This window comes from Bacillus sp. AFS017336, from assembly GCF_002555445.1.
GTDB lineage: Bacteria > Bacillota > Bacilli > Bacillales > Bacillaceae_G > Gottfriedia.
In genome coordinates, this window is the sequence record NZ_NUCO01000002.1 from 1 (window position 1) to 57,671 (window position 57,671).

The 57,671-nt window shown below is 32.0% G+C and carries 62 protein-coding genes, 4 pseudogenes and 1 other annotated feature; of the genes and pseudogenes, 34 read left to right on the forward strand and 32 right to left on the reverse strand.

The window, feature by feature from the left end; genetic code table 11:
* Positions 1–325, reverse strand: a 325-nt coding sequence (locus CN601_RS00215; protein WP_257131562.1) for a transposase, incomplete at its 3' end; no start/stop codon positions are given.
* A 375-nt stretch (positions 326–700) separates the two neighbouring features.
* Between CN601_RS00215 and nagZ the strand changes: the two genes are divergently transcribed.
* On the forward strand, positions 701–2,365 hold the full coding sequence (nagZ, locus tag CN601_RS00220) for a beta-N-acetylhexosaminidase (RefSeq protein ID WP_098169603.1): 1,665 nt from the start codon (positions 701–703) through the stop codon (positions 2,363–2,365).
* Between the two features lie 74 nt (positions 2,366–2,439).
* Here the strand turns inward: nagZ and CN601_RS00225 are convergent, their stop codons facing one another.
* Positions 2,440–2,640: a hypothetical protein gene (locus tag CN601_RS00225; RefSeq protein ID WP_098118334.1), complete on the reverse strand. Its 201-nt coding sequence runs from the start codon at positions 2,638–2,640 to the stop codon at positions 2,440–2,442.
* 259 nt (positions 2,641–2,899) lie between these two features.
* On the opposite strand from CN601_RS00225, the gene CN601_RS26700 reads away from it, so the two are divergent.
* Positions 2,900–3,067 (forward strand): hypothetical protein, encoded by a 168-nt coding sequence (locus CN601_RS26700; protein ID WP_179865370.1) that lies wholly within the window; start codon positions 2,900–2,902, stop codon positions 3,065–3,067.
* 124 nt (positions 3,068–3,191) lie between these two features.
* On the opposite strand, the gene CN601_RS00230 is transcribed toward CN601_RS26700, so the two are convergent.
* Complete coding sequence (locus CN601_RS00230) at positions 3,192–3,893, reverse strand: FHA domain-containing protein (protein ID WP_098118335.1); 702 nt, start codon at positions 3,891–3,893, stop codon at positions 3,192–3,194.
* Positions 3,894–4,234: 341 nt separating this feature from the next.
* Here CN601_RS00230 and CN601_RS00235 point away from each other — a divergent pair, with 341 nt between their 5' ends.
* The 16 genes and pseudogenes from CN601_RS00235 to CN601_RS27965 all read left to right on the forward strand — a co-directional run bounded on the left by CN601_RS00235 (position 4,235) and on the right by CN601_RS27965 (position 17,521).
* Positions 4,235–5,623, forward strand: coding sequence for an aminotransferase-like domain-containing protein (locus CN601_RS00235; protein WP_098169604.1), 1,389 nt, complete (start codon positions 4,235–4,237; stop codon positions 5,621–5,623).
* 220 nt (positions 5,624–5,843) lie between these two features.
* Positions 5,844–6,497, forward strand: a pseudogene (locus tag CN601_RS27310) (aminotransferase-like domain-containing protein); the annotation flags it as partial.
* A 104-nt stretch (positions 6,498–6,601) separates the two neighbouring features.
* Positions 6,602–7,045 carry an aminotransferase class I/II-fold pyridoxal phosphate-dependent enzyme gene (locus CN601_RS27315; protein WP_257131565.1) on the forward strand — a complete coding sequence of 148 codons (444 nt, stop codon included), beginning with the start codon at positions 6,602–6,604 and terminating at the stop codon, positions 7,043–7,045.
* Positions 7,046–7,282: 237 nt separating this feature from the next.
* On the forward strand, positions 7,283–8,095 hold the full coding sequence (locus tag CN601_RS00245) for a VOC family protein (RefSeq protein WP_098169605.1): 813 nt from the start codon (positions 7,283–7,285) through the stop codon (positions 8,093–8,095).
* 1,479 nt (positions 8,096–9,574) lie between these two features.
* Positions 9,575–9,835, forward strand: coding sequence for a metal-sensitive transcriptional regulator (locus CN601_RS00255; RefSeq protein WP_098169606.1), 261 nt, complete (start codon positions 9,575–9,577; stop codon positions 9,833–9,835).
* Between the two features lie 118 nt (positions 9,836–9,953).
* Positions 9,954–10,433 (forward strand): DsrE/DsrF/DrsH-like family protein, encoded by a 480-nt coding sequence (locus tag CN601_RS00260; RefSeq protein ID WP_098169607.1) that lies wholly within the window; start codon positions 9,954–9,956, stop codon positions 10,431–10,433.
* 16 nt (positions 10,434–10,449) lie between these two features.
* On the forward strand, positions 10,450–10,809 hold the full coding sequence (locus tag CN601_RS00265) for a rhodanese-like domain-containing protein (protein ID WP_098118342.1): 360 nt from the start codon (positions 10,450–10,452) through the stop codon (positions 10,807–10,809).
* A 26-nt stretch (positions 10,810–10,835) separates the two neighbouring features.
* Positions 10,836–11,132, forward strand: a complete 297-nt coding sequence (locus CN601_RS00270; RefSeq protein ID WP_098169669.1) for a rhodanese-like domain-containing protein — start codon at positions 10,836–10,838, stop codon at positions 11,130–11,132.
* 40 nt (positions 11,133–11,172) lie between these two features.
* Positions 11,173–11,748, forward strand: coding sequence for a sulfurtransferase TusA family protein (locus tag CN601_RS00275; protein ID WP_098169608.1), 576 nt, complete (start codon positions 11,173–11,175; stop codon positions 11,746–11,748).
* A gap of 47 nt (positions 11,749–11,795) precedes the next feature.
* Positions 11,796–12,945, forward strand: a pseudogene (locus tag CN601_RS00280) (MBL fold metallo-hydrolase).
* Positions 12,946–12,971: 26 nt separating this feature from the next.
* Positions 12,972–13,202: a sulfurtransferase TusA family protein gene (locus CN601_RS00285; protein WP_098169610.1), complete on the forward strand. Its 231-nt coding sequence runs from the start codon at positions 12,972–12,974 to the stop codon at positions 13,200–13,202.
* A gap of 61 nt (positions 13,203–13,263) precedes the next feature.
* Positions 13,264–14,052, forward strand: a complete 789-nt coding sequence (locus CN601_RS00290) for a sulfite exporter TauE/SafE family protein (protein WP_098169611.1) — start codon at positions 13,264–13,266, stop codon at positions 14,050–14,052.
* 515 nt (positions 14,053–14,567) lie between these two features.
* Entirely contained in the window at positions 14,568–15,647 is a 1,080-nt protein-coding gene (locus tag CN601_RS00295; protein ID WP_098118347.1) for a bifunctional glycosyltransferase family 2/GtrA family protein, read from the forward strand.
* A gap of 126 nt (positions 15,648–15,773) precedes the next feature.
* Positions 15,774–16,634 carry a PIG-L deacetylase family protein gene (locus CN601_RS00300; protein WP_098118348.1) on the forward strand — a complete coding sequence of 287 codons (861 nt, stop codon included), beginning with the start codon at positions 15,774–15,776 and terminating at the stop codon, positions 16,632–16,634.
* A gap of 363 nt (positions 16,635–16,997) precedes the next feature.
* A pseudogene (locus CN601_RS27960) lies at positions 16,998–17,240 on the forward strand (ATP-binding cassette domain-containing protein); the annotation flags it as partial.
* Entirely contained in the window at positions 17,213–17,521 is a 309-nt protein-coding gene (locus CN601_RS27965) for an ATP-binding cassette domain-containing protein (RefSeq protein WP_373604943.1), read from the forward strand. The pseudogene CN601_RS27960 and the gene CN601_RS27965, both read left to right, overlap by 28 nt.
* 171 nt (positions 17,522–17,692) lie before the next feature.
* Here CN601_RS27965 and CN601_RS00315 read toward each other — a convergent pair whose 3' ends face one another.
* A complete protein-coding gene (locus CN601_RS00315; protein ID WP_098169614.1) occupies positions 17,693–18,349 on the reverse strand; it encodes a phosphatase PAP2 family protein in 657 nt (218 codons plus the stop codon).
* A gap of 1,047 nt (positions 18,350–19,396) precedes the next feature.
* Positions 19,397–19,738, reverse strand: a complete 342-nt coding sequence (locus CN601_RS00320) for a DUF3889 domain-containing protein (RefSeq protein WP_098169615.1) — start codon at positions 19,736–19,738, stop codon at positions 19,397–19,399.
* Positions 19,739–19,899: 161 nt separating this feature from the next.
* Here CN601_RS00320 and sleB point away from each other — a divergent pair, with 161 nt between their 5' ends.
* The 3 genes from sleB (at position 19,900) to CN601_RS00335 (ending at position 22,809) form a co-directional block, all read left to right on the forward strand.
* A complete protein-coding gene (gene sleB, locus CN601_RS00325; protein ID WP_098118352.1) occupies positions 19,900–20,754 on the forward strand; it encodes a spore cortex-lytic enzyme in 855 nt (284 codons plus the stop codon).
* Positions 20,755–20,760: 6 nt separating this feature from the next.
* Complete coding sequence (gene ypeB / locus CN601_RS00330; RefSeq protein WP_098118353.1) at positions 20,761–22,080, forward strand: germination protein YpeB; 1,320 nt, start codon at positions 20,761–20,763, stop codon at positions 22,078–22,080.
* A gap of 198 nt (positions 22,081–22,278) precedes the next feature.
* Complete coding sequence (locus CN601_RS00335) at positions 22,279–22,809, forward strand: hypothetical protein (RefSeq protein ID WP_098169616.1); 531 nt, start codon at positions 22,279–22,281, stop codon at positions 22,807–22,809.
* Positions 22,810–22,865: 56 nt separating this feature from the next.
* On the opposite strand, the gene CN601_RS00340 is transcribed toward CN601_RS00335, so the two are convergent.
* The 3 genes from CN601_RS00340 to CN601_RS00350 form a co-directional block, all read right to left on the reverse strand.
* A complete protein-coding gene (locus CN601_RS00340; protein WP_098169617.1) occupies positions 22,866–23,645 on the reverse strand; it encodes an undecaprenyl-diphosphate phosphatase in 780 nt (259 codons plus the stop codon).
* Positions 23,646–23,733: 88 nt separating this feature from the next.
* Positions 23,734–24,600 (reverse strand): beta/alpha barrel domain-containing protein, encoded by an 867-nt coding sequence (locus tag CN601_RS00345; RefSeq protein ID WP_179865371.1) that lies wholly within the window; start codon positions 24,598–24,600, stop codon positions 23,734–23,736.
* A gap of 380 nt (positions 24,601–24,980) precedes the next feature.
* On the reverse strand, positions 24,981–25,388 hold the full coding sequence (locus CN601_RS00350) for a cytosolic protein (RefSeq protein ID WP_098169619.1): 408 nt from the start codon (positions 25,386–25,388) through the stop codon (positions 24,981–24,983).
* A gap of 130 nt (positions 25,389–25,518) precedes the next feature.
* On the opposite strand from CN601_RS00350, the gene CN601_RS00355 reads away from it, so the two are divergent.
* The gene (locus tag CN601_RS00355) at positions 25,519–25,770 is read left to right on the forward strand and encodes an alpha/beta-type small acid-soluble spore protein (protein ID WP_098118358.1); all 252 of its coding nucleotides are present in this window, start codon (positions 25,519–25,521) and stop codon (positions 25,768–25,770) included.
* Between the two features lie 259 nt (positions 25,771–26,029).
* Here CN601_RS00355 and CN601_RS00360 read toward each other — a convergent pair whose 3' ends face one another.
* Positions 26,030–26,881: an aldo/keto reductase gene (locus CN601_RS00360; RefSeq protein WP_098169620.1), complete on the reverse strand. Its 852-nt coding sequence runs from the start codon at positions 26,879–26,881 to the stop codon at positions 26,030–26,032.
* A 296-nt stretch (positions 26,882–27,177) separates the two neighbouring features.
* Between CN601_RS00360 and CN601_RS00365 the strand changes: the two genes are divergently transcribed.
* On the forward strand, positions 27,178–28,077 hold the full coding sequence (locus CN601_RS00365; protein WP_098169621.1) for an AraC family transcriptional regulator: 900 nt from the start codon (positions 27,178–27,180) through the stop codon (positions 28,075–28,077).
* A gap of 145 nt (positions 28,078–28,222) precedes the next feature.
* Here CN601_RS00365 and CN601_RS00370 read toward each other — a convergent pair.
* The 5 genes and pseudogenes from CN601_RS00370 to CN601_RS00390 all read right to left on the reverse strand — a co-directional run bounded on the left by CN601_RS00370 (position 28,223) and on the right by CN601_RS00390 (position 32,536).
* Positions 28,223–28,839 (reverse strand): annotated as a pseudogene (locus CN601_RS00370) (DUF2306 domain-containing protein).
* Between the two features lie 13 nt (positions 28,840–28,852).
* A complete protein-coding gene (locus tag CN601_RS00375) occupies positions 28,853–29,899 on the reverse strand; it encodes a sensor histidine kinase (protein WP_098169622.1) in 1,047 nt (348 codons plus the stop codon).
* Complete coding sequence (locus CN601_RS00380; RefSeq protein ID WP_098169623.1) at positions 29,896–30,567, reverse strand: response regulator transcription factor; 672 nt, start codon at positions 30,565–30,567, stop codon at positions 29,896–29,898. The genes CN601_RS00375 and CN601_RS00380 overlap by 4 nt, the downstream gene beginning before the upstream one ends.
* A gap of 33 nt (positions 30,568–30,600) precedes the next feature.
* Positions 30,601–31,989 (reverse strand): aminotransferase class V-fold PLP-dependent enzyme, encoded by a 1,389-nt coding sequence (locus CN601_RS00385; protein WP_179865372.1) that lies wholly within the window; start codon positions 31,987–31,989, stop codon positions 30,601–30,603.
* A gap of 46 nt (positions 31,990–32,035) precedes the next feature.
* Positions 32,036–32,536 (reverse strand): rhodanese-like domain-containing protein, encoded by a 501-nt coding sequence (locus CN601_RS00390; protein ID WP_098169625.1) that lies wholly within the window; start codon positions 32,534–32,536, stop codon positions 32,036–32,038.
* 365 nt (positions 32,537–32,901) lie between these two features.
* Here CN601_RS00390 and CN601_RS26705 point away from each other — a divergent pair, with 365 nt between their 5' ends.
* From CN601_RS26705 to CN601_RS26710, 3 genes are all read left to right on the forward strand, one after another.
* Positions 32,902–33,063 carry a hypothetical protein gene (locus tag CN601_RS26705; RefSeq protein WP_179865373.1) on the forward strand — a complete coding sequence of 54 codons (162 nt, stop codon included), beginning with the start codon at positions 32,902–32,904 and terminating at the stop codon, positions 33,061–33,063.
* A 78-nt stretch (positions 33,064–33,141) separates the two neighbouring features.
* On the forward strand, positions 33,142–33,558 hold the full coding sequence (locus CN601_RS00395; RefSeq protein WP_098169626.1) for a hypothetical protein: 417 nt from the start codon (positions 33,142–33,144) through the stop codon (positions 33,556–33,558).
* Entirely contained in the window at positions 33,530–33,685 is a 156-nt protein-coding gene (locus tag CN601_RS26710; protein WP_179865374.1) for a hypothetical protein, read from the forward strand. The genes CN601_RS00395 and CN601_RS26710 overlap by 29 nt, the downstream gene beginning before the upstream one ends.
* 114 nt (positions 33,686–33,799) lie before the next feature.
* On the opposite strand, the gene CN601_RS00400 is transcribed toward CN601_RS26710, so the two are convergent.
* The 4 genes from CN601_RS00400 to CN601_RS00415 form a co-directional block, all read right to left on the reverse strand.
* Positions 33,800–34,030, reverse strand: a complete 231-nt coding sequence (locus tag CN601_RS00400) for an excisionase family DNA-binding protein (protein ID WP_098118367.1) — start codon at positions 34,028–34,030, stop codon at positions 33,800–33,802.
* 191 nt (positions 34,031–34,221) lie between these two features.
* Positions 34,222–34,578, reverse strand: a complete 357-nt coding sequence (locus CN601_RS00405) for a nuclear transport factor 2 family protein (protein ID WP_098118368.1) — start codon at positions 34,576–34,578, stop codon at positions 34,222–34,224.
* A 37-nt stretch (positions 34,579–34,615) separates the two neighbouring features.
* A complete protein-coding gene (proS, locus tag CN601_RS00410; RefSeq protein ID WP_098169627.1) occupies positions 34,616–36,049 on the reverse strand; it encodes a proline--tRNA ligase in 1,434 nt (477 codons plus the stop codon).
* 143 nt (positions 36,050–36,192) lie between these two features.
* Positions 36,193–36,405: a binding site (T-box leader), on the reverse strand.
* Positions 36,406–36,488: 83 nt separating this feature from the next.
* The gene (locus CN601_RS00415) at positions 36,489–37,400 is read right to left on the reverse strand and encodes a DMT family transporter (protein ID WP_179865375.1); all 912 of its coding nucleotides are present in this window, start codon (positions 37,398–37,400) and stop codon (positions 36,489–36,491) included.
* 286 nt (positions 37,401–37,686) lie between these two features.
* Between CN601_RS00415 and CN601_RS00420 the strand changes: the two genes are divergently transcribed.
* Positions 37,687–38,763 carry a DUF3900 domain-containing protein gene (locus tag CN601_RS00420; protein WP_098169629.1) on the forward strand — a complete coding sequence of 359 codons (1,077 nt, stop codon included), beginning with the start codon at positions 37,687–37,689 and terminating at the stop codon, positions 38,761–38,763.
* Positions 38,764–38,889: 126 nt separating this feature from the next.
* On the opposite strand, the gene CN601_RS00425 is transcribed toward CN601_RS00420, so the two are convergent.
* From CN601_RS00425 to CN601_RS00455, 7 genes are all read right to left on the reverse strand, one after another.
* Positions 38,890–40,164, reverse strand: a complete 1,275-nt coding sequence (locus CN601_RS00425) for a S41 family peptidase (protein ID WP_098169630.1) — start codon at positions 40,162–40,164, stop codon at positions 38,890–38,892.
* Between the two features lie 144 nt (positions 40,165–40,308).
* A complete protein-coding gene (locus tag CN601_RS00430; RefSeq protein ID WP_098169631.1) occupies positions 40,309–40,809 on the reverse strand; it encodes a DinB family protein in 501 nt (166 codons plus the stop codon).
* Between the two features lie 117 nt (positions 40,810–40,926).
* Positions 40,927–41,451 carry a CbrC family protein gene (locus tag CN601_RS00435; RefSeq protein WP_098169632.1) on the reverse strand — a complete coding sequence of 175 codons (525 nt, stop codon included), beginning with the start codon at positions 41,449–41,451 and terminating at the stop codon, positions 40,927–40,929.
* Between the two features lie 127 nt (positions 41,452–41,578).
* Entirely contained in the window at positions 41,579–43,024 is a 1,446-nt protein-coding gene (locus tag CN601_RS00440) for a DEAD/DEAH box helicase (protein WP_098169633.1), read from the reverse strand.
* A gap of 315 nt (positions 43,025–43,339) precedes the next feature.
* A complete protein-coding gene (locus CN601_RS00445) occupies positions 43,340–43,912 on the reverse strand; it encodes a VanZ family protein (protein ID WP_257131567.1) in 573 nt (190 codons plus the stop codon).
* Positions 43,913–44,367: 455 nt separating this feature from the next.
* Complete coding sequence (locus CN601_RS00450) at positions 44,368–44,850, reverse strand: hypothetical protein (protein WP_098169635.1); 483 nt, start codon at positions 44,848–44,850, stop codon at positions 44,368–44,370.
* A 66-nt stretch (positions 44,851–44,916) separates the two neighbouring features.
* Positions 44,917–45,420: a DNA topology modulation protein gene (locus CN601_RS00455; protein ID WP_098169636.1), complete on the reverse strand. Its 504-nt coding sequence runs from the start codon at positions 45,418–45,420 to the stop codon at positions 44,917–44,919.
* A 220-nt stretch (positions 45,421–45,640) separates the two neighbouring features.
* Here CN601_RS00455 and CN601_RS00460 point away from each other — a divergent pair, with 220 nt between their 5' ends.
* Genes CN601_RS00460 through CN601_RS00475 form a run of 4 tightly spaced genes read left to right on the forward strand, consistent with a single transcriptional unit; the run spans position 45,641 to position 49,181 of the window.
* A complete protein-coding gene (locus CN601_RS00460) occupies positions 45,641–46,219 on the forward strand; it encodes a biotin transporter BioY (RefSeq protein WP_098118378.1) in 579 nt (192 codons plus the stop codon).
* Between the two features lie 50 nt (positions 46,220–46,269).
* Positions 46,270–47,733: an AMP-binding protein gene (locus CN601_RS00465; RefSeq protein WP_098169637.1), complete on the forward strand. Its 1,464-nt coding sequence runs from the start codon at positions 46,270–46,272 to the stop codon at positions 47,731–47,733.
* A complete protein-coding gene (locus CN601_RS00470) occupies positions 47,729–48,847 on the forward strand; it encodes an acetyl-CoA C-acyltransferase (RefSeq protein ID WP_098169638.1) in 1,119 nt (372 codons plus the stop codon). Before CN601_RS00465 ends, CN601_RS00470 begins: the two co-directional genes overlap by 5 nt.
* A 25-nt stretch (positions 48,848–48,872) precedes the next feature.
* Positions 48,873–49,181, forward strand: coding sequence for a CHY zinc finger protein (locus CN601_RS00475; protein ID WP_098118381.1), 309 nt, complete (start codon positions 48,873–48,875; stop codon positions 49,179–49,181).
* Positions 49,182–49,250: 69 nt separating this feature from the next.
* On the opposite strand, the gene CN601_RS00480 is transcribed toward CN601_RS00475, so the two are convergent.
* Positions 49,251–49,826, reverse strand: coding sequence for a GrpB family protein (locus tag CN601_RS00480; RefSeq protein ID WP_098169639.1), 576 nt, complete (start codon positions 49,824–49,826; stop codon positions 49,251–49,253).
* Between the two features lie 84 nt (positions 49,827–49,910).
* A complete protein-coding gene (locus CN601_RS00485) occupies positions 49,911–50,528 on the reverse strand; it encodes a LysE family translocator (RefSeq protein WP_098169640.1) in 618 nt (205 codons plus the stop codon).
* A gap of 311 nt (positions 50,529–50,839) precedes the next feature.
* On the opposite strand from CN601_RS00485, the gene CN601_RS00490 reads away from it, so the two are divergent.
* Positions 50,840–51,799: an AAA family ATPase gene (locus CN601_RS00490; protein ID WP_098169641.1), complete on the forward strand. Its 960-nt coding sequence runs from the start codon at positions 50,840–50,842 to the stop codon at positions 51,797–51,799.
* Between the two features lie 11 nt (positions 51,800–51,810).
* Positions 51,811–52,446 (forward strand): RNA ligase family protein, encoded by a 636-nt coding sequence (locus CN601_RS00495; RefSeq protein WP_373604944.1) that lies wholly within the window; start codon positions 51,811–51,813, stop codon positions 52,444–52,446.
* A gap of 321 nt (positions 52,447–52,767) precedes the next feature.
* On the opposite strand, the gene CN601_RS00500 is transcribed toward CN601_RS00495, so the two are convergent.
* The 5 genes from CN601_RS00500 to CN601_RS00520 all read right to left on the reverse strand — a co-directional run bounded on the left by CN601_RS00500 (position 52,768) and on the right by CN601_RS00520 (position 56,120).
* Positions 52,768–53,361, reverse strand: coding sequence for a hypothetical protein (locus CN601_RS00500; RefSeq protein WP_098169643.1), 594 nt, complete (start codon positions 53,359–53,361; stop codon positions 52,768–52,770).
* An 86-nt stretch (positions 53,362–53,447) separates the two neighbouring features.
* Complete coding sequence (locus tag CN601_RS00505) at positions 53,448–53,822, reverse strand: hypothetical protein (protein ID WP_098169644.1); 375 nt, start codon at positions 53,820–53,822, stop codon at positions 53,448–53,450.
* 273 nt (positions 53,823–54,095) lie between these two features.
* Positions 54,096–54,536, reverse strand: coding sequence for an NUDIX hydrolase (locus CN601_RS00510; protein ID WP_257131564.1), 441 nt, complete (start codon positions 54,534–54,536; stop codon positions 54,096–54,098).
* 230 nt (positions 54,537–54,766) lie between these two features.
* On the reverse strand, positions 54,767–55,390 hold the full coding sequence (locus tag CN601_RS00515) for a YrrS family protein (protein ID WP_179865376.1): 624 nt from the start codon (positions 55,388–55,390) through the stop codon (positions 54,767–54,769).
* 166 nt (positions 55,391–55,556) lie between these two features.
* On the reverse strand, positions 55,557–56,120 hold the full coding sequence (locus CN601_RS00520) for a cysteine hydrolase family protein (RefSeq protein WP_098169646.1): 564 nt from the start codon (positions 56,118–56,120) through the stop codon (positions 55,557–55,559).
* A gap of 453 nt (positions 56,121–56,573) precedes the next feature.
* On the opposite strand from CN601_RS00520, the gene CN601_RS00525 reads away from it, so the two are divergent.
* Positions 56,574–57,614, forward strand: a complete 1,041-nt coding sequence (locus tag CN601_RS00525) for a cellulase family glycosylhydrolase (RefSeq protein ID WP_098169647.1) — start codon at positions 56,574–56,576, stop codon at positions 57,612–57,614.
* Positions 57,615–57,671: the final 57 nt, after the last annotated feature.

Below are 57,671 nucleotides of genomic sequence, written 5' to 3' on the forward strand. Positions count from 1 at the left end.
TCAACTTGTTAAGAAAATCGTCACGTTGATTCATTACTCTTTCGTGTAATCTAGCAATTTTTCGTTTTTGTTTCTGATAGTTTTTTGCATAAAGAAGGTTAAACCCATTTTTTTTAGCTATTAACGCACGTCTTGAAAGTTTTCGCTGTTCGCGTTTTAGTTTCTTTCCCATTTTGGAAGTGAATTTATTGTTATCAATCTTGCGACCGTCAGAAAAAATTGCAAAATCAGTGATGCCTAAGTCTATACCAATAGATGATTCAGCTTTCTTCAGTGATTGTACTTCTACTTCTGCAAGAATGGATAGGCTAAAGCCAACCGACATTAATCTCCCACCTACTCACTGGGCTTTACCCTTTAGGTTCCTTGAGGAAGGTGTCTTCTGTCGGAAAAAGAAAAAATCCTTATAAAACTCAGTTCTATAAGGATTTTTTGTGTTCTGACACTTGGCTAAATGTTTCACATAAAATCATTAAAACGACAATCACACAATCAATTGAAAAATGATTTAACGAATATTCTCATATAAATCCAGTATTTGAAGGCGTACACATGATTAAACATAACTGGATTTAAAATTAGATTTGAATTAGATTATAGATTTCTTACAAATTATTTACAATTTTGAAACATTTATTTGCTATAATTTTTCCGAAGACAATATTGACATTTTTACTATATTGAATTTAGAGGTGAAATTATGAAAAATAAGATTAAAAGATTATCAGTGATTGCGATTAGTAGTTTCCTATTGTTATCTGGTTGTATGGTAGTTAATGCTCAAAAAAATGAAAGTACGGCTAATAATACTGGATCTACTTTAAAGAAAAATGTAACTGTTGCAAAAACTGACCCAGTCCTTGTTGAACTAAATAAATTAACGCTTAAAGAAAAAATTGGTCAAATGATTATTGCAGGTTTTGATGGTACAACATCGAGTAATGCAGATACACTTTTAAAAAATTATAAATTAGGCGGCGTAATACTTTTTGGAACAAATATAAAAAGTCCAAGTCAATTAGTAAAATTAACAAATGATATAAAAACATACAATAAAAATAACAAGGTTCCTTTATTTATATCCGTCGATCAAGAAGGCGGTAGGGTAAATCGGATGCCTTCCACGGTTATTAATACACCAGCTGCAAGAACAATTGGAAATAAAAATAATGTACAATACGCTTATAATATAGGGAATATGATTTCAAAAGAAATATCTTCATTTGGATTCAATACTGACTTTTCACCAGTATTAGATATTCAAAGTAATCCTAAAAATACAGTAATCGGAGATCGTTCTTATGGTACAAATTCAAGTACCGTTTCAAAAATTGGTGAGGGAATGATGGAAGGAATTCGAAAAGGAAACACAATTCCTGTTATTAAACATTTCCCTGGGCATGGGGATACTTCAGTAGATTCTCATTTAGAACTTCCAATTGTGAACAAAGACTTATCAAGTTTGAAGAAATTCGAGTTAGTTCCTTTCGATAATGCAATCAAAAATCATGCAGATATGCTAATGGTAGCACACATTTTAGTAAAAAAAGTAGATTCTAAATATCCAGCTTCTATGTCTAAAGCAGTGATAACGGATCTTTTACGAAAACAATATGGGTATAATGGAGTCGTAATAACTGATGATATGTCAATGGGAGCTATAGCTAAACACTATAACTTAAGTAATGCAGCAGTAACATCTATTAATGCCGGAAGTAATATTATTTTGATCGGACATGGCAATCAAAATGTTAAAACTATTTATAATAGCATCTATTCAGCTGTAATAAATCACAAAATATCAGAAGACACAATTAATAAAAGTGTATATAAAATTCTATCTTTAAAACAAAAATATAAACTAAACAATAATAAAGTTCAGCCTGTTAATGTGACAAATTTAAATAACGAAATTAAGAAAGCCAATTCTATACAGTACACAATATTAAAAAGTATTTCAACAAACGCTAAAGAAGGAAAAATAATCAATGCAGAATTTAATGTAATGAATACAACTATTGATTCAATAAAAAGTAAATGGGGTAAAGAAGACAGTAGCATATATGTGGCCGCTGCAAAAGGCACATATAACACATATACAAAAAGAAATGTTGTAGTTGGTTATCAAAAAGGCCATCCTATATTTGAATTACGCTCTTTTGATCCTCAGTTAAACTATTTATCTATTACGAATGTAAAAAGTTACTTTGGCTCACCAAGTTCAGAAGTTACTACCTCAAATAACGAAAAAATATTAACTTATTCAGTTGGAACATATAAACTTAAATTGGTTTTCCCTTTAAAGAATAAAAATCTAATTTTAGACCATTATTCAATTTATAATCCTAAAAATGTTAAAAACTAAATGTAAATTAAAAAGAGCTTATCGGCAAATATCCGATTAGCTCTTTTTTCTGTTGAGAAACAGTGTTGCATCAATTATTTCATCTTAGAATCATTGATTAGCTTCTCAATATTTTCATTTCTTTCTCCGCCATCAGAAAGATCTTCTGAAAATTCATGGTCTGCTTTCTTACCTATTTCATGATCTGCTTTCTTACCTAAAAAAAGCTCAGATGAACGAATTGTGCTAGATGGCAAATTATTATTTGCTGCTGCTTGTTCATTCCATTTAGTCATATTATCACCTCTGTAGATTAGTATTAGAATTTGTTCATGAATTTATTTAAACGAAAATTTTTCTTTTTTCAAAAACAACAAATTGAGTTCTTAAATAAAAAGGAAAATGTAAAAAGTTATTAATTTTAAAATGTTACTGTTTTGTTACCAATGTGATATTGAGTAACAAAGCCTGATGTAATACCTTTACATGAGTACATAAATTTTTTTATAGACGATTTGGTTTTAATTTAATTAATGTGAAAAAGGGTGAATTGTAATGTTTTATTTATTAATGGCTGCTGTAACTTTATTAGGGTACATTCTGTTAATTCTACCTGTATATGTATGCGCAATATTTCTTTTAGTTGGTTCATTGTGCTCTTTTATTGCAATTTATATTGAATTAACGATTTTAGAGAAAAAAGTAAAATCTGATTTATTATAAGCTATCTAATTAATAGGAAAATAAATAACTATTTTTAGTTAATAACTAAAATGTAAATATAATAATATGCTAAAAAGAGTGTAGATTTTTTAAAATTCTACACTCTTTTTCATTCGTTTAATCATTACAGTTCCTCTTGTTCAAACATATATCCATATCGAGGCACAGAAACTATCAATTGACCGTATTTACCTAATTTTTTACGTAATCTATATAAAAGGGTATTAATTTCTTCCCGTCCTACATCAGGCTGGTCAATATCATTAGACATTCGTTCTGGCCAAACATTTATTTTAATTTCACTATAGCTAACTGCGCTATTGGCTCTTTGATATAACAACAAAAATAATTCTGTATCTTTACTAGTTAGATGGATTCTCACGCCATCAATTAAAATTTCTCTCTTAACTATATTCACAGTTAAACCCTTGAAATCGTTTATGTGTTTATCTAAGATTAACGGCATTTCAAGTGTGTCTCCAAGGTTCTGCTCTGATAGATTATGAAAAATAAGTACAGCGGCACCACTTGCAAGACTGATACAATCGCCATCACGAAGGAAAAATGGTTTGTTTTTCTCTATTAAAATATGATTTACTTGTGTACCATGTTTACTCATGAGATCAACGATTGTGTAATTTTCTTCTTTATCAAAACTAATTAAAGCATGTTTTCTTGAAATATATTGACTTGTAAAAGGAATATCTGGGAATTCATTATCCCACGTACGCCCTAGCAATGTTTCATTATATGTAATAGGAAATCTATTCTGGTTTGTGGCTGTTTCTCCTTGTTTGATCGAAAGATACACGTTTTGAATACTCATGAAGTTACTCCTTTGAAAACTAATCTAGTTAAACCAAATAAAGAGTATATCATATGCCGCTAATTTGTAAAGATAATTCATTATTTATTGTGTCTTCTAAAAAGGATAAGAGTAGGAACTAGATTATTAGCTTTTAAGAAAATAAAGAGTACTTCAATTTCAAATGTTAAATTAATATGATAGAGGTTTGTTATCAATTTGTTATTAGTCACAAATAAAGAAATTATGCCATTGCTAGAGTGAATGTTAAGTAGATGATATAGAGTTAACATTAAAAGGATACTTATATTTGTACTATAAACCATACAATAATATAATTGTGTGAAAAAAGGATGGGTATGATGTCGATTAATTCTTTCGAAAACTATCCGATGAGCTGGAAGCCATCGATTGATAAAAATAAAAAGCCCATCTATCAGGCGATAGCATGGCAATTGGAAGAGGATATTTTAAATAGTGTTTTATTACCAGGAACAAAACTTCCCCCACAGCGTGAACTGGCCGATTATTTAGATTTAAATCTCAGTACCATTTCAAAAGCGTTTAAAGTGTGTGAGTTAAAGGGGTTGTTAAGTGCAACGGTTGGAAGTGGAACATTTGTATCCTATGATGCTTTATCGAATGCGTATTTACTTGAAGATACTAAACCGAAGCATTTAATCGAAATGGGCGCAACACTTCCATACAATGCTTCATACGAGCCATTAGTACTCAAACTGAAAAATATGCTGCAAGAGACAGATTATGAAAAATGGTTTGGGTACGGTAGAGCAGGAGAAAGCATTTGGCAAAAGGATGCAGCGATCAAGCTAATCCGAAGAGGTGGATATGAAACGACAGTTGATCATATTTTATTTGCAAATGGGGGGCAAAATGCGATTGCTGCAACACTAGCAAGTCTTTGTAAGCCTGGTGATCGCATAGGTGCTGATCATCATACTTATCCTGGATTAAAAACGATTGCAGCACTGCTTAGTGTGCAAATTGTGCCAATTAAGTCAGAGAATAATGAAATGAGTCCAAATGCCTTTGAATATGCGTGTAAACATGACAACATCAAAGGTATTTATTTGATCCCAGATTATCATAATCCAACAACTACTTGTATGTCTGTAGAGAATCGCAAAAAGATTGCATCAATTGCTAAAATATATAATCAGTTCATCATTGAAGATGCGGCATATAATCTCCTCAATGAAAAACCAATTCCAGCAGTAGCATCCTTTGCACCAGAACAAGTTATCTATATTTCGAGTTTATCGAAATCAATAGCACCTGGGTTACGGTTAGCCTATGTAGCGGTACCGAGTCGATTAAAAGAGTCAATTTCAAAGGCACTTTATAATTTAAATATATCAGTTTCTCCGTTATTTTCAGAATTAGCGGCACGTACGATAGTTTCCAATGAATTTGAAAACATCATTAAGGTTCACCAAGATGAAGCGATACTTAGAAACAAAATCGTAAATAAACATTTGTCAGAATATACTTGTTTAGGTTCTGAAACAGGTATGTTTCGTTGGTTGCTATTACCGGGAAACATAACTGGTGCTGAATTTGAAAAATTAGCTGCACAACAAGGTGTACAAGTGTATGCGGCAGAACGTTTTGTCGTTGGAAATAGTTGTCCAGAGCGGGCTGTTAGGGTTTCAATCAGTGCAGCAGAAACCCATGAAGAGCTTGAGCGAGGATTGATTATTCTTAAAGGTTTACTAAAAAATCTTAATTAAAATTACTTAGGTAACGCTTATCATAAAATTGTGTGCCATACAATTATAATGTTGTATGGCTTTTTCGTGCATGTTAAGATGTTTGAAAATATGGTGAATTATATGAATAGAAATAGTTTTATAGAATGATTGGTTTAATGATTATAGGTTAGCGAATAATAATTTTAGAATATGCTTAAATGTAATCACTCACAAATTATAAAAAAAGGAATGGTTTTAAGTGGAAAATAAATTTTCTAATCGAACTGAATTAGTAAACTCATCTGAGACTCGTGAAATATTGAAAGTTACAGAAAGACCCGAAGTTATTTCTTTTGCTGGTGGTCTGCCTGCACCAGAGCTATTTCCTGTTGAAGCCCTAAAGGATGCATGCAATGCAGTATTGAATGAACAAGGTGCAGCTTCACTACAATATAGCACGACTGAAGGATACATACCTTTAAGACAAGCAATTTGTCAAAGGATGGGTACACTTGGAATTCATCCTAAAATTGAAAACATTCTTATAACATCAGGATCCCAGCAAGCAATCGACCTTACTGGAAGACTATTTATCAATGAGGGAGATACGATTATTTGTGAAAGCCCAACCTATCTTGCTGCAATCAATGCATTTAAGTTATACAATCCTAAATTTGTTGAAGTAGCGATGGATGATGATGGAATGATTATGGAGGAGCTAGAGAAAAAATTACAAGAGAACTCTAATACAAAATTTATTTATACGATTCCAGATTTCCAAAATCCTACTGGCCGTACATTAAAACTAGAAAGACGCAAAAGAATGATTGAACTTGCTAATCAATATGATGTGCTGATTATAGAGGATAATCCTTATGGAGCTATAAGGTTTGCTGGAGAGGAGCTTCCTCCTGTGAAATTTTTTGACACAGAGAATAGAGTTATTTATTTAAGTACTTTCTCAAAGATTTTACACCAGGTCTTCGACTTGGGTGGATTTGTGCTGATGAATCTTTCATTGAAAAATACGTTGCTTTTAAGCAAACTGCCGACTTACATACTGATAGCTTTGCTCAAAGAATTACAGCTAAGTATTTGGAGCTATACAATATCGAAGAACACATCAATAAAATTAAAGTTGTTTATAAAGAAAGATGCACAACTATGTTATCTTGTATCAAAGAATATTTCCCAAAAAGTATAAACTATAGCACGCCAGAAGGTGGATTATTTATTTGGGTTGAACTTCCAGAACATCTTGATTCTGGGGAATTATTCACTAAATGTTTGGAAAATAATGTTGCGTTTGTTCCTGGAGCTCCATTTTTTCCAAATGGAACAAAGAAAAATACATTACGATTAAATTACTCGAATATGCCTAAAGAAAAAATTTCAGAAGGTATAAAGCTATTAGGACAAGTATTGCATCGTGAATTAGAAAAAGAAACTACGCTTATATAATTCAGGTAAGACAGACGAAGAAACAAAGTCATTTTTTTCAATTTTAAAAAATGAAATTTGAAAATTTTCCTCAACCATAAAAAGATATATTTTCATATAGGGAAGCTCAAGCAAAATGGAGAAATATTAATAGGAATGACCTTTTCATAGTTTCGTTTATACAACATAGACACTGTCAGAAGGAGAAGTACACATAGTGAGAGCGGGTTTAAATGACCTGCTGAAAGGAGTACTAAAATGAATTTGTCCTTTGATCACCTTGTTTGGTTCTTTAAGAAACCTGAAGAAGCAATTTTACCTTTAAAACAAAAAGGAATTCATGTTGCGAACGGAGGCCGACATAAATCTTGGGGAACATATAATACTCTAAGTTATTTTGGCTTAAATTATATTGAATTTTTAGGAATTGAAAATTTATCAATCGCGGAAAAACATGATGAAAATCGATTGATTACCCAAATCGTTGAACAGCTTGCAAAAGAAAATCGAGAAGGTCCTGCGACCATAGCGATCCGAACAAATCAAATTGAAGAATTAGCAATAAAGCTTAAATCAGAAGGACTTAAAGTATACGGACCTCTTACTGGAGAGAGAATTCGTGCTGATGGTCAATTAATCAAGTGGTCATTGTTATTCCCTGAATCCAAGGAACAAAAGGTTCTTTTACCATTTTTTATTGAATGGGAAAAAACAGATGAAGAAAGGTATTCAGAACTAGAACACCAAGGCCTAATAGGATCACACGAATTAGGCGAAGCCAAATTAGAAAGTGTTGGTTTTGTTGTAAATAATTTGGAAAAGACTTTAGAAGTTTGGAAGCATTTGTTTGACCTTAAACAAGGTGAAGAGTATATAGATACGGAAATCAATGCACGTTGCAGAATATTAAAATTGAGCGGTACTAATTTATTATTTTGTACACCTTTTGGAGAAGGTCCTGCAGCTAAGATTTTAAAAGAAAAAGGGGAAACTCCTTTCTTAGTGAATATTATGAACACGAATCAAAGTCGTTTTTTTGAAATGTTGGATGGGTATTGGAAATTTCAATAATTGATTGAACGATGTTGAATAAAATAAACATTTCACATAAGTTTGAGAGGGGCAACAGAGCGACTCTCATATGCATTTGTAAAAGCGTCAAATTCCTGCTAGAATCCCGGTTTGACGCTTTTTTCTTCTATTAATGAACATGGACAGTATGGAAAAGGATTTTTAGAGAATAAGTAATACCTCCCTTCTAAGTAACTGAAAAATTCACGGGAAGATTTTTCAGAAAATTCTTTCTTTTTTCATTTCATTTTTATAATATTTGTTTACACTTAACAAGAAAGATAGCTTCCAATCAGATCGTGGCATATGGCTCCGGATTTTTGCAGCAATTAGTGCTTGGCTTTCAGTGTCCACTGGGCCAGAGAGGGTGTTGATAATCGAATTGGTGTAATTGCTACACCATTTAAGGCAGGATTAAATGATTGCTCATGCACCAGATTATTCTTCAGGAAAAGATTCCGTAAACCTAGTAGGGTATGTTGCATGTAATGTCATATAAGGACAGTAGAAACTGTCCAAAAGAATTAATTTTGAAAATGTGAAGACCCTGAGAATAATCTAAGGGCTCTTTACATTTTTTTATTGAATTTATTATACCCCAATAGGTATAAACGGTTTATAAAAATAAGCGGAATTATCATGAGGACTACTAATAAAATTAATTATTGTCATTGTTGGAGTTGCTAGAGGGAATAAATCTGAAACAAGATTTAAAAGACTAAATGAAGACGCAGAAATCATATTAATTGAACGTGGTTAAAATTTTTATTTGCAAACTGCTACAAATGAATTAAGAAGTAGACTACGTGAAAATCAAAAATTAAAACTACTTGTAACGGATAAAGAATCACTAAATGAGCTTCCTGATTGGTGAAAAAAAGCAGTGCATATCATTTTAAAACCTGAAAAAAATTAGAATATCATCAAGTTCTATGTAAGAAAGAATTGATAAGGAACCTCATGAATAAAAGGCAGCTCATCATTTTTTGTGCGCTGCTTACATTTAAAAAGAGCTTTTTAGATTTAAAAGTAATTTATTGACGACATACCCCATAGGGTATATAATCACTTTTGTAACATACTATTTTTTGTAAGTGAGGTATCAAGTTGTTTCTTATTTTCACATTAATTATGGGTTTAATCTTAAGAAAATTTTATATTAGATATTTTCCAATTTGGCATATAAAATGTACAAATTCATCATCCATCATAAGTAAAAAATCAACTCAAATTATAGATGTAAGAGATTATAATGAGTCTAATAAAATGCCTATTAAAAATGCTTTGAATATTCCTATCGGCTATTTAAAAAGATCATATGAAGATATTTCAAATATTGAAATTCATATTGTCGCTTCAAATAAACTTGAAAAAAATTTAAGTATTCGATTTCTTAGTAAACAAGGTTTTAAAATTATAGGTTATTCATTGACTTCATGTGATTGTAAGTAATTCAAAATGTAGGAAAGGAGGAATTATATGAGATATGACGATAAGATGAAAAATAGAATTAAACGAATTGAAGGTCAAATACGAGGAATATTGAAGATGATGGAAGAAAATAAAGACTGTAAAGAAGTCGTAACTCAATTATCAGCTATTCGCTCAGCAGTCGATCGTACGGTTGGAGTAGTAGTAAGTTCTAACTTAGTTGAATGTGTTCAAGAAGCAGAAAATAATGCTAATAAGTCAAAAGAAGCTATTACAGAAGCAGTCAACATGCTAGTGAAAAGTAGATAACAAATAAATATATTGATTTTAATTTTTTTTACAATATTATATACCTATAGGGGTATGGGTATATTTTTTTAGTGGATATAATACCCCGTAGGGTATAAAAAGATATGGAGGTAATCAAATGGCAACAAAGAAAAAAACAACGATTGTATTATTTAGTGGAGATTATGATAAGGCTATGGCAGCTTTTATTATTGCAAATGGTGCAGTTGCATATGATCACGAGGTAACAATTTTCCATACTTTTTGGGGATTAAATGCTTTACGTAACGATGAGAATATTGCTGTAGAAAAAGGCTTCTTGGAAAAGATGTTCAGTAAAATGATGCCAAGAGGTGCAGATAAAATGGGTCTTTCTAAAATGAATTTTTCTGGATTTGGACCAAAGCTAATTAAAAATGCAATGAAAAAGCATAATGCGCTATCTCTTCCTCAATTAATTGAAATGGCGCAGGAACAAGAAGTTAAGTTAGTGGCATGTACGATGACGATGGATTTGTTAGGGCTACAACAAAAAGAACTGTTAGATAATATCGAGTATGCTGGTGTTGCAGCTTATTTGGCTGATGCAGAAGAAGGAAATGTGAATTTATTTATTTAAAAAAGGTGGTAATTAGATGGAATATTTGAAATATATCATCCCAAGTCTTTTATTCATATTTTTCGTAAGAAGTGTTCTTCCCGTAAAAGGGATTAGACAAATTTCTACTACTGAGTTAAGAAAAGAATTAAATGATAAAAATAAACAATTTATCGATGTACGAACAACAGCTGAGTATCGTGCAAAAAGTATTCGCGGATTTAAGAACATACCCCTACATGAATTAGATGAAAAACTAACTGGACTTTCAAAGGAAAAAGAAGTTGTATTGATCTGTCAAAGTGGTATGAGAAGTAGTAAAGCAAGCAAAAAACTTAAAAAACAAGGGTTTAAACAAGTTACGAATGTAAAAGGTGGCATGAGTCTTTGGAAATAAAACATTACATTATGGAGGGAATAACAATGAAAGAAATGACTGCAAAAGAGCTTGAACTATTATTAAATGAGAAAAGTGATTTAAACATAATCGATGTTCGAGAAGTAGATGAAGTAAAAACAGGGAAAATTCCTGGAGCGGTTAACATGCCTTTAGGTTTAATTGAGTTTCGTATGAATGAAATAGATAAATCAAAAGAATATATCATGGTTTGTCGTTCTGGTGGACGAAGTGGTCGCGCTACTGAATTTCTTGAAAGTCATGGTATTAAAGTAATTAATATGTCTGGTGGAATGCTTTCTTGGGAAGGAAAAGTGGAATAGGCATTTATACAATTTAGTTTTATCAAATCCAGGAGGTTAAATGATGAATATTAAAGTGAATATGTTTATAGATGCAAAGGGCTTAGCATGTCCAATGCCGATCGTTAAGACAAAAAAAGCGATGAATCAGCTTGAGGAGGGTTTAATATTAGAAATTCAAGCAACAGATAAAGGGTCAAAGGCCGATTTAAAAGCATGGGCTGAAAGTACAGGACATCAATATCTAGGTACAATTGAAGAAGGGGAAATTCTAAAGCATTATTTAAGAAAGTCATCAAGTTCTGAAACAAATGAAAAGCAGCATCCAATTGTTGTAACAAATGAAGAATTAGATAAGAAATTAAAAAACAATGAAAACATGATTATTTTAGATGTAAGAGAAGTAGCGGAATATGCTTTTAATCATATTCATAATGCTATTTCAATTCCGTTAGGTGAATTAGATGAAAGATTAGATGAATTAAAGAAAGAAACTGAAATTTATGTTATTTGTCGAACTGGAAGCCGTAGTGATCTTGCAGCACAAAAGTTAGCAGAAAAAGGTTTTTCAGATGTTTCGAATGTGGTACCAGGTATGAGTCAGTGGACTGGTGAGACAAATTCAATTTCAAATTAATTAATCGTTGTAAAAATTAGATGCATTTAAATTTTTTTTAATTAAAAATATACCATAGGGGGTATTGGAATGACTGTAAATACAATGACTGCAAAAGAAGTTACAAAAAAAATATTTAATAAGGAAGAACTATTTATTTTAGATGTGCGAAACGAAACAGATTTTCAAGACTGGAAAGTTGAAGGAGAGAATTTTGACTATTTAAACGTACCATACTTTGATTTACTAGATGGTGTTGATGAAATTTTGGGTAAAATTCCTTCTAATAAAGATGTTTTAGTTGTATGTGCAAAAGAAGGCTCATCAATTATGGTTGCAGAGATGCTATCAGACGCAGGTTTAACTGTTTCATATTTAAAGGGTGGTATGAAGGAGTGGAGTGAGTATTTAGAGCCTGTAAAAATTGGGGACTTAAATGATGGTGGTGAAATTTATCAGTTTGTTCGAATCGGTAAAGGATGTCTTTCATATATGGTTATCTCAAATGGAGAGGCAGCTATTATTGACTCAACAAGAATGGCTGATGTATATCTAAATTTTGCTAAAAACAAAGGTGTAAAAATTACACACGTATTTGATACTCATCTACATGCGGATCACATCTCAGGTGGACGTGTTATTGCAGAAAATTCAAATGCAACATATTGGCTACCGCCAAAAGATGCAACAGAAGTAACATTCGAATACTCACCATTAGAAGGTGGTAACAATGTGATGATTGGTAATACATCAATCAACATCCATGCAATCTACTCACCAGGTCATACAATAGGTTCTACTTCATTTGTAGTAGATGAAAAGTTCTTATTATCAGGAGATATTTTATTCATTGATTCAATTGGGCGTCCTGATTTAGCTGGAATGGCTGAAGATTGGGTTGGTGATTTAAGAGAAAGTTTATATAAACGATATAGAGAATTATCAGAGGAATTAATTGTACTTCCTGCTCACTTTATGATTATTGATGAGCTAAATGATGATGGAAGTGTATCAGAAAAATTAGGTACATTGTTTGCAAATAATCACGGTTTAAATATTGCTGATGAAAATGAATTTAGAAAAATTGTGACGGAAAACTTACCACCACAACCAAACGCATATCAAGAAATTCGTGAAACGAATATGGGGAAAATTACTCCGAATGTTGAGAAACAACGTGAAATGGAAATTGGACCAAATCGTTGTGCAGTTCGATAATAATAACTTTTAGGAGGATATAGAAAATGAAAATTACAAAAGTATTAGATGCAAAAGGTTTAGCTTGTCCCATGCCAATCGTAAAAACAAAAAAGGCGATGAATGAAATTGAATTTGGTGAAGTATTAGAAATTCATACTACTGATAAAGGAGCGAAAAATGATCTTTCAGCATGGGCAACATCTGGAGGCCATGAGTTATTAAAATATGAAGAGGATAATGATATTTTTAAATTTTGGATTAAAAAGAGTAATTAAAATAAATACCATGGCGCATAGATAAATGCGCCTTTCTTTCTCTATTTAGGAGGTTATAAAAATGGAGTGGACTTTTATTCTTTTATTACTACTAATTGGGTTTATCGGATCCTTCATTTCAGGTATGGTTGGAATTGGTGGAGCCATCATTAACTTTCCTATGCTACTATATGTTCCGTCCTTATTAGGTTTTTCACCTTTTACAGCGCATCAAGTATCAGGAATAGTTGCTATTCAAGTTTTTTTTGCTACGATTGGTGGCGTTTTAAGTTATCGTAAAAGTGGATATCTAAATAAAACAATAATTTTATATATGGGAACTAGCGTATTAGCAGGGAGTTTTATAGGAGGATTTGGTTCAAACCTACTTTCTGAAGAAGGCATTAATTTAGTTTATGGTTTCCTAGCATTAATTGCTGTTGTGTTAATGTTTGTACCAAAAAAGGAAATTGATATAAATATTGAAAAAAACTTTACTTTTAATAAATGGATTGCCGCTACATTAGCATTCATTGTTGGAGTAAGTGCTGGTGTAGTTGGTGCTGGAGGAGCATTCTTATTAGTTCCAATTATGTTGACAGTATTAAAAATTCCAACACGTGTAACAATCGCATCATCACTTGCGATTACGTTAATTTCATCTATAGGAGTAACGATTGGGAAGGTTACAACTGGTCAGGTAGATATAATACCAACGATTATAGTTGTGCTTGCAAGTGTAGTCGCTTCACCTTTAGGAGCAAAAATAGGGAAAAAAATGAATGTAAAAATGTTACAAAAAATTCTTGCTGTATTAATTGGGATAACAGCTATAAAAATTTGGATTACTATTTTAGAAACATGGATTTAAGTGGAAATTCAAAAAAAGATCTTCTAAGAAATTTTAGAAGATCTTTTTTTCTTTTCTTCCATTTATACATTAGAAATTGGTAATTGAAGTATGTTTATTGCATAGGTAATCCTATTTTTATGTGCTTTTTGTATGAAAGATTATCTACAAAGAACAAATAATACGTCAGTTAAAGTGGCATCTGCGGTATTAGGGCCAATAATGATATTAGTAAATACTCTACAATTCATTTTAATATAATGAATGAAATGAGCATTGTTACTACTTGATTCGATCGAAATAAATCACATTGAGGAGCAAGCAAAATTGCTTTTAATAAAGAGATACAAAATCAAGACTCCCAAACTTTCATGTGCCACAAATATTTAATCGATTTATTTATACCCATTAAATTTTTAATTATATACTTTGCGATTGGATAAACTTATTTAAAATATAAAATTAATGTTCAATTCAGTAAAAATGTGTGAGATACTAGAATTGTTATTGGAAATGATTGAGAGGACGCGAATCACATGCAGTATCAATTTCCCGTTATTTTAATACCAGCTCTTAGTCCAGATGATCGATTGATCAATTTGATTAAAGAATTGAAACTTAAATTTAACCCACATATTATAGTCGTTAACGATGGTAGTGATGCCAAGTACAATGGGATTTTTCAGAATTTACGACAAGTAGATCGTTGTACCGTCCTTGAGCACCCGCAAAACCTAGGAAAAGGGATGGCTCTTAAGACAGGGATTTCATATTTTTTAAAAAATTTCTCGAATTCGGCTGGTCTTGTGACAGCAGACTGTGACGGACAGCATACACCGAAGGATATTAATCAAGTGGCAAAAGCTTTAATGGCATCGCCAGATAATTTAATCTTAGGAGTGCGAAATTTTTCAGAAGAAAACATACCGTTCCGTAGTCGATTTGGAAACACACTAACTCGCTCAATTTTTAAATATCTAACAGGTTTGTCTATTACAGATACACAAACGGGCTTACGTGGAATTCCCGTTTCATATATGAAATTTTTACTTAATTTGTCTGGTGCGAGATTTGAATATGAGTTGAATATGCTCCTGGGCTGTAAACAGCAGGGGATTGACATCAAGGAGACAACGATTGATACAATTTATTTAGATAAAAACAGCAGTTCACATTTTAATCCTCTTGTGGATTCAATCAAAATTTATTTTGTGTTCTTTAAGTTTTTATCATCGTCTCTAATTTCTTTTGTCGTTGACTATGGGTTATTTGTGCTATTTATTTTTTTATTAGAACATAGGATTGGCACAAGCGCGGCTGTGTTATGGGCTGGCATTATCTCACGCGTCATTTCATCAGTCGTTAATTACATATTAAATGCAAAAACTGTTTTTAAACATTCTTCTGCAAGGTCTGTCATACGCTACTATATTTTATCAGGGATTCAAATGATCATTTCAGCGTATGGTGTTACATTCCTACAAGATGCCTTCCACGGCGGAGCGAGTATATTAAAAATTGTTGTGGACTTATTGCTTTCTTTCAGTAGTTTCAAAATTCAAAACGAGTGGGTATTTGAAAAATCAAAGAAAAGTCAAAAAGTTAGCAAAGCGTAAAATTAGTCAGAATACTATGATTAGAACTTTTATGAATTAGGCGAATCAAGCTAGACCGATTCGCTTATTTCTTTGGAAAAATGCGCTGAATTAGTTTTTCAAAATCGAAAGAAAGGTAACTGTTATATGCTAAACAATTTCTTTAGACGAATCTTTATTGTGTTGTTCACTATTTTAATAATACTGACTATCGGACTCGGATTCGTACATAACCTAATTTTAGATAAAAAAGCAGTTGTTACAAATTCTCTGCTTCCGAAAGATTCACCAAAACGAATGATGCTAATTTTTCCGCATCCAGATGACGAGATTACCGTTTCTGGAGAAGTTTTTCGGGAGATTCACGAAGAAAACGCTAAGGTAACGTTGGTTGTTTTGACGGAAGGAGAAGCAGGAAAAACAGGTGGTGTAGTCTCGAAAGATGAGCTCGGAAAAGCACGCGAGAAAGAAGGAGAGCTTGCAGCAAAAACGTTAGGCGTAACACTTGTTCAAGCAAAATTCCCAGATTCCAAGCTTTCTGAAGTCAATCCAATCGAGTTGAAAAATTATATTTATCAACAAATAAAAAAATATAAACCTACGACGATTCTCACTTACGATGATGTTGTGGGATATTATGGGCACCCAGATCATATTTTTGCGGCAAAAATGGTTCGAGAAGTGTTTCGTGAATATAAGGACGATTCTTCTTTTTCTGCTAAAAGATTATACATGGTGACATTGCCCTCGAAAGTCTGGGATAGTCTTTCGAAGTTTGGAAAGAAACTTCGAGAAAAATATCCGCTTAGTGAGAATCAAAGGCCACCGACACCAACTAATGCTGTGATTGTTAAAGCCTATGGTAAGCAGATAGATGAGTTAGCAAAGGGCTACAAAACGCAGCAGCAGGCTGTAGATGCATTGCTTCCAGGGCATCGGCAGATTCCTTATTGGATTTATTTTAAGGTGCTAGATCGAGAGTATTTTTATTTGGCTGAAAAGAATTAATGCATTAGGTTTTGTTGTTTGTAAAATTGACATGAAAAATTGTAGTTTAGTAAAGCTCCCAAAGTTGATTTCGGGAGCTTTTTTCATGGTTAGACTTATTTGATATGAGGCAATTTGAAAAGACAATATTGGAAAGTAGAAAAAACAAATGGGAATTGACCTGTTGATGACAATTCTAGAGTTAAAGAACGTCAATCAAGAGTTACGTATCAATGAAGCATTGGTGGTGAGATAATGACTTTATTGAATTTGGTAGGTGGAGTAAACTACTATCAGCAAGGTACTGAGACAGTCCGTGCCTTTGATGAAGTGAGTCTCAAAGTGAAACGCGGAGAAATTATCGTGATTTAGGGTGCTTCGGGAAGTGGTAAAACGACTCTACTAAATGAATTAGCAGGTCTGGATTCCCTGGATCATGGTGAATATAATTTCGATGCCACTTCCGTAAACGGTATGGATACAAATCAACTAGCTGAACTACGTAAAGCACATTTTGGATTTATTTTTCAATTATATAATTTATTGGAAAATTTGAATGTCACACAAAATGTGAAAGTGGGAGCGATGTTAAAAATTCCATACAAGAGACACATTTCCTTGAAATGATTCGTCTTGTTGGGTTAGAAGATAATCGTGATAGTTCCGTTTTGGAGCTATCACGTGGTCAGCAGCAGCATGTAGCTATTGCCCGTGCCCTAGCAAAGAAGCCAGACGTCCTGTTTTGTGACGAGCCGACGAGTACACTCGATGAGCATACAAGTAAGGAGATCTTAAAATTGATGATCGACCTGAATGAAAAGTTAGACAACAACGGTAATTGTGACACACATTCCAATCATCGCAAATATCGCAGACCATATGATTATCATGCGAGACGGAAAAATTGAATCCAAGCGTGAGAATAAATGACAAGAAAATTTAGATTGGACTTTATAAAGATCTTTTGTTGAACAATAAAAAGAGGATGATCATTAAATGATTATCCTCTTTTTCATTTGGAGTATGAAAGGATTCCATCATCAAGCCGAACACCTTTTTTACAATAAGTAATAAAACCATCAAGCGCATTGTTTTTGTTCAAATTGCTTTTCTTTATAACGCTGATAAAACCAGATTGCAGTACAAATCCAAAATCCCCCAGTAAAGTAACCAGCAATTACATCGCTTGGAAAATGAACGCCTAAATAAATTCTGCTTATGCCAATTAAAAGAATCATTATTAAACTTATTATTATCAATAGAGAACGCCCAAATTTTGTACGAATATTTCTCCACAATATAAATGCTAAGATTCCATAAACTGTCATAGCGTTAGTTGCATGCCCACTTGGAAAACTATATCCACTTATTTCAATTAAACGGTGTAAATCAGGTCTTGCCCTATGAAAGAAGAGTTTTAATAAAGTACAAAGAATATTTGAGCCAATAAGAGCAGCAATAAATAATATTAGTTCAGAACGTTGATCTAAGACTTTATAAAAAAAATATAGGATACCAATAGAAAGTACAATAATAAATACACTTGAACCTAAAAAAGTGAATACTTTCATAAAAGATGTCATTACAGGTGATTCAAGTCCTTGTATAAAGTTAATAACTGTACTATCAAAATGATATATACTATGATTGCTCACTAGTAATGCCATGAATCCGAAACCTAAAAGTGATAAAAGACTAATTAAAAAAGCAATCGACAAAAAATACTTTAAATTCATTTAAAAATACCTCAAATTATCAAAGTTGAAATTAATGAAATCTATAAAGAGCAAAAAGCCATTTATAAAAGTATTGCTCGTAAGTTACGTAAAACTCAATTGAAACGGCATAGACATTGTATTCGCAATCTTACATTGAAGGGAAGTTTTAGTGATATTAATGCTAAAAACAATGAAATTACATACTTTAACAATATACCATTTAATCCGTTAAAGCTACTTCAGAACGTATATGTAGATCTTAACAAACTTCAAAACAAACAAATTTCATATATCAACTGCATAGGTAAATTTAATAAATCGAAATTGTCGTGTGATATAGTTGGTCATTATTTAAAGCAAGTAAACTACTTGCTTTTTTTATATAAAATGTCAAACAAGCGAGTTAACGGATTTGTGTCGCAAAAAAGCCGTAAGTAAATGGATCTGTGTAAAAACTGATCATTAAGTAAACAGAGTTATGTCGCAAAGTCTCATCTAGTAAACAGATTTGTGTTGGCACATTTATTGGTTCAACAGCGATAGAGGAGTAGCAACGGTAAAATGTAGTTCTTAATTTCAAATTTAATTCTAGTTTACATAATATATATTATAGGAAGTTGAAGTAAAAACACTAAACTTCATCTCAATTCAAAAGTATTCTTATTGTTTTGAGATGAAATGAAAAAATTGATATAAAATAACTCATTAATTTAAATTAATGATTCCAACTAATAATCACTAAAATTTCAAATTTTTTTTTGTTAAATCATAATAAGAAATTCCATTTTCAAATTATAAAATTTCATATGAAAATTTGCAGTAATTGAGTTTATAAAAATCTTTAACAAACCAAATTAATTCAGTTCTAATTTCATACATTCATTAGTTTTTTTCTACATACAAATTCATTTCATTAATTATTCATAATTCAAATTAATTTTTCTATTTCTTATACTAATTTGATCTTCCTCTCAAATATTTATTTTTTTATTTGTGAATTTAATCACATGTATCTCTACACATTAAAAAAACATCACTTATTGTTTAGTGATGTTTTTTCATTGTTTATCGATCTGTTTCAGTATAGCTGATGCCAATAAATTTCTCAGTCCTCGTTTCGAATTCAACATTAACAAAAACGCCAAATTCTCTGCTTCCATTTTTTAATCGTAACCAAAGTTTGAACTTTTCGATTGAGTTGGTTGGTGATTTTTGTTCTCTACCTATGTGCAAATAGTCTATTACATCCGCTTGTGGGTATTTTTGTATTGTTTTTTCTACTGCGATTTTCCCCCATTTTGCATATGGAGGTTCATATACATGTTGTTGTGCAGTAGCGATGTCTAGATTGCTAAAAATACAAAGTAAGAATGAGAAAATGAAAATGACTTTATAAATTTTTTTCATATGCCCTCCTTTTTGCTTCTAACCTTACTATTTGACCACTCCACTCTATCTATCCGTGTATTGTTTGTGCAATTTATATCAGTTTTTACGCTTTTTGTTAATAAAAAGAAATTTTTTACAAATAGTAAACCTAATGGTAAATGAATTAAGGAGGATTTATTTTGCAAAGAAAATTTTACTTTAAAACTGCACTAATTATTTTTTGTGTAATATGCCTTTCACTGCTTATGGTAAATTCGTATTTGCCAAAAAAGCAAGTTGATGCATTTAGTAGTCAAGTTCTAAGTCGTGGATCGACAGGTCAGGACGTTAAGGAACTTCAAGAACGGCTTATCTTTATTGGATTTCTAGACGATAAAGCTGATGGAGTTTTTGGTTGGAACACATATTGGGCTTTACGTAATTTTCAAAAGGAATTTGGTATGAAGGTTGATGGGATCGCGGGTACAAAATTAAAAGAAATGCTAACAAAAGCAACAAAAAATTATAAAGGTACTACTTCAAATAACACAGCAAATAATAATAACTCAAATAACAACAATTCAAACAACAATAATTCAAATAATAATAACTCAAATAATAATAAACCTAATACAAATAAACCAAATAATTCGAATTCAAAACCAAATGATAAACCGATTGCAAATGCTCCAAATGGGTATACAGATAACGATATAAAATTAATTGCAAATGCTGTGTATGGTGAATCTCGTGGTGAGCCATATATTGGTCAAGTTGCTGTGGCAGCAGTTATTTTAAACCGTTTAACGAACGCTTCTTTTCCTAACTCAATATCTGGTGTTATTTATCAACCAGGTGCGTTTACTGCAGTAGCAGACGGTCAAATCAATTTAACGCCAAACGCTCAAGCTAAAAAAGCAGTAATTGATGCGATAAACGGATGGGATCCGACAACTGGATGTATTTACTATTACAATCCTAAAACAGCAACAAATCAATGGATTCGTGGTCGCCCTATTATCATTACAATTGGCCAACATATATTCTGTAAATGAGGTGTAATTATGAAAGGTAGTTGGATTGTTGCTGGTGTGTTAGGAGCCGCTCTAATCGGTTCTGGGTATTATGGATATACGCAACATCAGCAATTGAATGAAATGAATTTAAAAGCAGAAAATAATTACCAAAGAGCTTTCAACGAATTAACATTTGATATGGATTTATTACATGATAAAATCGGTACGACATTAGCAATGAATTCTAGGTCTTCCCTCTCCCCTGCATTAGCAGATGTGTGGAGAATATCGATTCAATCAAAGTCAGATATTGCACAGCTTCCTTTAAAATTTGTGCCTTTTGACAAAACGCAAGCCTTTTTAACTGGGGTTGGAAATTTTAGCTATAAAACAGCGGTTCGCGACTTAAATAAAGAACCTTTGACGGATAAAGAATTTACTTCACTAAAAAATATGTATTCAACTGCAGAAAAAGTTCAAGATGGATTACGTAATGTACAAACAAATATCATGAATAAAAATTTAAGTTGGATCGATGTTGGTCAAATGTCTGAAGAAAGAAAAGGACCTCGCGATAATAGTATCGTGGATGGATTTAAACATATTGAACAAGTAAAAGCAACAACTGATCAAGATTTTGGTCCTACTTTTACGAATGGTCAAGAAGCATCTAAAGGCTTAAGGAAACTTACAGGGAAAAAAATTGATAAAAATGAAGCAGAAAAAATCGCACAAGATTTTGTTCCGCTTAAAAATGTTAGTAAAATTCAAGTCACTAGAAGTAATGGTAATAAATTTGAACCTTTTTATGCGGTAACGATGAATCATTCTAACCCAACCGCTGATACTTATATGCAAATAACTCAAACTGCTGGTTTACCGATCTTTTTCATGACAAATCGACCAATTAGTAAACAGCAAATCAGTTTGGATGATGCAGTGAAAAAAGGCTTAACATATTTGAATTCCAAAAACTATAAAAACATGGAATTATACGATAGTACCCAATATGATGCAGTTGGAGTACTTCAATACGTAAAATCTGTAGATAATGTGCGTATTTATCCAGAAGCATTACAATTAAAAGTTGCATTAGATAACGGGCAAATTATCGGATTTAATGCAAAAAACTATATAACATCTAACCATGTACGTAAGATTCCAACGCCAAAGCTCACTTTAGAGCAAGCAAGAGCAAAGCTTAATAAAAATGTAAAAGTTGAAGAAGAACGTTTAGCAATCATACTAAGTGATTTTAATAAAGAAATTCTTACTTATGAATTTTTAGGTACGTATAATCACGATACGTATGATATTTATATTAATGCAATGAATGGTAATGAAGAAAAAGTTAAAAAACTATAAGAACAGTCAAAAAAAGCACAGGATTCCCCTTCTGTGCTTTTTTCTATTTCTAAATTTATGTAGTAATAGAGTAGCAAATATTTTTTGGATATTACACGCTTCTACAAAAAACACTCTCGACGAGAATTAGCTTGAGGACTTACTATTAAGGAGAGTCATTTGTTACTAACAATTAATTAAAGGAGAAGTGGTGTAATAATGTCAATTAAAGTACGTTTTGCAACACCGAAAGATTTTGATCGATTATTAGAAATAGATTCAATATATCCTGAAGAATGGCAAGTAACGAAACCATTCGTAGAAAAAGCTTGGAGCAAGAACTCGCAAATCTATAGAGTATTGGAACACAATCAAGAAATCCAAGGGTTTTTAGCTTTTTTTCCTATACATAAAAATGAATTTGAACAGCTTCTTGACAGTAAATTGGATGAATTAAATTTATGTCACTTTATTCTTCCATATGAAAAAAATAAATCTGTCTATCTGTATTTAGCAAATATCATCGTTAATACGGATCATGAATTAAGGAAGGAATTTGCTAAGGTCATGATTAATGAAATTGGCGAAGAAATACAGCGTATACGTAACAGCGGTTGTTTAGTAAATGAAGTTGGTGCGATTGCTATTACAAAAGAAGGCCATCGAGTTTTAAACAAATCAAATCTTGAGTACATTGGTCACTATTTAGATGACGATAAAAAGCACATATATAGAGGTACGCACTTTTAACGGTTAATACATAAAGGAGCAGAATTATCTGCTCTTTTATGTATCGATTTATCAAATTAAAATATCTTTAAATATTGAAGTACGACGATACTAACCCCTAAAAAAACTACATAATAACCAAATATATTAAGCGATTGCTTTTTTAATAAGTTAATCATCCAACTAATAGCTAAATAACCGAATAATGCTGAAGCTAATGTTCCGAGGAATAAAGGAAAAAACGCGATTTGTTCGGCATTTCCACCTAATAAATCTTTCCCCTGAAAGACAATTCCACCTAAAATTGCAGGAGTTGATAGTAAGAAGGAAAAATAAGCAGCACTCTTCCGTTCCATCCCTTTAAATAATGCGGCAGCAATCGTTAAACCTGAACGAGAAACCGCTGGGAAAATAGCAAGTGCTTGAAATGAGCCAATAAATAGCGCATCAACCCAAGTTAGCTCCTCCATCGTCTTCTTCCCTTTTTGTCTTTTATCTGCAATAAATAAAACTATTCCTGTAAAGATAAACTCCCAGCCAATTGTTTTCCCTGAAACGGAAATTTTATCGAAAAAATCTTTAAATAATAATCCTACAAAAACAGCGGGTAAAGTTCCTACAAATAATAATAAAGTTAATTTTGAAAATGGTTTTTTTAATAAACTTTTCCATTCTTTACTGTAAAATACAAACACAGCTAATAAAGTCCCAATATGCATTAAAGTATCTAATAATAGACCTGCTTCATCTAATCCAAATAAATGTCTACCAAGATATAAGTGGCCTGTACTACTAATCGGTAGAAATTCAGTTAGCCCTTGAATGATGCCTAAAATAATTGCTTCAAAACCAGTCATAATCAATACTCCTTTCATTCAAATTAGTAAATTATATGCAAAAATAATTCAATTCTTGTCCAAATTATAAAAATAAAAAAGCATCTCATTATAGATGCTTTTTAGTTTGTAATAAATTACTTGATACTTCTTCTATTTGCTGAGCAGAAATATAATTTGTAGCGGCAAGTAGTTTTAATTCATTTACACCAGTCCCAATCTCAAGCTTATGTAAAAATGAAATTAAGTCTTCAGATGGAATACATCCACCGAACCCACCATTTGCTGTCACAAACCGCTGAACACCATAAGAGAGAGTCGTGAAAATATTCGAAATGGCACATCCAGTAGTATTATAAAATTGCATTGAACAACGCTCTTTAGGTATTTTCACTAGTAAATCTTCTAAAAACAACTTAACTTTATACGGTGTTGCCATGCCACCTGAATCAACAAATGCTACTTCATCCACTCCATCATCTACTAATTGTGATGCTAATTCTATTGCTTTTTGATGACTAACACTTTCATATGGAGAACTAAATGTCGTCGATAGATAAACACGAGTCTTTTTTTCATAATCTTTCGTTACTGATGTCATCTTTTTTATATCATTTAGTGATTGTTTAATAGAACATTTATTTACGTTTAAATTAACGGTTTCATTTGAAGCTATAAAAAAATTGATTTCATCTGCATCTACTACAAATGCTCTTGTTAGACTTCGCTTATTTGGAATTAAGACGCCGTATTTTAAGTTATTTTCTCTTTTTAACTTCAAAGCTAACTCAGTAGCTTCATTAAATTGTTGTTTATTTGCAGAATGCATTAACGTAGTTACTTCAATGTGATTTAATCCACTATCAATTAGACGGCTAATCCATTGCAATTTTTGCTCAATCGATAATCGTGATCCATATTGAAAATTAATACGAGGTCCAATTTCATGAATAAATACAGACTGAGGTATGTTCAATATGTTCGACTCCTATTCTACTTTAGATTTTTACAAATCTAGCTCTCATAATTGCCCTTGTAACATTTTATTGAATCGAAATCTATTTATGATAGATAACATAGAATCTATAAATAAAAAAACTCGCCGATTGGCGAGCTTTAGGAGAAGTCAGAAGGATAGTTGCACTTATTCTTAATTCCTAAAAATGGAAACTACATTGATGGTTTCTTCTCCGCTCTTTCTTAATGTATAAAAAAACTCTTGATAAAAATATCAAGAGTTTTTCATTAGTAAATGGATTTTTTTAAAAAAGTAAAATTACCAGTTTTTGCATAAAAATGCAATTTTGATTTTATAAACCCGGGTATTTTTGGAAGAATATACATGAAAATGGAAGTTTATACCTCTAAGTCTTCCCCTTCTTCAATTACATGGAATAATAGATGTACTAAATGATGAATTGAACTTGATGCATCTAGTTCAACTTCATCTTCTTCAGCTGTTTCATCAATAAATTCTAAATCATTTAAGTATAAAGCCATAAACTCATAGTAATCCTTCATTGCAAATGAATAGCAAGCAACTGGATCTTCATCTTCCTCATTATATTGCAGAACTAAATGCGATACATTCCCATCATTATCTTCGGAATCTAAAAATACAAAAAATCCGATATTTGTATCAATTTCAAATAAATGTCTAGTTCCGCCTTCTGAGGATTTATGATATTCTTCATCATTCAGCTTTTGAATTAACATATTATCGACATTATCTTCTTTGTGAAACGTAACATTAAATGATTTCATTTTAAAACTCCTTTTATATGTATTAATAAACGCATGACTTCATTATGTAACATTCCCTATTTTATAGCAATTATTTCCATAATTAAAAAAATGAATAAAAGGAAAAACTACAATAAAAGGAGTGAGTTTGATGAGTAGAAAAAATAAAATCTTAGTTCCTGAATCTAGAAAAGCAATGGACGCACTAAAAGCAAAAGTAATGAATACTTCTAACCCTGAAGATGCAAAATTCGAAGCAGCTGAGGAAGTTGGTGTTCCGTTAACAAAAGGATACAATGGAAATTTGACTTCCCATCAAAATGGTAAAGTTGGCGGACGTATTGGTGGGAATATGGTGAAAGAATTAGTAAGGATGGCTCAGGAGAATTTGAATAAAAGTTGATGTAACGGGGGTTATTACTAGTATTTATATTTTGTACTTCCCCCATAGAATATTGTTTAACTTTCCCAAATTCAACCATTAGTTGCACCATTAGACTTTTCCAATTGGTAAACGTGCATCAAATTATTTAGAACATTAATTAGTCTTAAAGATACTAATCAAAATAAAAAAGGATACCAAAGTAAAAATGGTATCCTATTACGCTGTTTTTGAAAGCAAAATATTAAAGTCCAGAAAAAAATTCATATTTTATAGAGCTTTAAATACTTAGTTTACGTGTGCCGATCCATTTTACCATTTCAGGATCTCTGTGAGAAAAGAATAAACTTTCATTTGTATCTAGTTCAGAAATTTTCTCCATTTCATTTTGACTTAACTCGAAGTCGAAGATATTAAAGTTTTCAATGATTCTGTCCTTACGTACTGACTTAGGTATTGCAACAACTCCTCTTTGTGTTAACCATCGCAAGATAACCTGTGCTACTGATTTATTGTGCATTTTAGCAATTGATGCTAATACTTCATTTTGAAACATATTATTTTTCCCTTCAGCAAATGGTCCCCATGATTCTATCTGAACATTGTTTTCTTTCATAAGGTTATGACTATCAATTTGCTGACAGAAAGGATGCGTTTCAACTTGGTTTACAGCAGGAACAACTTCATTATGAATAATAAAATCAGTCAGACGGTCTGGATAAAAGTTACTAACTCCAATCGCCCTAATTTTACCTTCACGGTACAGTTCTTCCATGGCGCGCCAAGAACCATATACATCACCAAATGGTTGATGGATTAAATATAAATCTAAATAATCAAGTTGCAATCTTTCCAGTGATTTTTCAAATGCTTGCTTTGTTCGTTCATACCCTGTATCTTGGACCCAAAGTTTTGTAGTAATAAATAATTCTTCTCTTGATACACCACTACGCTTTATTGCTCTTCCTACTGCTTCTTCATTTAAATAGGAGGCAGCGGTATCAATCAGTCGGTAACCTGCCATAATTGCATCATAAACGGCTTGTTCACACTCGTTTTCATCTTGAATTTGAAAAACACCAAAACCTAAAATAGGCATTTCAACACCATTGTTTAATTTTACTTTTTGCATATAAATTCCTCCTGATTTTTAATAAATTGGAACATACTACTTACTTTTTAAATTATTGCGATTATATATAAATTAAAGTTTATTACTTCCAGATAATTTGGGAGCTAAAAAACAAATAACCGCTTAAGAATTTATTGTTATGCATTTTGTTTTTGTACTCTTATTATGCAATAAATGAATACGATACCGTTATCCAATTCATATCAAATGATTGCATATTCCTCTCAAGTCACTTATATTTCAGAGCAATTTATATTAAAATGGAACTAAAAATGATAGGAATCTAGGAGGTTTTTATGTCTGATCAAATCTATAAACATCAAGCTGAACTTATTCAACTTATAGAGAGTCAATTAGAACAGGATGGGGCTCATCCGACTTCTATTCCTACTTTAGTTTTCTCTAGATATTCTAATGTTACTGGACCGAATTATGGGATCTACAAACCATCCTTATGTATTATCGTTCAAGGTAAAAAAGAAGTTGTATTGGCACAAGAGCATTATGTATACAGTCCTGCAGATTACCTAATTGCCTCTGTTAACTTGCCAATTACTGGGATAGTCACAGAAGCTTCTTTAGAAAATCCATATTTGGCAATTAAACTCGAGTTTACCCCGAATCAAATCTTGGAGGTATTAAAGGATACGGAACTTACTTTTCATAAAGATAATACTAAAAGAGGCATGTATGTTAGCCGAATAGAGTTATCTTTATTGGACGCTGTAACTAGATTAACGCGCTTGCTTAATACTCCAAAAGATATACCTGTACTCGCGCCTCTTATTACGAAGGAAATCATTTATAGACTTTTACAGGGTCAGCATGGATTAACTCTCGGACAAATAGCTATAGAAGGTAGTTCAACAAATCAAATCAGTGACGTTGTTGACCATATCATGAATTATTATAACCAGTCTTTTCGTATTGAAGACCTTGCAGAAATTGCAAATATGAGCGTTTCTTCGCTCCATAGACACTTTAAGGAAGTAACAGCAATGAGCCCAATTCAATTCCAAAAACAACTAAGATTACAGGAAGCTCGTCGCATATTATTATCTGAGTCAACAGATGCCATTGATGCAGCCATCCGTGTAGGCTACGAGAGTCCTTCTCAATTTAGTCGTGAGTATTCTAGGTTGTTTGGATTACCACCAAAAGAAGATATTAACCGCTTAAAAGCCACATATTTGTAAAAAAGTGCATTACTCCTATAAGGAATAATGCACTTCGTTTTTAATCAAAAAAAAAATAGACAGTAGTAAAAATTAAGTTTGTGAAAAATCGCACTTAAACTAAACTGCCATTATGTTGAAATAGTAATTAATGAACTTAGTTGACTTAAACGTTCGATTTCCTAATAATGAGTTCAGCCATTAGTAAATTAAAAATAAAAGACATCCAAACCGCAATTGTATATGATAAAGCGTATTGAAGACCGACTACGTAGTAAAAAGTCGCTAATACTAAATGAATTGTTAAATTCGCAAATGTTAAAAAAAAGCTTCTTAATATCCACTTTCGATGTTGTGAAATCGACCTTTTCGAATAAAACGGTAACTAGTGATTGTCGTCAATATCCAAAGTGTATTTAAGAGTATGAATCCAGTAATACTCCATACGCCGCCATTAGCATAAAACGATACGTAATAGCCTGGGATGATATTGAATAGAATCACTCCTACGTATATTCGGCCATTCCACCGATGTATTACTGGCAGCTTTTTTCTAATCCTTTTTGAAAGCCCTATTGGGCCGGTAATTAAAGCAATAATAGATAAGATAATATGCAATCGAATTATAATGATCCATAAGTTTAAATTCGAAAGCTGTACTTCCTTTAACTTAAGGACTGATGTGAAAGTTGGGTCTATTATAAAATTTTTAGTTGCTGTATGCATCATCCACATCACAGCAAGAACCGATAAACTAATGACGATCCATCTTCTATTTTTCATTTGTTACTTCTCCTCAAATTGAAAGAGTGACCGTATAAGTCGTTCCTTCACTAGCTATACTTGAGACAACTATTTTTCCATTATGTAATTCGACGATTTTTTGGACAATTGATAATCCTAGTCCGCTCCCTTTTTTCTGGCGATTTCGTGAGCGGTCGCTTTTATAAAATCGTTCAAAAATGCGTAGTTGTTCTTCTTCAGCCATACCGATTCCGTTGTCTGTTATTTTCACAACGATTTCTCTTTGTGTTTTTGTTAATTCAAGATGGATTTGTCCATTTTTTTGTGTAAATTTAATTGCATTGTCGAGTAAATTCATCCAAACTTGACTTAACAATTCTTCGTTCCTGATGTATTGAACTTCTTCGAGTTGAACTGATAATTCAATGTCTTTTTGACTCCATTGGTATTCCATCGTTAGTACAACTTCTCTAATTTGCTGATCTAAGCGGAAATTCTGCTTCTTTATACCTGTATTCATTTCTTCTAACCATGACAGCTTTTGCATATTTTTGCTTAAATTAGAAAGGCGATTGCTTTCTTTTTCGATAATATCGATATAATGATTCCGCTCTGTTGTTGTTAGTTGAGGATTTCTTAGCATATGTGTAAATCCTTTTATGGCAGTGAGTGGAGACTGGATTTCATGCGAAACATTCGATATGAACTCTTGATTCAATCTTTCTCTTAATGTAAGCTCCTCTGCCATTTGATTAACATTTCTTGATAAAAATTGCATGGAATATCCTTTAATGGTCTTCTCATTTAGATGTGCTTGATCAAATTCACCATTGCCAATTAGTTTCATACTTTCAACAATTGGCTTTAGATATCGATCTCGCTTTGGTCGCAGAAAAATAAATAGTAAACTCATTACGATACTAGCAATTAAAAAACCAAGAATTCCGTTTATTGTTGATACAACCCAATCTGATAACTTAAAACCCCATAATTCGAATAAATAAGACGTCAATGTATAAGGTACATAGCCAACTAAAATACCGACTAATAGAAATGAAATCAACTCTAAAATTATATGCTTCCATAATTTTTTTCTCATTTTAATACCTCTAATCGATACCCAAGGCCGCGAATTGTTTTAATTTGAAAGTAAGTTTGTTCTTTAAACCGTTCTCGAAGTCGATTAATATGAACATCTAATGTGCGATCATTACCAGAAAAGTGAATACCCCAAATAGAATCAATTAATTGTTCTCTCGTAAACGTTCGACTTGGTGCTTCTGCTAATTTATAAAGTAAATTAAATTCTTTTAGCGGCAAATCATAAGAATTCTTTTCTAACGCCACTTTAAAGGTGTTTTTATCCATCCAAAACTCACCTATTTGTACAGTTTGAGATTGGTTAATTTGATATCTTCTTAGTAATGCTTTTAACCGGACTAATAGTTCAAGAGGTTCAAATGGCTTAACCATATAGTCATCTGCACCAAGATTAAATCCTTTTATCTTTTGAACTGTTTCTCCTTTTGCTGTTAGCATTAAAATGGGGAAATCATATAACTTTCGGAACTCCTTACAAAGCTCCCAGCCGTCAACTTTCGGGAGCATAATATCAATAATTGCCAGATCAATCTCATGTTCTTCAGCAATTTCCAATGCTTCTTGTCCATCGGAGGCTTCTTTTACTAAAAAGAATTCTTGCTGTAAAAAGAGGGAAACAAATTCTCGAATTGAAGCATCATCATCTACTACTAATATTGTCGCCATTACGAATTCACCTCACTTTATAAATGTTTTAGTTCATAGTTTATATGACTGTATTCCACAAATACCTTTTGGTTCATTCTCATATTTCTTCGTATAGTACTCCTTATTACATGTGATCAGTTGTATGGCTTCTACTAATTGATTAACCTCAGCAAATGTATTGTAAAAACTCAAACTAATTCGAACTAAACCAGGGGAAGGAATACTAGTATCTTTTCTTACTTCATCAATCATTTCATCACTAATTTGTAAGAGTTTTTGTACATAGGAATAGGCACAGAAAAAACCACTTCTGACTGAAATACCAAACTCTCTAGCTAAGATGTGTGCAATATCTTGGTGATGTAACCCATCAATTGTAAACGAAAATACACTCACTTGTGGAAGATTATTGTTTAAAGCACAGAATAATTTTAAACCGTCAATTGTTCGAAGTTGAACGATGGCATAATTGATTAATTGCTTCTCATATTCAATTATCATTTCCATATTATTTTGTTGCAATGTTCGAATAGCTGCATTTAAAGCGACAATTCCCATTACATTAGGTGTACCACCTTCAAATCTTTCAGGTGCCTTATTCCATTGAACAAATGATTTTATAGCAACTTGAGTTGTGCCTCCTCCTTTTTGTAGGGGCTTTGCATCCTTAAATTCTTCAATTGCACCAATTAATACAGCAGTTCCAAACGGAGCATATAGTTTATGTCCTGTAAATGAAAGAAAGTCAATATTCTCCATTTCGTTCAGTCGCACCATTTGAATCGATTCATGTGGAATGAATTGAGCAGCATCGATATGTATTTTCGCACCGAATCGATGCGTTAGTTCAGCCGCTTCGTAAATCGGATTAATACAACCAGTGACATTTGATGCCCCTGTGATTGAGACTAGTGCGACTTGACCTTTTAATGCCTTAAGTTTAACTTTTAAATCTTCTAAACTGATTTGACCATCATGATTAACAGTAATGTATTCAACCTCAAAGTATTCACGCCAAGGTAAGTCATTCGAAATATGTTCCATCTCTGATAGTAAAATATAACGTTTAATAGTTGATTGATGCAATATATGAGAAAGTAGATTCATTGACTCTGTGCTATTTTTCGTGAAGATAACTGTATGTTGATCTGCTTTTCCACCGACAAAATTTAATACATTTAGACGCGTGCGTTCGATTATTTCCGTTGAACGTACTGATTTATAGCCTTTTCCACGTCCAACAGATGAATACCATGGTGCAAATTCTTGAATTGCTTTTAAAACGCTTTTAAATGGTGGTGTAGTAGCGGCGTTATCAAAATAAATTCCCTTAATAGATCGACCATTTTCTAAAGGAATCTTTTCATCAAGTCCGATAATTAAGTTCCTCAGTTTTTTTTGCTGTTTTAATAAGGTTGGATTTTCTCCTAAATTTCTCATTACGCTCCTCTTTTCATCACATTTCTTAGTTAGATTAATGTGTGTATTACTTAAAACCATAGGAGCGGATCAATCTTTTAATCAGATTAACATTCGTGATTCCAAAAATAATTACTACTAATGCAATAAACAATGAGTAACCTATACCAACCCAAGTATTTAGCAATGAAAATGGTAATGACAACAACAGTAAACAGCCTAAAATTAAATGATATATTCTCTCAGAATCCCACTTGGTACCAAACTGCTCAGATTCAATTTCACCTTTCCACTGCGCCATTCCACCTTTAAAGTTATATACTTTTTCATGTGATAGTGATAAACGCTCTGCAGATTTTCCCCCAGCGATGCCAACATAACAAATAATCACTACTTCTTCTTCCGGTGAGACTTTTGGTAATGTCGACCACATTGGATAAGGGATATTAATTGCACCTTTTATGTGACCACGCTCAAAACTTTTAGGTGATCGAATATCGATGATCTTTAAGCTTTCATTTTTATTTAGCTTTGTTTGTAACTCTTCAAATGTTAAATTTGTATACATTATTTAGCCCCTTTATAATCACTAAAGTAGATGAAACAGTGCTATTTTAAATAAACACTGTTCTTCGTATAGAAATTATAATAGTAGACTTTTTTAAACTCAGTTTAAACAAAATTAAGATTTTTTAGGATTTGAGGCATAGAAAACATATTGATAATTCTTACCCTCTCATTTAAATCCATAGACCTTGTAAAACAAGAAGTGGATGATTAGAATCGTCAATTGTTTATAATCACTATTTCGTAAGCATAATAGTAAATAGAGAAATTTTTAGTCTATTCAATTTGTACATACATATATCTTTTGTAAAGATAATTATCATGTTCAACTTAATTTATAGTAGTTAAGTAAAGTTGGAGGTCTATATGAGCGCAAAAAAAATCACTGATTTAATGTCTTTAGAAGAAGCGAGAGAATATACAAAACATAGAAATAAAATAAATTCTGCTAGGAACAAAAAAGAAGCCGAAGTTCACTTTTTAAAAGCAAAATCGTTACTAGAAAAAATAAATGAAAAAAAACAGTAATTTAAATATTTACTGTTTTTTTTATTCCTAATTTTTCTAATTGCATGTTAAAATAAAAAAAATGAAAGGTAACAGTTTATGGAAGAATTGGGAAAATACACTATTTGGACCGTCATTTCTATCATAATTGGAATGATGGGTGGATTTATCAACTCTCTTATGGGAGATGAAGGATTTTTACGACCTTATACATTTAAAGATAAGGACGATAGAAGTAGGTATTCATTTGGTTCGTGGCGAGAAATTATTTTAGGTGGAGCTGCTGGGATGATATCAGGACTCATTGCTAGTACAACAAACGTACCTTCAATTTGGACAACGATCTTGTATTCGTTTTTAGCTGGTATCAGCGGTAGTACTTACCTAGAAAAGATGGTAGAACGAAATTTGAATGCAGTAAAGCAAGACTACAATAAACAGTTAGATATAATAGAACAAACTAAATTATCATTTGGAGGAGAAAACGATGCCGACGCCAACAATCAACAAAAATAAAGTACAGTTAGGCAGAAATGATGCTTTAACTTATCATAAGTTACGACGAGATTTAGATAACGCTAGAACTCGTAGAGAAGCAGACGCTGTTTTCCAAAAGATTATGAAATTGATAAATAAAAACTAAAGTTTCGGTTTATACCGAAACTTTTTCATTTTTATATTTAAATTAGTGATTAACTAACGGAGCTTTTTTTCAGTAACTTGCAACTTTTTTTTCAATTTACAATCCGTTTTTGTATTAATCTTCATCCTTTACATCTGGATCCTCGGGAATCGGTTCGTTATAATAATCTGCAATCATTTTCTTCGCTTTTTCCATTTGTTCTAAGTGGTTGTTAAATTGCTCTTTATAAACTAAATATTGTTCACCATCGTGGACTACTCTAATTTTTTGTTCTTGAATTAATTGCTTAATATACGATTCATCAAGATTTAAGTATTCCGCTGTTTCTTTAATTGTTAAATACATTTTGTTCTCCTTAACTAATCATAGTGAATTTATCATACCATAAATTTTGATGTAGATAAGAACTTAATGGAATTTGCTAAAGCCTCTATAATTCTACAACTATCTGTCTGTTTAAATACAAAAATCATTATTATAAAAAGGATAGATGAAAGGTGGTATATTCCCTGTTCATCTATCCTTTTCATGTAATCTTAAAAATCTGTTGGTGTACCTTGATGGAAATACATTTTCCAACTACCATCTTTAAATTTCCAAATGGAACTACGTAAGGAATACTGTTTTTTTAGTTCATTAAATATTCGGTAAGTAACTAATGTAATTTCGTCTGATAATGGATGAATTTCAAAATCGCTCATCTTCATTTTAACGATTCCAATGCCATTCTCTAATTGATCATCTTTATATAAAACTTTTCCCGAACTTCCGAATTCGAAAAACTCATCGGCTAGTAGTTTTTTAAGTTCAATGTGAGATGTACGAATTTCAGGTTTAAGTAAATTTTCTTCCAAAATGCGTAGATGATCTTTTAAAGAATTTAAACTTTCCATCGTTCATTCATCTCCTTGTTTTATATAGTAATTTAAATTAGTATGCTTTACCCCAATAAACCATTACATCCGTTTTCTTTCCACAGCAGACACATGTATCAGCAATTTGTTCTTGTTCAAATGGAATACATCTTGATGTTAATCCAACTTCTTCTTTAATTTGTTCTTCACAAGCTAAATCCTGACACCACATTGCTTTATAAAAACCTTGTTTTTCTTCACTGATTTGTTTTAGCTCTTCCATTGAAGTAGCTTCATATGTTTTTTCTGTACGATTGTTTAATGCTTTTTCATATAGAGATGATTGGATTTCTTCAAGTAATTTTGTAATGTTTTCTTCTAATTCTTCTAAAGAAACAATCGTTTTTTCTCTTGTGTCACGTCTAACTAAAACGGCTTGATTCTTTTCGATATCCTTTGGACCGATTTCTACACGAACTGGAATACCTTTCATTTCATATTCGTTAAACTTCCAACCTGGCATTTTATCAGAAGTATCGATTTTCACGCGAGCAACTTTTGAAATACGATTTTTTAGTTCAGTAGCCTTTTCGATTACACCTTCTTTATGCTGAGCAATTGGAATAACCATTACTTGAGTTGGTGCTACTTTTGGAGGTAAAACTAATCCGCTGTTATCACCATGTACCATAATTAATGCTCCGATTACTCTTGTTGTCATTCCCCAAGAAGTTTGGTGTACATATTGTCTTTTTGAGTTTTTATCAGTGTATTGAATATCAAATGCTTTTGCAAAGCCATCTCCAAAGTTATGTGAAGTACCACTTTGTAATGCTTTACCGTCATGCATTAAACTTTCGATTGTGTAAGTAGCTTTTGCACCTGCAAATTTTTCTTTTTCTGTTTTTTGACCTTTAATAACAGGGATTGCTAAGAAGTTTTCTAAGAAATTAGCGTAAACATTTAGCATTTGAATTGTTTCTGCTTGTGCTTCTTCAGCAGTTGCGTGTGCTGTGTGACCTTCTTGCCATAAGAATTCAGTTGTTCTTAAAAATGGTCTAGTTGTTTTTTCCCAACGTACTACTGAACACCATTGGTTATATAGTTTTGGTAAGTCATTGTAGCTTTCAACTATTTTTGAAAAATGCTCACAAAATAGTGTTTCTGAAGTTGGACGAACTGCTAAAGGTTCAGCTAATTCATCATGGCCACCATGTGTTACCCAAGCGACTTCTGGAGCAAATCCTTCTACGTGGTCAGCTTCTTTTTGTAATAATGACTTAGGGATAAACATTGGCATATATACATTTTCATGATCTGTTTGTTTAAATTGATAATCTAATTCTTTTTGAATATTTTCCCATAATGCATAACCATAAGGTCTTAAAATCATGCATCCTTTAACACTTGAGTAATCAACTAATTCTGCTTTTTTTACAATATCTGTATACCATTGTGCAAAATCAACATCCATATCTGTAATCGCTTCAACAAATTTTTTTGTACTCATTTTTTTTACTCCTCATCAATTTTTAGAAAACAAAAAAACGCCAAGAATATCAAAAGGGACCATTCTCGGCGTTACCACCCTAATTACTATATAGATCTATACGAAAATAAGCGGATGATAAACAAAAAACGCCATGAATGATCAAAAGGGACCATTCATGGCGTTACCACCCCTACTTATTATGTAAAAACTCTACATAATCTCTTAACATCTTTAACGGGAAAACCGCTGTAGCCTACTATTAGTTCGGTACAGAGACTCCAAGGCTGGTTTCAGTTTACTCACTTAGGAATTTGCACCAACCATTCCCTCTCTAAAAAGCTTATAAACTTACTTTTCCTTTTCTAAGTCATTTATTAATTTAAAGTTATAATACGTGAACAAATTGTTTATGTCAATGTGTATTCTAACCATTTTTTAAAATTTCATACATTTCTTACTATATTGCTTCATTTTTTACTTCTTTTGTTCGTCTTTTAGGTAAAGGAACTTCTGATAATAGCATACCGCCTACAATAAAAGTCCCACCGATAAGTGTTTGAATTGATAATGTTTCATTCGCAAAAAGTACGGCCGTAAATGCTGCAAAAACAGGTTCAAATATAAAAATTAATGCTGCTTTCGTTGAAGAAATATGTTGTTGAGCAAACATTTGAACCCAAAATGCGATACTCGTACAGAATACTGCTGTAACAATAACAGCAAAAATGAATGTCGGATTGATCCAAAGCTCCTTTGAAAATGAAACAGAAGTATTTTCAAAGATTAGAGAGAAAATTGTACTGCTAATGCCGACAGTTCCTAGTTGAATCGTTGTAAAGGTAAGTGGGTCCATTTGCTTAGTATATTTTCCTGATAAAATAATATGAAATGCAAATGCAAAAGCACCAATAAGCGTTAGTACATCTCCAATATTGATTGAAAATGAATCACCTAATGTTAAAAAGCTTAATCCTAGTAATGCAATTAAGCATCCGATCACTGTAGACCAGGTTGACCGCTCCTTATAAACTAAATATAAGAGAACTGGTACTAATACAACACAAAGCCCTGTAATAAAACCTGATTTTGATGTTGTTGTGTACTTCAATCCAAATGTTTGTAGTAAATAGCCTAAAAACAGAATGAATCCAATACCACTAGTTCTAACGACTTGTTTGATCGTTATTTTAGTTTTTTGTTTTCTTTTAACTAAAAATGGCAAAAGGACTAAAGTTGCGAGGATAAATCGAAATGCGTTAAATGCAAACGGTTCTACGTATGCAATCGCATTTTGGACTACTACAAAAGTTGTGCCCCAAAGTAATGTTACGATAATTAACGAGATAGTAGCTATTCTATCTATTCTCAAGGTTCTCTCATCCCCCTTCCATAAGATTGACCGCCTAAAATTGTAAGTAAAACGAAAAAAAAAGATGTGAAATTCACACATCCAAGTACTTATTATTTTATTTGGCTCCACATTAAATTATATCCTTATTTTATCATAGTGTGTAAGTAATTTGTCTTATCAATTGAAAATATTCTATCTTATAATAATTTCAAATTTTTTTTACAAAAACTTCCTTTCAATATCATTGACTCTAATTGGTCTCATCCATATACTTAAGTACAGAAAATAGAAAAAGGTGATTGGATTGGATTTTGAAATTACATATTTATCGTTTTACGTTGTAACGGTTGAGGGTAAAGGTGAACAAACAGATAAACGATATAAACATTTTCAAACAATAGACGAATCAACGTTTGAAGAGAGTGCATTAAAAGGCTTTTTAGAAGGTGAACTTGAGCGAATTGTTAATCGAAAAGTTGAAAAACATCCAAAATCTGATTCTGTACCTACAAAACTAGGTCACTTTATTGTTGAAGAAGGCTACGCTTTAAACTCAAATCCAAATTATAATTTATTCCAGCGTATACGTGGTGCTAAATCAATTGATGAATTTAAGGCAGAAAATGAGACGTTAGTGATTAATTACATTGAAACGAGTGCCGTTCGTGGTGGGGCATTTTTAGTTATTCAGGCGAAACTACGAAAATATTTTGATGATCCGTTCTTATTTGTACTAAAATGTGATTTTGAACCAAAAGTTGCATCTATTTCAGATGAATCTACACTCATTAAAACAGTAGAAATGGCGATTACAACTAAAAACATGAAATCAATTCAATATCCTTATATGGAAGAATTGGGGATGATTTCAGAGAGAGAATTGAAAATACATCAAGCTTCTCATGCAAGGTATTTTGAGGACTTCTTAAAATTCGTTTCATATTCGGAATCAATGCCAGAAATCGTGAAATCACAAGTTATGGAGATGGTTTACGATAAAATTGAAGATGTATTTGAAGAAGAAAGTGTGGAAAGACAACAATTCGAAGCAGCGATGGAAGTCTGGGCAGCAAGTCCTAAACGTGAAATTCAAGAACATTTTACCCCAGATGAAGTAATTGAAGCAGCGGCACAAATTGTAGAACATACACCCGAAATTGAATTATCCTTTAAAGCAGATCACTTTTCTGTTAAAGGAATGCTAGCTGATTTTGGTGAAAATCTACATATTGCAAAAGTTAATGGTCGGTACGTCGTTATTTTAGAAGCAGATACGTTACAATTTGAGAAGGGATTTTCTCCGATTGAATTTTTGAAACCAGATGAGTTAGAAGATGTAATTGAACGAATTGGACAGAAAGTGAATATTACAGGTTATTAAACAATAAGAACTCAAAAAAATATTGTTGCATTCGAAANNTTTCGAATGCAACAATATTTCGGATCTCCATATGCCTTTGTTTAACTATTATTGATTGCACTTATTAGATGAAACATGATTACAGTTTTATACACTTAATGAAGCCAAAATTGACATCGCGTAATGTAAATCAATATCTTCTTCTAAATGAATTGGGTTCCAGGGAATATAAATATGTGGCTCAATCCCTTTTCCAGACATACCTTGTCCTTTATCAATACGTGAAAGACGTGAGGTTGGATACATTAGTTCAAATTCATTATTCCATTTCATAGTTGCTAAGTTTGTATAATCATTTAATCCTTTTGTAGCTCTCCCGATCACCGTTACCTTACTCGAACTCTTACAAATTTCTACGAAAGAATCTCCTGAACTTCCACACATACAATCAGTTAAAACAATGATTTTATTAGGTTTTATTTTTCCATTGATAAACGTAGATGCAAATAACTCACCAAAATTAAATTCTACAAATCCCTTCCCGCTATTTCTTTCCCATTCATTTCTAAAGATGTTTAGAAATTTTAATGTTTGTTCATCTTGAGCACTTTCAATATCTTGATCAAGTTCAGCAAGCTGACGCTTTGTGTTTGCATGAGTACAATTGAAAAGCATCTTTTCTTCAGAATCCGCTAGATTAATACCTTCTACTGGCAGTATGTATGGAAGCAATGGGTAAAAACTTGCATCACTCCCACCATTATTTTTACGAACATCGATAATCCACTGTTCAGTTGATTCAAGTAATTGATGATTTTTGTTCATCAGCTTAATAATCTCTTGGGGATCCATAAAGTCTGTCATTGTCATTAGTAAAATATTCTCTGTTAATGACTTAACTGCATAAACGGAGCTATAAGTTGAGTTTTCATAAAAGTTGAATGAAAATAAGCTTTCATTCCCCTGTAAATCTACTACTTCTCCAAAATCATACATTGCAAGAATCGGAGTCCAGTTTTCACGTTCAGCGACTGATTCAAATAACAATCTTTTATGCTGATTTGCTAATTCAGTGATTGTAAATCCTTCTAAAGATTTGAAATACATTCCTCGTGTTAATTTATTTTCAGAACTAACCTCAGTTATATATAATTTATCTTCATATCGGCGTACTCGAAATCCTCGTTCTTTTAAAGCATTATTTTCTTTATTTAATTGCTCAAAATAAATATGCTGATCTTTGAAATCCAATAAATAATCTTTCACAATTTCAGTAAATAATTCATTTGCAAGCTGATTATGTATTTTTAAATCTCTTATTTTATGAAGAAAATAATCAGGTTGATCCCAGCCTTCTTTGTCTTTAAAACCAGAATAATCATGATGCATAATTTGTACGATTTCTTTAAAAATTGATTCCACCAAAATCACCTCAGTGTTAGTTTTCTTTTGATTACGATGAAAAAACTCTACTTGATGAAATTCTATTTTAAAGCAAAATCACCTTTTTTAAATAAAAAAACTTTTCTATTAGCACGAAAAAAGACTGCCGAAGCAGCCTCTCTATTAATTTTCATATAAATTGGGACGGTTAGATGGCCATGAGCCTTGGAGTTTACGAAGTTGGATTATTTGACCTGTGTGATATGCATCGTGCAAAAGGATATTTAGATATTGTTGCCAAATTGGTAGAGAAGGGCTTAGTTGATCTAGTTCTTCTTCTTGTATGGAAGATAAAGAAGATTGCAAAGCATCATGAACTTGCAGTGTTCGCTTCACCGTTTGTTGCCAAGCGTCTTCATCATTCGGTCCACCTTGAACAAATGTATCATCATTATTTAGCGGTGCAACATATGAGTTTTCTTTATGTACGCGTGAAAGTAAACGCTCTTTAAAGAATAGTAAATGATGTACATTTTCCCAAATCGTATTACTTGCCATTCCTTCTGCTTGCCAACATGCTTGTGCAGCGGTAAGGTTTTTTAAAGCATCTGATATTGGTGGGTACCATTCTTCATCATAAAAAACTTGATTGACTCCGTTTTGCAAAAGTTCTTTTTTACTCATTGTATTGCCTCCTTTTTTTCATCTCCAAAATTTCAAAAAGGTGAAAATTTATATGGTATTAAATATGGAGAACAATTTCATGACATATGATAATTTCCTCTAAGTAGTATCGTTTGTTTATGCCAGATCAGCATGGAGACGGTGTTTTTTACAACTAGTACACTGAAATAAATAGCCTTGTAAATCACCATCAATTTCTAGAGTGTTTTTAAATTCTAGAATAGATAAACCGTATTTCTTACTGAGACGGTTTATATCATGCTCTAATTCATTTTCTAAATGCTTAATTTCTTCCCAACCAACATAATCAATAATTGAACAGAAATCTCCACAATGACTTAGCCAATATTCTTGTTGCCACCCTATGTAGCCAGGGTTTCGATAAATCAACTCATCTATATTTTCTTCATCATCAACTTCATCACATGATTCGATATCTTGAAATTCTCCATCGTATTTTTCTGCTGCTGAACCATCTGCTATACACCACGGACAGATTCCTTCAACTTCTTCTTCTGAGAAAAATGGTCCTTCATAAACAAAATTCTGTTTCTTTTTGCAAACAGGACAAATTGTTTCTTCTTCTATTATTACTCCTAACTTAAGTGGATTAGGATTATATTTGAAAATTGGTAGTTCCATTCATGTATCCGCCTATTCTAAGTAGTTTATCTCCTAATTTTAACATGGTATCCAAATCTTTTAAAAATAGGAAATAGCCTTACGAAAATATTCTTTTATTCTCGTAAGGCATATTATTTCATACAGTCTATTTAATTGCTTTACTTACTTTTAATTTTTTCCCTTTGACAGTCGCATTCTCCATCGCTTGTAAAACTAATGAGCCCTTACCATTTAGAATATCAACATATGACATATTATCCATGATTGTGATAATGCCAATATCTTCAACTGTGACTCCAGGGATTTTTGCGATTGTTCCAACAAAATCAACAGCACGAATTTTCTTCTTTTTCCCGCCACTGAAGTGGAGTTTCAAAATATCTTGATTGATACGGGCTGTTTTATTATTTCTTACAACTCGTCGGCTGTTAAGCTTTTCTTCAAATTTAGCTTTTCCACTAAGTACTTCCTGTTGAGTTGGAGCTTCTGTAGTAGGTATTTCAAAGCCGATATAGTTTTCAATTCCTTTAACGAATTTCCCTTCAAAAGGTGTTGAAAATGTAATTGCTTTTCCTTTATTACCTGCACGACCAGTTCTTCCAGTTCTGTGTACATAGCTCTCTTTTTCCATAGGAACATCATAGTTTATAACTAATGTAACGTTATCAATATCAATACCTCTAGCAGCTACATCAGTTGCTACAAGATAGCGGAAATTCCCCGTTTTAAAACCTTCCATAACAGCAAAACGGTCTTCTTGTTCCAGTCCTCCATGGAGTCTTTCACATGAATAGTTAGCTTGTTCTAATTCACTAAAAACAGCATCTACATTTTCTTTAGTTCTGCAGAAAATAAGGCAACTGTCTGGATTTTCTACAACTGTAACGTCTTTAAGAAGTGACATTTTTTCAGCTTCTTTTACTTCGATTAAATAATGATCAATTGCATCTGCCGTTACTCCAGTTGATTCAATCTCAATTTGAATCGGATTTTTCATATATGTATGGCAGAGATTTTCAACATCTTTTGGTAATGTAGCTGAAAAAACCATCGTTACACGATTTTGTGGTAATTGGCTAATGAGTGCTTCGACTTCATCGATAAAACCTCTATTAAGCATCTCATCTGCTTCATCAATGATCAGATACTTTATTTGATCTGTTACAAGTGTTTCTCGATCAAGATGATCCAGGACCCGTCCAGGTGTACCAACTACTACATGGGTTTTTTGTTCCAATTCAACTTTTTGTTTCGTAAAAGGCTCTTTACCATAAACTGCTACAGCTTTAATACGTTTAAATCTCCCAATATTCGTAATATCTTCACGTACTTGTGCCGCAAGCTCCCTTGTTGGAGTAAGAATTAAGGCCTGTGGTCTCTTTTCCTCCCACTCTAACATTTCACAAACAGGAATACTAAAAGCAGCTGTTTTTCCGCTACCTGTTTGAGATTTTACGATAAGATCTTGTTTTTCCAATGCTAACGGAATAACCTTACTCTGTACTTCAGTTGGCGTTTTGTATTTTAAAACAGCAAGTGCTCTTTTAATTTCCTCGCTTACATGATAATCCTCAAAACTTGTTTTATTCATTTCTTAACCTCTTTTTTTATTATTTCGATCTATGTATAGAATTCTCTGGAAAAAAAATCATATGCATTATCTAAATATAGTTCATAAAATGAAAAGTGCAATACAAATCGACTATTTTATTTTGAAATTATTTCTTTTGTTAACTATGCATATATAAAATGCCTCTTAAAAAGATTAAATCATAATAAAAAGTTCAATGACATTATGAATAAAGAGGACCTTATATATGTAAAAAGATAGATTCTTGGATTTAAAATAAAAACGCCTTAAAATGTTAGAATAAACATTTTAGGCGTTCATCAAATTATTTATTTCTTATGCATCATATATATGTTTTAATAACTGGTTTAATTTTAAATTAGCTTTGTTTATCAATAACTTATATATATAAGAAAACATTTTAAAAATAATATATCCAACTAACGTTCCTGTACAATTAAAAATGACGTCATTAATATCCACAATTCTAAATGTGAAACCATTCAGCAGTGCAATGATTCCTTGTAATGACTCAATTATGACTCCAATTAACAGTCCTGATATGGCTATTTTTTTAAATGTACTTTTTGTAATAAATGGAAGACCAAAACCAAATGGTATTGTCATCAAAACATTAAGTGAAGAAGTCTCAAACTCCGCTTTTGTAAGGTTTATTAGAGGAACTAAATTCAGATTTCTCCCTGTATGTAGCCCAAACATATCCCTATAAGTTTGAGAAATATAGATTGGAAATTGAGTATATTTTAAAACAAAGCATAAATAGATAAACATAATTGAAAAAAAGAATAAATAAACAATATCTTTTTTAAATTTTATTTTTAAGACAATTAATATCATTAAGAGTATAATAATGGATCCATATAATATCCATCCTCTGAAATCTATCATCTTTTCCACTTTAGAGCTCCTCTCTTCCTTAAATTAATTTGGTAATTTATTCCAATGCTGATTATCATTATACAACATACAGTCATTTTTTGTATTTTTTCTTTTACAACTATACAGTCATAACATGAAACAGCGGATGATCTTTTAAAGAATTGTTAACAAGAGGAGAAAAGGGATTTAAATCCCTATTATTTTTAAATTGTGAGCTAACGCGGAAAAGAAGCATTATTTTTAAATGTACTTAAATTCCCATTTAAAAAGTTTTATTTTGTTTATATTAAAATAACAATTTAATTTTAGCATTTTATTACAGGATTGGAATATTATTGAATCAATTGTCGAAAATTTGTAAAAATTTCTATTGTGATAAGTTGGTTAAATAATAATGGAAATCCTTACTACAATAAAAAATGAGCCACAAAAGTAGCTCATGACAATTAGTTAATGCATGCGTTTTAAAATTTAATTTTTCCATGCCAATATTCTGGCTCACCAAAAAGTAATGAACTTTCAATTGTTTCTTTATACTCCTCCCAATCAAAATAAAAAGGGCCGATTCCGTAATAATTTACTAATTTATTACTCCGATTTTCTAAATTATTTTCATATCCGAATTTATACCAAATAATAATATTCTCATCTTTTGAACTCCGTTTAATCTTTAACGAAATTGCACCGCATCCCAAGTCAGAACAAGGACAAATATAAATTGAATTTCTATCATCAAAATCTGATTTTACTTTTAATAGTAATCGATCTATTTGTTTTTGCTGAAAATCTTTTGGACCCCATCCTAAGCAAGAAACATAATCCTCATCTTTAGTTTGATTAAAATTATTTAATGGAATCCCATCAATTAAAAAATTAGCAAAAACTATTTTACCAGGAAAGCCCTCCCGTGTTTGTTTTTCGATACTCAACTTAGATATTTTCGGCATTTAATCATCCTCACATTAATTACTTAAATTTTCTTTTTAATGGAAGTAGAATACGCGCGTTAACTATCAACTTTCTTCTAAAAATCGCTTAACCTCTTTTGGAGATTTTAGTATAACTACATCTTTACCATCTGATACTCGTTGAAGTCTATTCAATATTAATGGTTTCTTTGTCTTCGGATAAGACCAGATCCATTTGAAAAATTGTAAATCAAATTTCTCTTCGCAACCTTCTCTCATATCCGGTCTTGATATGTTTTTATATTGAATGATTCTTTTAAATGCCCGATAAATACAAATTAACCTAGGGATATCTAGAAAAATAATAGTATCAGCTGAATTTATTCTTAAGTCCATCGTGCCTCCATAATTACCGTCTATGATCCATTCTTCTTTTTTTACTAGTTCATTTTGTATTTTAATCTGGTCTACTTTCGGTACTACTTCCCAATTTGGTTTCCATAATAAAGAGTCTAAATGAAAAACGTTTATGTTTAACTTTTTTCCTAAATGTCTAGCAAAAGTAGATTTTCCCGCTCCTCCTGAACCAATGATGACAATTTTCCTCATGAATGTCCTTCCTGTTAACATTTAAAGTTGATTAGTCTAAACTCGGTTTCTTTTGACATTAAAATTTTATCATTACTATTATTGGCATGATATAGCTATGTACTAGTTTCCTATTTCAAGATAATATATGTTAACTAAAAAATTAAATAGGTTGACATATAATTCAAGTTTCATTAATATGATAGTTGTTATCAGAAAATTAATAATAGGAGAACTAACAATGAAGATTAAAGAAATTACATTTGTAGCAATGTTTGCAGCAGTTATGGGAGTACTTGGACAAGTGCCTCCAATTATGTTATCCTTTACACCAGTTCCTATTACTTTACAAACATTAGGTGTTATACTTACTGGTGGAGTGTTAGGAGCAAGATTAGGTGCACTTAGCCAAACAGTATTTTTATTACTTGTAGCCGTTGGTATGCCACTTTTATCAGGTGGTCGCGGTGGATTAAGTGTATTTGCAGGACCAAGTGTTGGCTATTTGATTTCATGGCCAATTACAGCTTTTGTTCTTGGTTATTTATTATCTCGTTTTAAAACGTTAAAATTAAAACATGTTCTATTAATTAATTTAACGGTAGGAATTCTATTAATCTATTTAATCGGTATACCGATACAAGCTGTCATTATGGGTATTCCTGTAGCTACTGCTGTTAAACTAAGTTTAGTTTACATACCTGGAGATGTTTTAAAAGCGATCCTTGCTTCAATTTTAGTATTCAAACTAAGACAACACCCAGTATTTTCACGTTCATTGACAACAAATTATTCAAACCAATCATCAAAAAATATTTAAATTATTCGGGACACACTTCTGTGTCTCTTTTTTATAGAGGTGAATTAATAATGGCAAATATTACAGAAACCTATAAGAATTTCGCTACATTATCTCCTGAGAAAATTGCGATACATACTAGTAATCAACAAATCAGTTATAAAGAATGGAATCAATTAATCAACCAAACTGCTAATTGGCTACATGGTCAATTAAATACGAAAACGATTGGAATCCTTTTACCAAATGGGATTCCCTTCTTACAAATGTTTGCAGGTGCTTGTAAAGCAGGATGGATTGCTGTTCCTTTTGATATGAAATGGAATTTAGCAGATTTAGAAAAAAGAGTAAAGCTTTCTAAACCTTCAATCATTGTTACAACTAAAGAGATTTATGCTAAATTTCATTCAATCATTCCTAATATGAAGGTATTGGATGATTGCTTACAAGAAATCGCAAATTTTAATACTTTTTCTTCTATTGAGCTAGAAGAGGATTTACCTTTCTATGTGGGATTTACTTCTGGAACGACTGGGAGTCCAAAAGCGTTTATGCGCTCTCAAGATTCATGGGTTGCTAGTTTTGATTGTAATCGCTTTGACTTTGGACTTGATGAATCTGATGTAACGCTTATACCTGGAGCATTAATACATTCACACTTTCTTTATGGTGCTGTTAGTAGTTTATATTTGGGTGGCACAGTTTTACTATTAGAAAAGTTTTCAGCAAATAATATACTCTCAATGATGAATGATTTACCTATTTCCACTATATACGTTGTTCCGACAATGATTGAAGCATTAGTTAGAGAAGGAATTCAAGTTAATAAAGCAATGAAAATTCTTTCATCAGGTGCAAAATGGACTGAAAAATCTAAAATAGAGTTCTGTCAATTGTTTCCTGAGATGTCGATATTTGAATTTTTTGGCGCTAGTGAATTAAGCTTCATAACTGTTTTATCTGATCTTGATGGAGTTTTGAAAGCAAAAACGGTTGGTAAACCTTGCTATGGTGTAGAAATAGAAATACGTCGACCAAATCAAGAGCTCGCAAAAACAAATGAAACCGGAAAAATATATGTGAGAAGTAAATATTTAATCAATGGGTATTTTGAAGAAAATGAAAATATAGTTCATTCGATTCAGGACGAAGATGGTTGGGCTACTGTCCATGATATGGGCTTTATTGATGAAGATGGTTTTTTAACAATTAACGGACGAGAAAAAAATATGATTCTATACGGTGGTATTAATATTTTTCCAGAAGAGATTGAAAAAGTCATTTCTCTTCATCCTGATGTTGAAGAAATTGCCGTTATTGGACTTTCAGATCCATACTGGGGTCAAATTGTGGCTGCTGTCATTAAAGGGAAATGTAATTCTTTTGAGTTGAAAAAGTTTTGTAAGACCTATTTATCTTCTTATAAAATCCCACGAAAATGGTTTTTTAAAGATGAAATGCCTTATACAACTAGCGGGAAAATTGCACGTGCTGAATTAATTAAACAAATAGAAATGCAGGTGACTAAAAATTAATAGAGCAGTAATCGTCAATGCAAAGCGGACACCTATAGGAAAAATTGGTGGTATATTACAGGAATATCAACCTCACGAGCTTGCCGCTCCATTACTTAAACATTTGGCAAAAGGATTGGAAGAGAAGATTAATGACATTATTTTAGGCAATGTAGTCGGTCCAGGTGGAAATGTCGCTAGAGTTTCTGCATTAGAAGCTGATCTCCCTCTTTCTGTTCCAGGTATGACAATTGATCGTCAATGTAGTGCCGGGTTAGAAGCAATTCGGATGGCTTGTTACTTAATTCAAGGTGGAGCTGGAAATTGCTATATTGCTGGAGGTGTTGAAAGCACTAGCACCTCCCCTTTTCCTTCTAGGGCGAGATTTGCTCCTGATAAAATTGGTGATCCTGATATGGGTTTAGCAGCGGAAAATGTGGCTGAAAAATTCTGTATTTCAAAGGAAACTCAAGATCAATATGCTCTATTAAGTTATACACGAAGTTGGGAATCTTACAAAAACGGATTCTTTACTGATGAGATTCTTCCAGTTGGTGGACATACTCAAGATGAAGTATTTTTCAAAGAAAGAAAAATGAAAGACTTACTTCATAGAGCAAAACCTGTGTTTAAAAAGAACGGTACCGTGACAGCTGCTAACAGTTGCGGAATACATGATGGTGCGGCAGCAGTTTTAATAATGGAAGAAAATGAAGCAATTAACTGTGGATTAAAACCTATTTTACGCTTTAAAGATAGTGAAGTCGCTGGAATTCATCCTAATTATCCTGGTTCTGCCCCTATTCCAGCTATTCAAGAGTTATTAAATAGAAATAATTTAACAATTGCAGATATTGATTTAATTGAAATAAATGAAGCTTTTGCTTCAAAAATTATTGCTTGCTCTAATGAACTATCCATACCATTTGACAAGTTAAATGTTTGTGGCGGTGCCTTATCAATCGGACACCCTTACGGAGCTTCGGGCAGTATCATGATCACTAGACTTTTCTATGAAGTACAACGTAGAAAGAATTTAGAAACTAACTATGTATTGGCAGCCATTGGAAGTGGCGGTGGAATCGGAATCGCTGTTTTATTCGAAGTAGTAAATAAATTTGATCATACATACTAGATTTTAAAATTGAGAGGTAAAGTAAATGAAAGTAATTGGTTCAATTGACAATCATACACGATGCAAACATTACCACACTGAAAAAGATATTATTGCCATCAAATTCAAATGTTGTGACACATATTACGGATGTTATTTTTGCCATGAGGAAAATGTAAACCATCAACATACAGTCTGGCATAAAAACGAATGGGAAACAAAAGCAATCTTTTGTGGTGATTGCCATGAGGAATTAACAATTCAAGAGTATCAAGATTGTAACTACAAATGTCCTAAATGTCATGCTGATTTTAATCCAGGTTGTAAAAATCATTATCATTTGTATTTTGAATGAGATTTATTTTTAATAGATCGTACTATCAATTTTGAGGAAGAGCTGTTTTATTCAGCTCCTTTTTTTTATTTATTTCTCGTGTGACTTTGATGATTCGTTGTATTTAGTTAAAATTTTATTGATAAAATTACTTTTACCTACTGAATATTCTGAGCGGTCTTTTGTATTATTTACTAGCTCTTTCTTTAACTGTTCATACTCAATAATAGCCCCTGCGTTACATCTAAGGTAATTTCGAAATGAAATATGTTTTTTTAATTCCTCGCTGTCTTTATGACAAACATATAGATGATGTTCCATCCAATTCGTATTTTTCCCATCCCAAGGTACATAACAGTTTATTCTACCGAAGGCATCTCTACCTTTATAGCTCCAATTTTCTTGGTGTATATAGCCTATTCCTTCAAGTTTTTTTATCACTTCAGAGAAATTACTATAGTCTGCTATGACAACATCTATATCCAATATCGGTTTCGCTGTAAGCCTCTTAACTGACGTACTACCAACATGTTCAATTTCAATAATTAGTGGTTTTAGGCTATTATTTAAGACTTGCTTCAAAGCTGAAAATTTTTTTGGCCATTGCTCATTATATTCTTGTATTTCAATTCTAGAGTTATTGATTTTTGGATGATCAGAATCCATGTTTCCACCTCATTCAAATAAAATTATTCTATTATCATAAAAAAAGGAAGCCACCCCGGCCTCCTAATTTTGTTCCCGCTCAAATTATTCTTGAGTTTGAAGTGCTACTCTAACTCCTAACCCAATATAGACTAGACCAATGGTTTTTCCCATCCATTTTGAGCTATTGCTATTTTTATTAAAAAATTTATTCCCAATTAAACTTGATAAAAGCACAAGTGAAGTTGTGTATAAAATACTTAGTATCACAAACGTTATCCCAAGGGTTAATAGTTGAATAAATACTGAATGATCATTATGTTGTACAAATTGAGGTAATAGAGCTAAGAAAAACAATGCAGTTTTAGGATTTAAAACTTCAATTAAAATAGCTTGTCGAAAAGATAGTTTAGTATTTACTTCTTTTTGAACTTTAGCTTTCTCACTTTTTTTAGTTTTTCTAATTAATGCCGTGATCCCCAAATAAAATAAATAGGCCGCTCCTAAATATTTTACTACCTCAAAAGCAAAGGCAGATGTCATTAATATTGCAGAAAGTCCAAAGACTGATGCACAAGTATGTATTAAATCACCTACAGCAATCCCTAAGCCTGTTAAAATTCCATTCCATTTCCCACCTTTCATCGTTTGTGATAATGTCAACAAAACAGCTGGACCTGGTATTAAAAATAATGTTAAAACAACTAAAATGAATGAAATCATCATGATAATCCCCTTTCGCTATTATTTTTAAACTTATTATATAACATTATTTTCTAGTAAAAACCAAAACTAGCATAAATTATTAAGTATTTATGTCCCTATTGTAAAATCATTTTTCCGAAGGGATTATTTTCAATAATATTTCTCCAGTATATGATAAAATACTTTATAAGTGGTTTATTTTTCCTTATTTTAATATGCGGAGGATTATTATTGTATTGTTCATATGATACTATGGGTTCAATTCCCAACCTCTGCTCCATCAAGTCGTCGTTCCTTACTTATCCGCCTATTTGTAAGGAGGAAGTTTTATGCAAAAAGTGATCTATATGATTGGCTTACCCGGTAGTGGTAAGAGCGAAAAGGCAAAACAAATTGCAAAAAAGGAAAATGCTGTCATTCTTTCCACGGATGAGCTGCGCCAAACACTTTTCTTTAATGTGAATAAGCAAAAGAAAACGAATCTTTTGTATATGGAATTATACAAACGTGCTAATCGTTATCTAGCTGATGGGAAAAGTGTACTCATCGATGCTACAAATATTGAACGTGAAAGACGGATGAAAGCATTATCAAAATTCGCAAGTTTTCAGAAAGAATGTTATTACATGGATGTACCTTATGAATTATGTGTCGAACGAAATAGCAAGAGAAAGAGAGTAGTAGAAGAGCGCATACTCGTTAAGATGAGGAAGAATTTTGATTTTCCTTTAAAAAATGAAGGATGGGATATGATTCACATCATACATGAATCATCTTCTTATGAAATCACGAAAGAAAAGATAACCGAATTATTGGTTAGTGAAGTGTCTTATGAAAAACTATTTGAAGAACTCAAGTCTGTTGAATTTTTTCGTAAAATGAAAGGCTTCGATCAAGAAAACCCATATCATTCTATGCCATTATGTCAACACACATATGGAGTAATCGAGTACATTAATGAAATGTATGTAGAGAAGGATAAACTAATTCTCCAAATGGCAGCTCTGTTCCATGATGTAGGGAAGTTATTTTGTAAAACATTTAAAGTTACTAAAGGATATTATTCATACTTTGGGCACGAAAAAGTATCTTCACAAATTGCTTTCCATTTTCTTAGCGAACTTGGTTTTGAAGAAGAGTTCATTCAAGCTGTTTTAGGGATTATTGAAATGCATATGTTAATTAACTACGGTGGAAATGAAGGAGCAACTGAAATTTATCATTTATTAGGTGATGATTTACTCGCAAAACTTTATTTCTTTCGTGAAGCAGATACATTTGCGAAGTGAGGCGATAAATGATGAAGATAAAATATCCAAAAACATTTCATTTACCTTGGTCCGAATCCAAAACAACGGATGATAAAACACTAAAAAACATTGAGCATTTCATCGGTAAAGAAGTTGTAGTAACCGAAAAAATTGATGGTGAAAATTGCTCGATTTATAAAGATGCAATTCACGCAAGATCAACTGATAGTTTGGATCATCCATCTAGACATTGGGTAAAAATGCTACAAGCAACGATTGGTTATCAAATCCCCGAACATTGGCGAGTTTGTGGAGAAAATATATTTGCGATGCATTCGATCCATTACAGTGAACTAGAAAGTTATTTTTATGTCTTCTCGATTTGGGATGAACATAATAAGTGTCTTTCGTGGGATGATACTGTCACCTGGACCGAACTATTAGGACTAAAGACTGCACCGGTCTTATATAAAGGTGAATTTAATGAAGAAGCGATTAAAGCTTGTTATTCAAAAAAGTCTATTTTAGGTGGAGAACAAGAAGGATATGTTATACGATTAACTGATGGGTTTGATTACAAAGATTTTAAACACTCGGTGGCTAAATTTGTTCGAGAAAATCATGTGCAGACTGATGAACATTGGATGATCAAACCAATTAAACCAAATCATCTAAAGCATGAATAAGAGCGGTTAACTTTTTTAATTACACGCTATATAATTTAAAACGAAGGGAATGAGAACAATGTAATTTATTCTGTGGATTTAAAGAAAACTAGATATACTTGTAATTCATTTATTGAAATGTCACATAGCTTAACCAATAAAATTCGTCTGCATAATCAATGTTTACCTACTCCGAACAAGACCTTATCGTCTATCTCACTAATTAACTATTCCTCTCCAAGACTTCTATAAAAACTCATGATAAAATAATATCAAACTATTTATTCCTTTAATGTAAAAAAAGACCGCCGAAGCAGTCATTTAATATGTAAGTACACACTCTTAAAAGATTACTTTGTTATTGTTGTCTTGAATAGTAACCTTTTCCACTTCTTTCACTTTCTTTAGGAAATAAACTTTTTTATTTTCTTCAATATTTCTAACAATTTTTTTGCCTTTATTATCTATAATAACTAATTTATACCCCTGCTTTAATAAAGATGGTTTATCAACAACTACTCCTGCAAAATTATGTTGTTCGTCCGTTTCACTAAATGATGTAACTGTGTTATCCGAATTTAGTGCGGTAATAGACGAACCACTCTTGTGAATTTTCCCAAATATTTTTGATAATTCATAGTATCCATATTCCTTGTCATTTTCATAGAAAATGACTGTTTTATTTTTAATATGTTCAATTTCTGGTGAATGTAAATTATGTTTAGCAGCGTACTCCTTAGCTTCTTTCGCTGATAAATCTGAAATACAAAATGTATTAAATAGATTAAAACCTATATATGTTATCAATAAAACTGCTATATAAATAAATAGTCTTTGAGTGCGTTGCTTTTCTTTTAAAACAGACTTTAAGACAAACATTATTAGAAAGATAATTGCTAATACAATTAATGTATTTATTAAATTAAAATTATTCATTTTTCCTCCAAAAGAAATACTGTAAAAAGATTTAATTTCATCTAAATTAAACGTCCTTCATAAACATGTTTCTCGATAATTTTGTTTTAATTCATAAATAGCTCTTGTAATAGTTCAGTTGTCTTTGAATTGATTTTATAAACCTTTCCACCTTGTCCTAATACTAAATTTTGGTTGTAGTTTATAGCAAACTCTTCTTTTTTACCGCTTTCATTGATAAACCATAAATTTAAATCTGTTTTCGGTGTTTCGTTTTGTTCCGGTTGAGCTTTTTTTGAGGCGAATCCTTTTACAATTTCTTGAATTTGATCACGGTTTTTATCTGAGCTATAAATGATCGTATTGACATCAGAAACTGCGACTATTGCAACTGTTTTAGGATCCTTACTTTCTGTATTTGTGTTCAATGAACAACCAAATAATACAAATGAAAAACATAATATCATTAGAATTTTCTTCATAGTCCCTCCTTATTTTTAATTATTCTCTAACATAATTCCATTAAAGTTAAGCGACATCCTCTCATTCGAATAAAAATGAATCTTTTGGTAGATATTTTTTAAAGAAAAGGAACTATTATAATAAATTTTATAAATTATATATGTTTACACATAGTCGACTTCCAATTTTAGTTAAATATAGATCTGTTATATTTAATTATTAATTTTTCGAACTAAAAAAAGGCTATCTAAATAGACAACCTTTAGAAATACTTATGTAACTAAAAAAGGAAATTAAAACTCTTTATAAAATGGATGGCTGTTTTCATTCAAACAATATTCAATTCTTTGTTTGAAATTTTTCCAAGTTACCATCGCTAAAGCTTCCTCAATAGGAAAATATCCAACTTCCAAACTTTCTGAAGAAGTTGTTAACTTTCCTCCGATTGGTTTAGCTAAAAACAAAGTATTACAAATTGAACTACTAACATTTTGAAATACACCACAAAATTTCACAACTTCAATATCAATTCCACTTTCTTCTTTTGTTTCCCTAATTGCAGCAGTTTTCAATGATTCTCCCTCTTCAACTTGCCCACCTGGCATTTCCCAACCTCTAAGTGGGCCCTTAATTAATAAAATTTCATTATGTTCGTTAACTACTATTGTCGCAGCTGAAATAATATGTTTTGGTGGCAAAGAAATATTTTCTGTACTTTTTTCCTTAGATATCAAAAGAATTCCCCTTTCTACTTCTAACTCTTAAATAATACTTTTTATCTATTCTATTAATACTTATAAGGCTCCTTCTTATTAAACTGTTTTGCCATTTTTTCGAATAAAAAAGAAGCTGTCAAAGCAATTCTTGTTGTTCATAATAAAAATGTACAATTTCCTAAATAAAAAAACTGCCGAGTGATTCTCGACAGTCTAATAATTAAATATGAAATTTCTATTAACTTTTGTTACGATGCAGGTTCAACTTTTGTTGCTATGTAACCTGTGCCGTTCCATTGCAGATACACGCGATATTTTTGAGAGCCTTTTTCTTTTGAAGATACAGTCCCAACAGAGCCACCTTTATTGCTTTTGTCGCTTCCTAGAAACCATACTGTCATATTACTTCGATCTAGTCCAGTAGCAGTAGCGATTGTTTGAAGCATGTTCTGCCAATCTTGTGAACTTGAATCGTAACTTGTAACATGCTGTCCTCCTGTTTGCTCAGGAGTTTCCGGTGTAACACCTGTTTGTTCAGGCGTTTCTGGTGCGATTGTTTCCGAGCTATCTTCTGTAGATGATGTATTATCATTAGACTCATCCGATTGAGTTTGGTCTTGTGAAGAATTATCATCTGAACTCGTATCCGCTTCTTGTTTATCGTTCTTTATGTTGTTATCCGATTGTTTTCCAGCTGAAGCATAATCGTCTATTAGAGGTGATGGCTTTTTATCTCCAGACGATAAAATCGAATTTGAAACAAATACAATTACAATAATGACAACTGCAATTGATCCACTTAAAATAAATAATTTGGTTTTTCTTTTTTTTGCTCTTGACGTTGTTCTAGAATTGCTTTGTAATTTTTTCAATCTACCACTCTCCAAATCTGAGAATGTTAACATTCTATCACGAGTGGGTTAAAACTTGAAGTGTTTTCTTAAAAAATTAACCATTTCGTAATAAATTTGATAAGGATCATCTTAATTTGCAGTAACATTTTAATTAATGTAATTTGTAATGCACGAAGTTGTCAATTTATTTTAAATGATCAATCCAACGATCAACAGTTTGAACTTCTGCTTGGCGTGGGAATATTTTTTCAATGAGTACTCTATGAACTTCAGGATCAGAATCAATACACGCATCGGAAAGCACAGTAATTGAATAGTCCTTATCTGCCGCTTCTCTTAGAGTCGATAGTACAACGCCACTTGTCGAAATACCACTTAAAACAATTGAATCAATTTGTTGTGAGCGCAATATAACTTCTAGATTACTACCAGTGAACGCACTAACTCGATATTTTGTAATAACTGGTTCACCTTGTATTGGTTCAACAGATTCGTGAATTTGTGTTGATAAATCAGTAAATGTCATTCCACCATTTTTAGCAATTGCTGAGAAAATCTTATTATTTTTACTAACCTCAGGGTATCCTTCACTAAAACCGACTCGTACAAAAATAACTTGAATATTATTTTGGCGAGCGGCTTGAATGGCTTGTTGAAATGGTTTAAGAATTTCTTGTTTGTCAGCGAAACGCGAAACAATACCATTTTGTAAATCCATTACTAACAGTGCTGTTTTTTGATTATGCATAAATGTTACTCCTTTTTGGATATATAAAGTCTTTTCTGAATGTAATTTTATCAAATGTTTCAATAATCCGCCAAAATAAATAAAAAGATCGACTTAAACTATCGGTCTTTATATTAGACACATCAACATCTTTATAAAGCAACTCCAGATTTTAGGTTTTTGCAAATTAAGTTTTTGTGTTTTGCACTATAAGTGTAGCTTCCTTTTTAATTTACACTAACTGTACCTGAAATCTTAATGGATTTAGTTAAAATTCCGTCGATGTTATCTTTTGCCGAAACACCATATAGAACATTGGAAGCTGAACCGTATTCTTACAAAAAATCTTCTGAAAATTAAATTGTTCACTCAAGGTTTTTTCAGATATTTTCAGCGAAAACTTTCATATATAAATTAATAGGATTGTGTAAGACAGGTTGGATTTAAAAAAAGGTTTTATTAGGGGGTTAATCTTTGAAAATAGTAAAAAAAGGAATTTTTATTGGAGTTTGTGTGATAGCGATCATTATTTTACTATTTGCCTCTTCTTTTGCATTTTTAAATTATATTAAAGTTAACGTTCATAAACCATCTTCACCGTTATCGGCTGGTATAAGGGGTGTAAACTGGGCAGATGAACGTGATAATTTTGTTGATGGTGTGATTTATGTAAGTGGTCTGACGAAGAATGATACGTATGACTCTGCTAAAGCTGTTGGACGACAAGTTATTGGACAAATGTTTGATCAAACAGGAGCTAACACTGTCAGACTTCCCATTAATGAAGCAACAGTCGAAAATTATTGGAGTACATACACTGGAGCAATCGATGCTGCGTTAGAAAAAGGAAAAGTAATTTTCAGCTATTGGGCTCCAAAAAATGGGAAACCAGAAGAACTCGATCGTTTTTATAAAATGTGGAGTACTGTTATCAACAAATATGGAAATAACTCAAACTGCTATTTTGAACCTATTAATGAGCCATATGGCTATAATTCGAAAGATTTACGTGATTTCTACAACAATTGGTTAACTAAATATCATGTTTCAAGGAAAAATGTCATTCTTGATGGAATTGGTCTGGCAGCTTTATATATTAATCCACTAGGTACTGATAAACGACTAGATGGCACAATGCTTGCTGTTCACTGCTACGCATTTTATGCAGGATATGTTCATATAAAATCTCTAACAGAAACTGGTTGGTCAAATGTCTTATCAGTCGAGATTGGTAAGTATTCCGACCGTGCGATTGTAACAGAATGGGGCGCACCAATGAAAACTGGCCTAGATTATTCTGTAAAAAAGAGCAATAATGATATACATTATGTTCGAGCAATGAGCGAAAAAATTAATCATCTCGGTATTGGAAGCGTTTACTGGCCAGGATTACGAGATGGGGATTCTTATAGTCTAATGGAAAAAAAGGTTAAAAAGAAGCAAATCACCCTCTCAGTTACAAATCAATCCGGACTTGAAAAATTACAAGAATCTTGGGGCAAGGATACAAACTAAATTTGGAATTATAAATAAAAATGCCCTCTCGATCACTATTGATCAAGAGGGCATTTT

Excerpts from the sequence above, each read along its gene's own strand:
- nagZ (WP_098169603.1), top strand. The coding sequence starts at position 701 with ATGAAAAATAAGATTAAAAGATTATCAGTGATTGCGATTAGTAGTTTC.
- CN601_RS00225 (WP_098118334.1), bottom strand. The coding sequence starts at position 2,640 with ATGACTAAATGGAATGAACAAGCAGCAGCAAATAATAATTTGCCATCT.
- CN601_RS26700 (WP_179865370.1), top strand. The coding sequence starts at position 2,900 with ATGTTTTATTTATTAATGGCTGCTGTAACTTTATTAGGGTACATTCTG.
- CN601_RS00230 (WP_098118335.1), bottom strand. The coding sequence starts at position 3,893 with ATGAGTATTCAAAACGTGTATCTTTCGATCAAACAAGGAGAAACAGCC.
- CN601_RS00235 (WP_098169604.1), top strand. The coding sequence starts at position 4,235 with ATGTCGATTAATTCTTTCGAAAACTATCCGATGAGCTGGAAGCCATCG.
- CN601_RS00245 (WP_098169605.1), top strand. The coding sequence starts at position 7,283 with ATGAATTTGTCCTTTGATCACCTTGTTTGGTTCTTTAAGAAACCTGAA.
- CN601_RS00255 (WP_098169606.1), top strand. The coding sequence starts at position 9,575 with ATGAGATATGACGATAAGATGAAAAATAGAATTAAACGAATTGAAGGT.
- CN601_RS00260 (WP_098169607.1), top strand. The coding sequence starts at position 9,954 with ATGGCAACAAAGAAAAAAACAACGATTGTATTATTTAGTGGAGATTAT.
- CN601_RS00265 (WP_098118342.1), top strand. The coding sequence starts at position 10,450 with ATGGAATATTTGAAATATATCATCCCAAGTCTTTTATTCATATTTTTC.
- CN601_RS00270 (WP_098169669.1), top strand. The coding sequence starts at position 10,836 with ATGAAAGAAATGACTGCAAAAGAGCTTGAACTATTATTAAATGAGAAA.
- CN601_RS00275 (WP_098169608.1), top strand. The coding sequence starts at position 11,173 with ATGATGAATATTAAAGTGAATATGTTTATAGATGCAAAGGGCTTAGCA.
- CN601_RS00285 (WP_098169610.1), top strand. The coding sequence starts at position 12,972 with ATGAAAATTACAAAAGTATTAGATGCAAAAGGTTTAGCTTGTCCCATG.
- CN601_RS00290 (WP_098169611.1), top strand. The coding sequence starts at position 13,264 with ATGGAGTGGACTTTTATTCTTTTATTACTACTAATTGGGTTTATCGGA.
- CN601_RS00295 (WP_098118347.1), top strand. The coding sequence starts at position 14,568 with ATGCAGTATCAATTTCCCGTTATTTTAATACCAGCTCTTAGTCCAGAT.
- CN601_RS00300 (WP_098118348.1), top strand. The coding sequence starts at position 15,774 with ATGCTAAACAATTTCTTTAGACGAATCTTTATTGTGTTGTTCACTATT.
- CN601_RS00315 (WP_098169614.1), bottom strand. The coding sequence starts at position 18,349 with ATGAATTTAAAGTATTTTTTGTCGATTGCTTTTTTAATTAGTCTTTTA.
- CN601_RS00320 (WP_098169615.1), bottom strand. The coding sequence starts at position 19,738 with ATGAAAAAAATTTATAAAGTCATTTTCATTTTCTCATTCTTACTTTGT.
- CN601_RS00335 (WP_098169616.1), top strand. The coding sequence starts at position 22,279 with ATGTCAATTAAAGTACGTTTTGCAACACCGAAAGATTTTGATCGATTA.
- CN601_RS00340 (WP_098169617.1), bottom strand. The coding sequence starts at position 23,645 with ATGACTGGTTTTGAAGCAATTATTTTAGGCATCATTCAAGGGCTAACT.
- CN601_RS00350 (WP_098169619.1), bottom strand. The coding sequence starts at position 25,388 with ATGAAATCATTTAATGTTACGTTTCACAAAGAAGATAATGTCGATAAT.
- CN601_RS00355 (WP_098118358.1), top strand. The coding sequence starts at position 25,519 with ATGAGTAGAAAAAATAAAATCTTAGTTCCTGAATCTAGAAAAGCAATG.
- CN601_RS00360 (WP_098169620.1), bottom strand. The coding sequence starts at position 26,881 with ATGCAAAAAGTAAAATTAAACAATGGTGTTGAAATGCCTATTTTAGGT.
- CN601_RS00365 (WP_098169621.1), top strand. The coding sequence starts at position 27,178 with ATGTCTGATCAAATCTATAAACATCAAGCTGAACTTATTCAACTTATA.
- CN601_RS00375 (WP_098169622.1), bottom strand. The coding sequence starts at position 29,899 with ATGAGAAAAAAATTATGGAAGCATATAATTTTAGAGTTGATTTCATTT.
- CN601_RS00380 (WP_098169623.1), bottom strand. The coding sequence starts at position 30,567 with ATGGCGACAATATTAGTAGTAGATGATGATGCTTCAATTCGAGAATTT.
- CN601_RS00385 (WP_179865372.1), bottom strand. The coding sequence starts at position 31,989 with ATGAGAAATTTAGGAGAAAATCCAACCTTATTAAAACAGCAAAAAAAA.
- CN601_RS00390 (WP_098169625.1), bottom strand. The coding sequence starts at position 32,536 with ATGTATACAAATTTAACATTTGAAGAGTTACAAACAAAGCTAAATAAA.
- CN601_RS26705 (WP_179865373.1), top strand. The coding sequence starts at position 32,902 with ATGAGCGCAAAAAAAATCACTGATTTAATGTCTTTAGAAGAAGCGAGA.
- CN601_RS00395 (WP_098169626.1), top strand. The coding sequence starts at position 33,142 with ATGGAAGAATTGGGAAAATACACTATTTGGACCGTCATTTCTATCATA.
- CN601_RS26710 (WP_179865374.1), top strand. The coding sequence starts at position 33,530 with ATGCCGACGCCAACAATCAACAAAAATAAAGTACAGTTAGGCAGAAAT.
- CN601_RS00400 (WP_098118367.1), bottom strand. The coding sequence starts at position 34,030 with ATGTATTTAACAATTAAAGAAACAGCGGAATACTTAAATCTTGATGAA.
- CN601_RS00405 (WP_098118368.1), bottom strand. The coding sequence starts at position 34,578 with ATGGAAAGTTTAAATTCTTTAAAAGATCATCTACGCATTTTGGAAGAA.
- proS (WP_098169627.1), bottom strand. The coding sequence starts at position 36,049 with ATGAGTACAAAAAAATTTGTTGAAGCGATTACAGATATGGATGTTGAT.
- CN601_RS00430 (WP_098169631.1), bottom strand. The coding sequence starts at position 40,809 with ATGAGTAAAAAAGAACTTTTGCAAAACGGAGTCAATCAAGTTTTTTAT.
- CN601_RS00435 (WP_098169632.1), bottom strand. The coding sequence starts at position 41,451 with ATGGAACTACCAATTTTCAAATATAATCCTAATCCACTTAAGTTAGGA.
- CN601_RS00440 (WP_098169633.1), bottom strand. The coding sequence starts at position 43,024 with ATGAATAAAACAAGTTTTGAGGATTATCATGTAAGCGAGGAAATTAAA.
- CN601_RS00445 (WP_257131567.1), bottom strand. The coding sequence starts at position 43,912 with ATGATAGATTTCAGAGGATGGATATTATATGGATCCATTATTATACTC.
- CN601_RS00450 (WP_098169635.1), bottom strand. The coding sequence starts at position 44,850 with ATGCCGAAAATATCTAAGTTGAGTATCGAAAAACAAACACGGGAGGGC.
- CN601_RS00455 (WP_098169636.1), bottom strand. The coding sequence starts at position 45,420 with ATGAGGAAAATTGTCATCATTGGTTCAGGAGGAGCGGGAAAATCTACT.
- CN601_RS00460 (WP_098118378.1), top strand. The coding sequence starts at position 45,641 with ATGAAGATTAAAGAAATTACATTTGTAGCAATGTTTGCAGCAGTTATG.
- CN601_RS00465 (WP_098169637.1), top strand. The coding sequence starts at position 46,270 with ATGGCAAATATTACAGAAACCTATAAGAATTTCGCTACATTATCTCCT.
- CN601_RS00475 (WP_098118381.1), top strand. The coding sequence starts at position 48,873 with ATGAAAGTAATTGGTTCAATTGACAATCATACACGATGCAAACATTAC.
- CN601_RS00480 (WP_098169639.1), bottom strand. The coding sequence starts at position 49,826 with ATGGATTCTGATCATCCAAAAATCAATAACTCTAGAATTGAAATACAA.
- CN601_RS00485 (WP_098169640.1), bottom strand. The coding sequence starts at position 50,528 with ATGATTTCATTCATTTTAGTTGTTTTAACATTATTTTTAATACCAGGT.
- CN601_RS00490 (WP_098169641.1), top strand. The coding sequence starts at position 50,840 with ATGCAAAAAGTGATCTATATGATTGGCTTACCCGGTAGTGGTAAGAGC.
- CN601_RS00495 (WP_373604944.1), top strand. The coding sequence starts at position 51,811 with ATGAAGATAAAATATCCAAAAACATTTCATTTACCTTGGTCCGAATCC.
- CN601_RS00500 (WP_098169643.1), bottom strand. The coding sequence starts at position 53,361 with ATGAATAATTTTAATTTAATAAATACATTAATTGTATTAGCAATTATC.
- CN601_RS00505 (WP_098169644.1), bottom strand. The coding sequence starts at position 53,822 with ATGAAGAAAATTCTAATGATATTATGTTTTTCATTTGTATTATTTGGT.
- CN601_RS00520 (WP_098169646.1), bottom strand. The coding sequence starts at position 56,120 with ATGCATAATCAAAAAACAGCACTGTTAGTAATGGATTTACAAAATGGT.